48 protein-coding genes and 1 tRNA gene (2 of these 49 cut by a window edge) are annotated in these 57,671 nt (G+C 40.5%); 23 read left to right on the top strand and 26 right to left on the bottom strand.

Features of this window, described 5'->3' with window-relative positions:
- From AACS90_RS21650 to AACS90_RS21630, 5 genes are all read left to right on the top strand, one after another.
- A protein-coding gene (locus AACS90_RS21650) for an integrase (protein ID WP_099121479.1) crosses the window boundary here: on the top strand, positions 1 to 528 show its final stretch. Its footprint begins 1,485 nt before the window's first position; the window shows 528 of its 2,013 coding nt (coding positions 1,486–2,013); its start codon lies off the left edge, out of view; the stop codon is at positions 526 to 528.
- The gene (locus AACS90_RS21645; protein ID WP_099121478.1) at positions 521 to 997 is read left to right on the top strand and encodes a protein kinase; all 477 of its coding nucleotides are present in this window, start codon (positions 521 to 523) and stop codon (positions 995 to 997) included. Before AACS90_RS21650 ends, AACS90_RS21645 begins: the two co-directional genes overlap by 8 nt.
- A 662-nt stretch (positions 998 to 1,659) precedes the next feature.
- Positions 1,660 to 1,989 carry an E492 group microcin gene (locus AACS90_RS21640; protein WP_193757168.1) on the top strand — a complete coding sequence of 110 codons (330 nt, stop codon included), beginning with the start codon at positions 1,660 to 1,662 and terminating at the stop codon, positions 1,987 to 1,989.
- Positions 1,990 to 2,459: 470 nt separating this feature from the next.
- The gene (locus AACS90_RS21635) at positions 2,460 to 3,734 is read left to right on the top strand and encodes an HlyD family secretion protein (protein WP_099121476.1); all 1,275 of its coding nucleotides are present in this window, start codon (positions 2,460 to 2,462) and stop codon (positions 3,732 to 3,734) included.
- Positions 3,727 to 5,826, top strand: a complete 2,100-nt coding sequence (locus AACS90_RS21630) for a peptidase domain-containing ABC transporter (protein ID WP_099121475.1) — start codon at positions 3,727 to 3,729, stop codon at positions 5,824 to 5,826. Before AACS90_RS21635 ends, AACS90_RS21630 begins: the two co-directional genes overlap by 8 nt.
- Before the next feature lie 1,069 nt (positions 5,827 to 6,895).
- On the opposite strand, the gene AACS90_RS21620 is transcribed toward AACS90_RS21630, so the two are convergent.
- The gene (locus tag AACS90_RS21620; protein ID WP_099121473.1) at positions 6,896 to 8,038 is read right to left on the bottom strand and encodes a DSD1 family PLP-dependent enzyme; all 1,143 of its coding nucleotides are present in this window, start codon (positions 8,036 to 8,038) and stop codon (positions 6,896 to 6,898) included.
- 424 nt (positions 8,039 to 8,462) lie between these two features.
- Here AACS90_RS21620 and AACS90_RS21615 point away from each other — a divergent pair, with 424 nt between their 5' ends.
- Complete coding sequence (locus AACS90_RS21615) at positions 8,463 to 10,175, top strand: ABC-F family ATP-binding cassette domain-containing protein (RefSeq protein WP_099121472.1); 1,713 nt, start codon at positions 8,463 to 8,465, stop codon at positions 10,173 to 10,175.
- A 95-nt stretch (positions 10,176 to 10,270) separates the two neighbouring features.
- Here the strand turns inward: AACS90_RS21615 and AACS90_RS21610 are convergent, their stop codons facing one another.
- The gene (locus tag AACS90_RS21610) at positions 10,271 to 12,016 is read right to left on the bottom strand and encodes a beta-ketoacyl synthase (protein ID WP_099121471.1); all 1,746 of its coding nucleotides are present in this window, start codon (positions 12,014 to 12,016) and stop codon (positions 10,271 to 10,273) included.
- Positions 12,017 to 12,235: 219 nt separating this feature from the next.
- Between AACS90_RS21610 and AACS90_RS21605 the strand changes: the two genes are divergently transcribed.
- Entirely contained in the window at positions 12,236 to 13,216 is a 981-nt protein-coding gene (locus AACS90_RS21605) for a GlxA family transcriptional regulator (protein WP_099121470.1), read from the top strand.
- Between the two features lie 30 nt (positions 13,217 to 13,246).
- Here AACS90_RS21605 and AACS90_RS21600 read toward each other — a convergent pair whose 3' ends face one another.
- The 8 genes from AACS90_RS21600 to AACS90_RS21565 form a co-directional block, all read right to left on the bottom strand.
- Entirely contained in the window at positions 13,247 to 14,515 is a 1,269-nt protein-coding gene (locus AACS90_RS21600; protein ID WP_099121469.1) for a YbiU family protein, read from the bottom strand.
- Between the two features lie 207 nt (positions 14,516 to 14,722).
- Positions 14,723 to 16,291, bottom strand: a complete 1,569-nt coding sequence (locus tag AACS90_RS21595) for an AbgT family transporter (RefSeq protein ID WP_099121468.1) — start codon at positions 16,289 to 16,291, stop codon at positions 14,723 to 14,725.
- A gap of 294 nt (positions 16,292 to 16,585) precedes the next feature.
- Positions 16,586 to 17,626, bottom strand: a complete 1,041-nt coding sequence (gene fbpC, locus AACS90_RS21590) for a ferric ABC transporter ATP-binding protein (RefSeq protein ID WP_099121467.1) — start codon at positions 17,624 to 17,626, stop codon at positions 16,586 to 16,588.
- A 15-nt stretch (positions 17,627 to 17,641) separates the two neighbouring features.
- Positions 17,642 to 19,720, bottom strand: coding sequence for an ABC transporter permease (locus AACS90_RS21585; RefSeq protein ID WP_099121466.1), 2,079 nt, complete (start codon positions 19,718 to 19,720; stop codon positions 17,642 to 17,644).
- 116 nt (positions 19,721 to 19,836) lie between these two features.
- A complete protein-coding gene (locus AACS90_RS21580; protein ID WP_099121465.1) occupies positions 19,837 to 20,868 on the bottom strand; it encodes an ABC transporter substrate-binding protein in 1,032 nt (343 codons plus the stop codon).
- Between the two features lie 882 nt (positions 20,869 to 21,750).
- Entirely contained in the window at positions 21,751 to 23,058 is a 1,308-nt protein-coding gene (gene uhpC, locus AACS90_RS21575; RefSeq protein WP_099121464.1) for an MFS transporter family glucose-6-phosphate receptor UhpC, read from the bottom strand.
- Between the two features lie 78 nt (positions 23,059 to 23,136).
- A complete protein-coding gene (locus AACS90_RS21570) occupies positions 23,137 to 24,684 on the bottom strand; it encodes an MASE1 domain-containing sensor histidine kinase (RefSeq protein ID WP_099121463.1) in 1,548 nt (515 codons plus the stop codon).
- A 3-nt stretch (positions 24,685 to 24,687) separates the two neighbouring features.
- The gene (locus tag AACS90_RS21565) at positions 24,688 to 25,317 is read right to left on the bottom strand and encodes a response regulator transcription factor (RefSeq protein ID WP_099121462.1); all 630 of its coding nucleotides are present in this window, start codon (positions 25,315 to 25,317) and stop codon (positions 24,688 to 24,690) included.
- A gap of 462 nt (positions 25,318 to 25,779) precedes the next feature.
- Here AACS90_RS21565 and AACS90_RS21560 point away from each other — a divergent pair, with 462 nt between their 5' ends.
- Positions 25,780 to 26,328, top strand: a complete 549-nt coding sequence (locus AACS90_RS21560) for a cysteine hydrolase family protein (protein WP_099121461.1) — start codon at positions 25,780 to 25,782, stop codon at positions 26,326 to 26,328.
- Between the two features lie 162 nt (positions 26,329 to 26,490).
- On the opposite strand, the gene speD is transcribed toward AACS90_RS21560, so the two are convergent.
- The 3 genes from speD to AACS90_RS21545 form a co-directional block, all read right to left on the bottom strand.
- The gene (gene speD, locus AACS90_RS21555) at positions 26,491 to 27,285 is read right to left on the bottom strand and encodes an adenosylmethionine decarboxylase (protein ID WP_099121460.1); all 795 of its coding nucleotides are present in this window, start codon (positions 27,283 to 27,285) and stop codon (positions 26,491 to 26,493) included.
- 26 nt (positions 27,286 to 27,311) lie between these two features.
- Positions 27,312 to 28,175, bottom strand: a complete 864-nt coding sequence (gene speE / locus AACS90_RS21550) for a polyamine aminopropyltransferase (RefSeq protein ID WP_099121459.1) — start codon at positions 28,173 to 28,175, stop codon at positions 27,312 to 27,314.
- 104 nt (positions 28,176 to 28,279) lie between these two features.
- A complete protein-coding gene (locus AACS90_RS21545; protein WP_099121458.1) occupies positions 28,280 to 28,627 on the bottom strand; it encodes a YacC family pilotin-like protein in 348 nt (115 codons plus the stop codon).
- Positions 28,628 to 29,129: 502 nt separating this feature from the next.
- Between AACS90_RS21545 and AACS90_RS21540 the strand changes: the two genes are divergently transcribed.
- Positions 29,130 to 30,041 (top strand): LysR family transcriptional regulator, encoded by a 912-nt coding sequence (locus AACS90_RS21540; protein WP_339373637.1) that lies wholly within the window; start codon positions 29,130 to 29,132, stop codon positions 30,039 to 30,041.
- 111 nt (positions 30,042 to 30,152) lie between these two features.
- Here the strand turns inward: AACS90_RS21540 and AACS90_RS21535 are convergent, their stop codons facing one another.
- Entirely contained in the window at positions 30,153 to 32,438 is a 2,286-nt protein-coding gene (locus AACS90_RS21535; RefSeq protein WP_099121456.1) for an FdhF/YdeP family oxidoreductase, read from the bottom strand.
- 693 nt (positions 32,439 to 33,131) lie between these two features.
- Here AACS90_RS21535 and AACS90_RS21530 point away from each other — a divergent pair.
- The 4 genes from AACS90_RS21530 (at position 33,132) to hpt (ending at position 36,599) form a co-directional block, all read left to right on the top strand.
- On the top strand, positions 33,132 to 34,514 hold the full coding sequence (locus AACS90_RS21530) for a cytochrome ubiquinol oxidase subunit I (protein WP_099121455.1): 1,383 nt from the start codon (positions 33,132 to 33,134) through the stop codon (positions 34,512 to 34,514).
- Positions 34,504 to 35,511, top strand: a complete 1,008-nt coding sequence (cydB, locus tag AACS90_RS21525; protein WP_099121454.1) for a cytochrome d ubiquinol oxidase subunit II — start codon at positions 34,504 to 34,506, stop codon at positions 35,509 to 35,511. Before AACS90_RS21530 ends, cydB begins: the two co-directional genes overlap by 11 nt.
- Positions 35,468 to 35,668, top strand: coding sequence for a DUF2474 domain-containing protein (locus AACS90_RS21520; RefSeq protein WP_099121453.1), 201 nt, complete (start codon positions 35,468 to 35,470; stop codon positions 35,666 to 35,668). Before cydB ends, AACS90_RS21520 begins: the two co-directional genes overlap by 44 nt.
- A gap of 394 nt (positions 35,669 to 36,062) precedes the next feature.
- Complete coding sequence (gene hpt / locus AACS90_RS21515; RefSeq protein ID WP_099110457.1) at positions 36,063 to 36,599, top strand: hypoxanthine phosphoribosyltransferase; 537 nt, start codon at positions 36,063 to 36,065, stop codon at positions 36,597 to 36,599.
- Positions 36,600 to 36,679: 80 nt separating this feature from the next.
- On the opposite strand, the gene can is transcribed toward hpt, so the two are convergent.
- Positions 36,680 to 37,333 (bottom strand): carbonate dehydratase, encoded by a 654-nt coding sequence (can, locus tag AACS90_RS21510; protein WP_099110459.1) that lies wholly within the window; start codon positions 37,331 to 37,333, stop codon positions 36,680 to 36,682.
- A gap of 183 nt (positions 37,334 to 37,516) precedes the next feature.
- Here can and AACS90_RS21505 point away from each other — a divergent pair, with 183 nt between their 5' ends.
- Positions 37,517 to 38,443 carry an ABC transporter ATP-binding protein gene (locus AACS90_RS21505; RefSeq protein WP_099121452.1) on the top strand — a complete coding sequence of 309 codons (927 nt, stop codon included), beginning with the start codon at positions 37,517 to 37,519 and terminating at the stop codon, positions 38,441 to 38,443.
- Entirely contained in the window at positions 38,440 to 39,210 is a 771-nt protein-coding gene (locus tag AACS90_RS21500; protein ID WP_099121451.1) for an ABC transporter permease, read from the top strand. The genes AACS90_RS21505 and AACS90_RS21500 overlap by 4 nt, the downstream gene beginning before the upstream one ends.
- 96 nt (positions 39,211 to 39,306) lie before the next feature.
- Here AACS90_RS21500 and AACS90_RS21495 read toward each other — a convergent pair whose 3' ends face one another.
- The 5 genes from AACS90_RS21495 to gloB all read right to left on the bottom strand — a co-directional run bounded on the left by AACS90_RS21495 (position 39,307) and on the right by gloB (position 43,314).
- Positions 39,307 to 39,684, bottom strand: a complete 378-nt coding sequence (locus AACS90_RS21495; protein WP_099121450.1) for a RidA family protein — start codon at positions 39,682 to 39,684, stop codon at positions 39,307 to 39,309.
- 172 nt (positions 39,685 to 39,856) lie between these two features.
- A complete protein-coding gene (locus AACS90_RS21490) occupies positions 39,857 to 40,147 on the bottom strand; it encodes a putative quinol monooxygenase (protein ID WP_193757167.1) in 291 nt (96 codons plus the stop codon).
- A 98-nt stretch (positions 40,148 to 40,245) separates the two neighbouring features.
- Positions 40,246 to 40,776, bottom strand: a complete 531-nt coding sequence (locus AACS90_RS21485; protein ID WP_099121448.1) for a MepB family protein — start codon at positions 40,774 to 40,776, stop codon at positions 40,246 to 40,248.
- Between the two features lie 378 nt (positions 40,777 to 41,154).
- The gene (gene mltD / locus AACS90_RS21480) at positions 41,155 to 42,486 is read right to left on the bottom strand and encodes a murein transglycosylase D (RefSeq protein WP_099121447.1); all 1,332 of its coding nucleotides are present in this window, start codon (positions 42,484 to 42,486) and stop codon (positions 41,155 to 41,157) included.
- 72 nt (positions 42,487 to 42,558) lie between these two features.
- Positions 42,559 to 43,314 (bottom strand): hydroxyacylglutathione hydrolase, encoded by a 756-nt coding sequence (gloB, locus tag AACS90_RS21475; RefSeq protein ID WP_099121446.1) that lies wholly within the window; start codon positions 43,312 to 43,314, stop codon positions 42,559 to 42,561.
- 129 nt (positions 43,315 to 43,443) lie between these two features.
- On the opposite strand from gloB, the gene AACS90_RS21470 reads away from it, so the two are divergent.
- Positions 43,444 to 44,151 carry a methyltransferase domain-containing protein gene (locus AACS90_RS21470; RefSeq protein WP_099121445.1) on the top strand — a complete coding sequence of 236 codons (708 nt, stop codon included), beginning with the start codon at positions 43,444 to 43,446 and terminating at the stop codon, positions 44,149 to 44,151.
- 25 nt (positions 44,152 to 44,176) lie between these two features.
- Here the strand turns inward: AACS90_RS21470 and rnhA are convergent, their stop codons facing one another.
- Positions 44,177 to 44,638 carry a ribonuclease HI gene (gene rnhA / locus AACS90_RS21465; RefSeq protein ID WP_099121444.1) on the bottom strand — a complete coding sequence of 154 codons (462 nt, stop codon included), beginning with the start codon at positions 44,636 to 44,638 and terminating at the stop codon, positions 44,177 to 44,179.
- A gap of 63 nt (positions 44,639 to 44,701) precedes the next feature.
- Here rnhA and dnaQ point away from each other — a divergent pair, with 63 nt between their 5' ends.
- Both dnaQ and AACS90_RS21455 read left to right on the top strand, forming a co-directional pair.
- Positions 44,702 to 45,451: a DNA polymerase III subunit epsilon gene (gene dnaQ, locus AACS90_RS21460; protein ID WP_099121443.1), complete on the top strand. Its 750-nt coding sequence runs from the start codon at positions 44,702 to 44,704 to the stop codon at positions 45,449 to 45,451.
- A gap of 139 nt (positions 45,452 to 45,590) precedes the next feature.
- Positions 45,591 to 45,667, top strand: a tRNA-Asp gene (locus AACS90_RS21455).
- Positions 45,668 to 45,729: 62 nt separating this feature from the next.
- On the opposite strand, the gene AACS90_RS21450 is transcribed toward AACS90_RS21455, so the two are convergent.
- A complete protein-coding gene (locus tag AACS90_RS21450) occupies positions 45,730 to 46,275 on the bottom strand; it encodes a GNAT family N-acetyltransferase (protein ID WP_099121442.1) in 546 nt (181 codons plus the stop codon).
- Positions 46,276 to 46,363: 88 nt separating this feature from the next.
- On the opposite strand from AACS90_RS21450, the gene AACS90_RS21445 reads away from it, so the two are divergent.
- The 5 genes from AACS90_RS21445 to fbaA all read left to right on the top strand — a co-directional run bounded on the left by AACS90_RS21445 (position 46,364) and on the right by fbaA (position 53,213).
- Positions 46,364 to 46,879, top strand: a complete 516-nt coding sequence (locus AACS90_RS21445; RefSeq protein WP_099121441.1) for an O-acetyl-ADP-ribose deacetylase — start codon at positions 46,364 to 46,366, stop codon at positions 46,877 to 46,879.
- 510 nt (positions 46,880 to 47,389) lie between these two features.
- The gene (gene tkt, locus AACS90_RS21440; RefSeq protein WP_099121440.1) at positions 47,390 to 49,384 is read left to right on the top strand and encodes a transketolase; all 1,995 of its coding nucleotides are present in this window, start codon (positions 47,390 to 47,392) and stop codon (positions 49,382 to 49,384) included.
- 335 nt (positions 49,385 to 49,719) lie between these two features.
- Positions 49,720 to 50,754, top strand: a complete 1,035-nt coding sequence (gene epd, locus AACS90_RS21435; protein ID WP_099121439.1) for an erythrose-4-phosphate dehydrogenase — start codon at positions 49,720 to 49,722, stop codon at positions 50,752 to 50,754.
- Positions 50,755 to 50,900: 146 nt separating this feature from the next.
- Positions 50,901 to 52,067 carry a phosphoglycerate kinase gene (pgk, locus tag AACS90_RS21430; RefSeq protein WP_099121438.1) on the top strand — a complete coding sequence of 389 codons (1,167 nt, stop codon included), beginning with the start codon at positions 50,901 to 50,903 and terminating at the stop codon, positions 52,065 to 52,067.
- 69 nt (positions 52,068 to 52,136) lie between these two features.
- The gene (fbaA, locus tag AACS90_RS21425) at positions 52,137 to 53,213 is read left to right on the top strand and encodes a class II fructose-bisphosphate aldolase (protein ID WP_099121437.1); all 1,077 of its coding nucleotides are present in this window, start codon (positions 52,137 to 52,139) and stop codon (positions 53,211 to 53,213) included.
- A 119-nt stretch (positions 53,214 to 53,332) separates the two neighbouring features.
- Here fbaA and dtpB read toward each other — a convergent pair whose 3' ends face one another.
- From dtpB to pgk (AACS90_RS21405), 4 genes are all read right to left on the bottom strand, one after another.
- Positions 53,333 to 54,799, bottom strand: a complete 1,467-nt coding sequence (gene dtpB / locus AACS90_RS21420) for a dipeptide/tripeptide permease DtpB (protein WP_099121436.1) — start codon at positions 54,797 to 54,799, stop codon at positions 53,333 to 53,335.
- A gap of 660 nt (positions 54,800 to 55,459) precedes the next feature.
- Complete coding sequence (locus AACS90_RS21415) at positions 55,460 to 56,059, bottom strand: LysE family translocator (RefSeq protein WP_153043650.1); 600 nt, start codon at positions 56,057 to 56,059, stop codon at positions 55,460 to 55,462.
- Between the two features lie 305 nt (positions 56,060 to 56,364).
- Positions 56,365 to 56,946 carry a pyridoxamine 5'-phosphate oxidase gene (gene pdxH, locus AACS90_RS21410; protein ID WP_099121434.1) on the bottom strand — a complete coding sequence of 194 codons (582 nt, stop codon included), beginning with the start codon at positions 56,944 to 56,946 and terminating at the stop codon, positions 56,365 to 56,367.
- A 92-nt stretch (positions 56,947 to 57,038) separates the two neighbouring features.
- Positions 57,039 to 57,671, bottom strand: partial view of a phosphoglycerate kinase gene (gene pgk, locus AACS90_RS21405; protein WP_099121433.1) — the 3' portion only. The gene runs 432 nt beyond the window's last position; only the last 633 of its 1,065 coding nucleotides appear in the window; its start codon lies beyond the right edge, outside the window; it ends in the stop codon at positions 57,039 to 57,041.

Raw genomic sequence — 57,671 nt, 5'->3', positions numbered from 1 at the left:
AGTGATCTGCTGCAAACCGAATGGTTTGGCAGAACCAACCCCAGAGATACTAAAGCCTATCAACATACCTCTCGCGAAAAGCGAGCCCTAATGCTCCGCGAGGACATCAAAAAAGGCTTGGTTGGTGGTCAACTGGCTGAGCAGATCAAGGCAGTGTCAGTGGATGTGCAGGATGCCATTCTCAAGGCTCGGATACAGGCAGTACACGATGTGGGTACGGGCATCTGTATTCACAACTTCTCTCAAACGCCCTGTGAGAGACATCTGCAATGTTCGGCAGATTGCAAAGACTATGTGTGGGCAAAAGATGACAAAGGGCGGTTGGATGAGCAGAAGCGCCAATATGCCTTAACAGCACTTGCTCGAAAAAATGCTGAAAAGCAGCTGAGTAGCAGCAAACCGAAAAAGAGCGCCGATTGGTTGGCTCATAACGACAAAAAACTCAAAACGCTGGCCAAACAATTGGCTGATAACGGGGTAGAACATTTCGACCCCGAGCAATATTTAAGCGAGGTAGAGCGTGGTTAAGCGCTTTAGACGCATGTCCGACAGTGACATCAATATAATCGTTGCCGACTTGGATCGTTGGGCGCTTGGCGAGCTTGGCTCAAAGCTCACCTGGGCTGTACTGGAAGAGCACTTTGGCTTTAGCCGTCAGTCACTTCAGGACAAATCTGAAATCAAAGCCGCCTACGATAACGCCAAGCGAACACTGTCGGGCGGTTTGGTGAAAACCAAAGAGCAGGTAACCAAAGAGGCCGAAGAACTTCAGGTTGAGGTCGAACGCCTTAAGATCGAGTTGGAGGCTTATAAACGCAAAGAAGAGCTATGGCTGCGCCGCTGGCAGCAAATCGCCTTCCACATCCGCCAGAAGGGTATACAGATGACCTGTGTGGACAGAAAGCCACCAGAGGGTGCTGAATTTCCTTCCAATACCGAGACGGCTCAAATACTCAGACTCTTTGATAAAGATATTCCACCTTCTGGGCGGATCTAAATGTTTGGTGAACAAAGTTATTGCGAACTGATCAGTATTTATATAATTTAACGGGATGCTCGACTTTTATGATGAGTTGAAATGACATAGCCGCTCCTTTATAACTTTAAGTCGTCAAAAATAGAGAAATAAAGGAACAAAAGGCTATGTCACAACAAGATTTTATCATTTGGGTGTTTTGTTGGGTAGATGTCAAATTATTATGCCGCTCAATTCCCTTTGAGTAAAGGTAAACACGCCCTAATTATAACTTGCATCTGAAAATAATATCAAAAAATTAACACTTGTGCTATTAATATCAAAGATAGGAAGTTTTCCATATTAATAAATATGGTGAATGAATGCTTTGTTAATAATATTAATTGGATTATAAAAGGAGATTTTATGTCATTTTATTGTTTTGCATCCTCCCCAATTTACATATCAGCTCTAGGATTTATTATATACATACATGGTCATGTAAAAAAAGATGGATTCAGGAAACAAATTAATAATCTATTATTTTTCTCTATTTTAACTTGCTTATTATACCCCTTAGTTAGTATTTTTATACTAAACGATTATAATATGTTTGACGACTTTATCTTTTTTTATATAGCATCATCAATACTATCGATAGCAATAAACGCAATAATTCTCTATATATACAGGAAAGTAAAAAAATGAAAGAACTATCACAAGTTGAGTTGTCTGTTGTTTCTGGTGCTGGTGCTGCCGAACTTTGTGGTTGTCAATTTTGTGATCCAGACGGAGAAGCTGCTAGTAAAAAATTGCTAAAAGATATGGCTACGGGAGCAGCGGCCGGAGCAGCGGCAGGATCATTAAGAGGCGGTGTTGCGGGAGCTGGTTGGGGGGCACTTGGTGGAGCAACGAAACCTGTAATTGAAACGGCAATAAAAAACCTTCCAAATACCAGTTTTCCAAGTCTTCCAATGGGACCAAATTGGATGGGAAAACCATTACCAACTCCCCCAGCTTCTCCAAAGAAATAATTTTATTTTAAAAAATTATTTCTTCTATTGATGATATAAATAATAAGTATTTTATACTAGCCCTGGTATTACCTGGGCTAGTATAATATAAAAAATCAAATATTTATTTGATTTTAGGTAGAGATGATTTATCCATTATTCAATGGGTGAATTAAAGTAAGGCTAAAGTGATTTTATATTTATTTCTTATAGTTAAAGATTATTTAAAATAACCTCCATGTCTCACAATAAACCAGAAGGATTAATATATCCAATTTTCCGATTAAAATAGAGATTAATTATATGAATGATTTATGATTAATTATCACGACTTTCTGAAAGACTTATTTATCATTGAAAATAACTGCTTGCACAGATTAGCAATAAACCATGAGGTAAGAATAGAAAAATAGATAATATTATAAGTTAAAATAGCGAATAAATTCATAATAGTAGTAATTAAGAATTATAGTTGCAATTTGGAGGTTTCATTGTTTCGTCAGCAGGCGATTGATAATCGGAAAAAAAGGTGGCGTGGAAAAGCTATTCTCCTACCAGGAATACCCCCTTGGTTAATCAGCATATCCAGTCTTTTTTTTCTTGTTTCTTTTTTTATATTTATTCTATATGGAACATATACAAGAAGAGTGAGTGTTTCCGGCGAAATTACCACTCACCCTCGTGCTGTGAGTGTTTATTCTAGCGTTCAGGGATTTGTGGTAAAACAATTTGTTAGCGAAGGACAAATAGTAAAAAAAGGACAAGCAATTTATCAAATTGATGTTAGTAAAAGTACACTCAGTGGTGTTGTCAGTGATAATCAAAGGAAAGATATTGTAAATCAATTATTAAAGATTGATAAAATGATTTCTCGACTTAAAGAAAATAAAAATTCCACGCTGGAAACACTGGAAAAACAAAAGAAACAATATACTGAAGCACTTAAACATTCCTCTGAAATAATTGAACGAGCAGAAGAAGGCATAAAAATAGCAAAAAAAAACATGGAGAATTATAAAAATTATCAGGCTAGAGGCTTAATTAATAAAGATCAGTTAACTAATCAGGTTTCAAACTATTACCAGCAGCAAAATAACTTATTAAATCTAAGTGGCCAGAATAGACAAAATTTATTACAAATAACCAGCTTGGAAAGTCAAATTAAAACACAAGCCGCGGAGTTTGATAACCGTATATATCAGATGGAACTTCAAAAATACGAATTACAAAAAGAGCGATTAAATACGGATGCGAGTGGTGAGATTATTATTCGTGCTTTGTCAGATGGAAAAATAGACTCATTGAGCCTGACAATTGGTCAAATGGTGAATGTTGGTGATAGCTTGCTACAGGTTATTCCTGAAAAAATAACGCATTATTATCTGGTCGTTTGGGTGCCTAATGAAGCCATTCCCTATATTTCAATTGGCGATAGAGTTAATGTTCGTTATGAGGCTTTTCCTGCTGAAAAGTTTGGGCAATTTGCTGCGACTGTTGAATTAATCTCTAAAACCCCTGCTTCTTATCAGGAAATGCTTACTTATCAGGGTGCACCCAAAAACACTCAAGGTATTTCCGTTCCTTATTACAAAGTCATCGTTAAACCCAGCCACCAAAGAGTAAATTATAAAGGAAAATTAATGACTCTGGAAAATGGCATGAAAGCAGAAATCACCTTATTTCTCGAAAAAAGAAAAATTTATCAATGGATGCTATCGCCATTTTATGACATGAAAAACAGCATGCAAGGACCGGTTAATGAGTAAGATTACATTAAAATCTCTCTTGGGTAAGTTAGATATCGGATTATATCACCGTATACCGGTGATTCATCAAACAGAAACATCCGAATGTGGGATGACATGTCTTGCGATGATAGCTGGGTATTATGGTAAAAATATTGACCTGATAACGCTAAGACAACGATTTAATTTATCAGCACGTGGTACTTCACTGGCTGGATTAAAAGAGATGACTGCTCAGCTAAATATGGAAAGCAGAGCCCTGTCATTAGACTTGGATGAAGTTAACGCCCTAAGAATGCCTTGTATTCTTCATTGGGATTTTAATCATTTTGTTGTGTTAGTCAGTGCGAAAAACGATCTTTTTGTGATTCATGATCCTGCACAAGGTCGCAGGATTATCAGTCTAGCTGAAATATCGCAATCGTTTACTGGTGTCGCTCTTGAAGTCTGGCCTGGAAGTGAGTTTACTGCAGAAAAAACTCAAAGTCAGATTCAATTAAAAACCTTGCTTTCCAATATACATGGTCTCAAGGGGACACTGGCAAAAATTTTTTTCCTATCAATTGTGATTGAAACCATCAATCTTGTGCTACCTATAGGGACACAGTTAGCGATGGATCACGTCATTCCAGCGAGTGATCAGGGTCTATTAACTCTAATATGCATGGGACTCACACTGCTTATTCTACTAAACACCGCTGTAGGTATGATACGAGCTTGGTCATCATTAGTTATGGCTATGCTTATCAATGTACAATGGCAATCAGGTCTATTTCAACATCTGTTGGGGTTACCGCTGAGTTACTTTGAAAAACGAAAGTTCGGAGAGATTCAATCCCGTTTCACATCTCTAGATACACTACGTGAAACGTTTACAACCAGTATTGTTGGTGCCATTATGGACAGCATCATGGTGATAGGATTATTTGCCATGTTGTTATTATATGGTGGCTATTTAACGTGGGTTGTATTGGGATTTACTGCTGCTTACATTTTGATTCGTTTATTTACTTACAATTACTATCGTCAACTCTCTGAAGAGTCATTGGTTAGAGATGCTCGTGTCAGCTCTTATTTCATGGAAACGCTATATGGTATAGCAACTGTTAAGATGCAAGCCATGAGCAAGCGTCGTAGCACTGATTGGATTAATTTGAAGATTGATGCCATTAATACGGATATAAAAGTTATCAAGATGGATTTATTTTTTGGTGGTATTGATACGTTTATTGCAGTTTCTGATCAAATCATAATTTTGTGGTTAGGAGTAAGTTTGGTTATCGATAATCAGATGACTATTGGAATGTTCGTGGCATTCGGTTCATTCCGAGGCCAATTTACCGCCCGAGTTGTTTCCCTGACCAACTTTTTGCTACAGTTACGCATGATGAGTTTACATAACGAACGTGTTGCAGATATTGCACTCAATGAGCAGGAGCCCCAGAAGCCAGATAACTATTATCAAGCACGAATGTCTCCTATTGCATTAGAAACACAAGAAATTAGTTTTCGTTATGACAGTCAATCTAAGGCAATTTTTAGTAATATAAATATCAATATATTACCAGGAGAAAGTGTAGCGATTATTGGTTCCTCAGGAGCCGGTAAAACTACTTTAATGAAAGTATTATGTGGATTATTCAAACCGGATTTTGGAAAGATACTCATTGATGGAATTGATATTCAGCAACTGGGGGTCAACAATTATCGTAAAATGATTGGGTGTGTGATGCAAGATGATAGGCTATTTTCGGGCTCAATACGAGAAAATATCTGCGGTTTTGCTGAAGATGTTGATGAGGAATGGATGACAAAATGTACTGAAGCCAGTTATATCCACGAGACTATCACTGCGTTACCTATGGGGTATGAAACACTAATAGGTGAATTAGGAGAAGGGCTATCAGGCGGGCAAAAACAACGTATTTTTATTGCACGTGCGCTTTATCGAAAGCCCTGTATCTTGTTTATGGATGAAGCGACTAGCTCGTTAGATAAAGAAAGCGAAAATTATATAAACCAAGCAATAAGGCAATTAAATATTACTCGAGTAATTATTGCACATAGGGAATCAACAATTGCTTCAGTCGATAGAGTTATCCCTTTAATGTAATTTAAATCACGTTCATATAAGTTGTAGTAGTTCAGACTTAATCTGACAGTCGCCCACTTTGACTCAGTGCCTGTCAGATTAAATTCGGGTTAGATTTTTTTCAGTCCAAATTGATTTTCCTTCCAGTAATATTCCTATTGGTGTACGACCACAACATATTTTTCCTTGATGAGTGCGGTGATATACACTTCGTCTTTCAAGTTGCCTCTTGGTTGGCTGCGCTCACTCACCCCGGCCACATAGTTATCTATGCTCCCGGGAATTCATTCTCTTGCCGCCGCGATGCACCTTGAAATCCATTGTGTATAGTTGTAGTCGTCTAAACGCCATAAATGCGCCTTTTCTGTCCGTGACATTAGTCGTTGTGACTATAATTGCATGGGATAAATCCTATGTATCCACCACAATATGCTGTTTAATAATAGAAATATTTTTACCTGCATCATTACCTTTTCACGAGCCGTATCGGTGTTCTTAATTCAGTGTGAATCAACAATCACGATAATTGTGCTGGAATTCCGACCATTGTTGGTACGGGCCTCGCCAACTACATTTAAGATACAAGGTCAGAGAGTGCGGATTTTCATCAGGGCTCTTTGAAGCCAAATATATGTTTGCGACTACTTTTGTCAGAAAAATACGTTACCTACTTGAATTGGGTTGGTGTCCATATAAGTTCTTAGAGATTCTCTTTAGTAGGTGGTTGTTGAGTTTTGAGTGTTGGAGACACTTGGGGTGCTCAGGTGCTGTCGCTGAAAGTGTCAAGATTCTATCTTTACGCTTAGCGGCTAATGCTCCCACAGTATTAGCCCAGAAAATTGACAATATTGGGTTTAACTTAACATATTTTGGTTTTTTGATAATAAAACTATATATTTTCAATTGGTTGAATAGTTTTCTTGCTGCTTTATGTAAACTACCGTTCTAAGGGATATCATTGAGCACTTCTATAAAGAAGAGTATTTAATACCCCGTTTTTACGGGGTTTTTTTTATCGTAGTTCAGAAAATATATAATGTTTTGGATTGGTTGGAGTTGTCGCTTTTTTCAATTTCAGTTTGTATTCATATCACCAGCCAGTAATACGATGCCATGTTTCCTGTTCCGACGAACCTTGCTTCAGAATCTGATATTGTAAGTGCATGGAGGCGGTTGCACAGGCATGGTTAGGCAGGATCCGTAACCTTGTACCTACAGGGAAATCTTCTGTTTTCATGCTTGATTCGGCAGGTAATACAATGATGCCGTGTTCCTGATTCGTCATCGAGACACATAAACCAGGGTAGGGGTATCCATTCAGATTGCAAACCTGCCCATAACCATAGTCTATCGGGCCTTCAGCAGTACCTCGATCTCTGGACATTGCCATCCATCCGGCATCAATCAGAATCCAGCCTTTTTCTTTATTACGACCGATAACGGTTGTCACAACAGACATAGCAATATCATCTAACGTACAGACTCCAACGTTTTTCATGACCAAATCAAAAGTAGAAAAAACGCCAGCCCTTACTTCAGTAATACCAGTCAAATCTTCGACATAGTGTGCAGTTGGTGTAGAACCCACACTCAAAATCGGACAGGCAATACCTGCTTCTCTGATGCGTCTGGCGGCTTGCCTAACGGCATCACATTCTGCCTTCGCTGCAACTCTGAGTTGTTCCCCTGTTTGGCATGAATAGGATCCTCCTGCATGGGTTAGCAGGCCTGTCAGAGTGGCTCCATTGCCGTCAACCATCTTTGCCAGCTTAATGAGTTCATCACTATCCGGCTGGAGCCCGCCCCGATGGTCGTCACAGTCAATTTCAATAAATACGGAAAAGATCACACTATTGGCTTTTGCATATTCAGCTACTGCTAAGGCTTGTTCTGGTGTATCAAGCAGGATGTGAATATTGATCCCTTTATTAAGAAGATTTGTCACACGAGCCAGCTTATGGGGTGCAATACCTACAGCGTACAAAATATTGGTGTAACCAGCTTTAACAAAACCTTCTGCTTCTGCCAGCGTGGAAACGGTAGCAGGGGATGAAGAGTCTTTCAGTAGATATTTTGCGGCTTCGGGAGAGCGCAGGGTTTTCAGGTGAGGGCGTATGTGACTGCCAAGATGCCCAATACGGTTATAGAGCCGGTCAATATTGCGGATAAAACGTGATTCATCAATTAGCAGGAAGGGAGTTTCTAACAAGCTTAACCAGTCTGAGTTTGACATAACATGACTCCTTTATTACTAAAGTGATCTTTCTTGGTTTTCTCAATTATTAATGCAATGAGTTTAGAAAATATATGCGAGCCTGAACGCATTTTTTATACTTTACATCTGATTTATTTGCTTTTATTGGAAGAGTCTTTATATTCTTTGTTCACCGAATAACCAGAAGGTATCATTACTTTCCCTGATAAAAAAGGAGGTTTCTGATGTTTGTGCAGCGTTTTTTTTACGCTCGCTTATTTGGCGACAGAAGCTTGCTCAAGAGTTTGTGGCATACGCTGCGATAATCTCAGTTTGAGCGAAAAATTTTGATTACTGCTCTAAAGCAGTAAATTGATAGTTCGGGTTATCTTCACTCAAGCTCGAAGAATTATTGTCAGCACCTGACAACGGTGTTTTGCACCCAAAATTCTTGAGTTTATCTATGAGTACTTATTTATTTGCACAATCGCTTTCTATTGCTTTTTCTTCATCTTCTTTGTTTGAGGACGTGACGTTTACACTGAATAAAGGTGACAAGATAGGGCTTATTGGCCATAACGGCTGTGGCAAAAGCACCCTGATGAAACTACTTAGCGGTAATCTGGAAGATTACGGCGGTCAGATGACGGTTGCGAATCAGTGTGTACTGGCCTATGTCGAACAGCATCTCCCTTTATCTCTGCATGATGCGACGCTGATCGAAGCCATTGCCGAAAAAATTAAGGTTGATGAAATTTGGCGGGCTGAACTTCTGTTATCTGAACTGGGTTTTTCCCAACAGGATTGGCAGACACCTATCGGGAATCTCAGTGGCGGTCAGCATATGCGTTTGTTGCTTGGCCGTGCGGTGATCCAACAACCTGACTTACTGTTACTGGATGAGCCGAGTAACCATCTGGATTTAACCTCCCTTTTATGGCTGGAATCTTTTCTAATTCAGTGGAAAGGATCGTTTGTTGTGGTGTCACATGACCAAACGTTGTTGGATAAGGTGACGAATACAACTTGGATAATGCGGGATAAAACCCTGCATCATTTTGGCATGGCTTGTTCGCAGGCAAGGCAGGCTCTGCTAGAGCGTGATCAGGCTGATCTGCAACGTCATGCTAGCGAGCAAAAAGAGATAGACAGGCTGGAACAAAGTGCTGAACGGCTGGCGGTATGGGGAAAAGTTTATGACAACCCCGATCTTTCCCGTAAAGCGAAGACAATGCAAGCGTGTAAGCAGCGTCTTGCTGAGCAGCAAACCAAACTGACACAGGGTACACCGTGGAGGCTGACTCTACAGGGAGATTCATTACCGGCTAACCGGTTACTGAATATCGAACAAATGGCTGTCATGCCTTTAGGAACTGATGTTGTTCTGTTTAATGTGTTGTCAAAGCAGATCAAAAGTGGCGACAGAGTAGCTATTCTGGGTAATAACGGAAGTGGAAAATCCACGTTATTAAAAGCATTGCATCAGGAGTATCTGGAAAAGACATTGCAGAATGTGGATTACCATCCACAATGTCGGCTTGGTTACTACGATCAATCGCTGGAGCAGATTCAGGATGATGACACACTGAGCGATGCACTGCTTCGTTTTGCACCAACCATTGATGATCAGCGTAAACGGGCACTTATCAGTGCAGGTTTTGAATATAAACGACATCAACAGAAGGTGGCATCACTGAGTGGTGGTGAACGAGCCCGCTTATTATTCGTGGGCTTGACGCTGGCGCGTTACCACCTGTTGCTGCTTGATGAGCCGACTAACCATCTTGATTTGGAAGGCAAAGAAGAACTCTTTGACACTCTGCAAGAATACAAAGGCGGTGCCTTGATTGTCAGCCATGACCGAAGTCTTATCGAGCAAAGCTGCAATCGTTTTTGGCTGATTAACAATGGTGAATTAGCCGAATATCACAATGTCGAAGAGATCTATGCTTTGCTTGAACGCGGGAATAGTTCATTTAGAACTCAACAGCAGGGTATTGATCGTAAACAACAAAAAACAACAGCATCGGGATGGGATGAAGAAGTTTTGTTGCAACGTTTGATTGAGCTGGAACGACTTTTGCAGGAAGATTTAAACAGAAAATCGAAACATCAGAAGCCAGCTTTACAGGACAAATGGCGGCAGGAGATTGAAGTGATAAACAGGCAGCTTTAATTAGCTGTATCTGACCGTCATTAATTTTGCTCTGATGGCGGTCAGATTATTCCAAACAAATTCTAATTATCTAGAATGCATAATATTAGGGGGGCTTACAGAAATTCGCTGAATTCATCGGCATTCGGTAGCTTTATCGTCTGTTTGAAACCCGCCAGCTTCACTTCCTGACGTGAAAGTTCAATATCTGAAGGTTGTAGCACTGAGTTACCGAAATTATAAATCACAGATTCTTCACCGCGGCAAATGGCCTGATCCTGCTGTTCACTAATCTCTTTAACTGGCTGATTAATATTGTGATAACTGTTGATAGCTGCATTGCCATGTTTTTTCGTCAGCATTTGCATTGTCTGTTGTGGGGATAAAACAACCGCACTGGCATTATTACCGCCAAAACCTTTCGAGTTAATAATTGTGGCACGCATATCATTGCCTTGTTCACCAGCAAACTTGTCCTGCATTAAGATATTCAGGTTGGAAGCGTGTACATCTTCAGCAATATGGTCGATTGTCTTAATACCGGGTATCCAGCCATATCGCCAAACCCCCAGTATGTTAGCTAATTGATCACCCGCAGAGGCAGAGAAAGAGTGCCCGACATATGATTTAATAGCGGTTACACCCCAATGGCTGAGTCCAAAAACTTTCGCGACTTCATTGAGAATATGGCTTTCAGTCACTCTGTTTTGGGGGGTTCCTGTACCATGTGCCTGAACGTAAGAGTGTTGTAATTTTCCGTCCAGAATGCTGTTAGTCAGGGAGGCTGCTTTCATCATCGTAATATAGTTACCCACTCCCGGAGAAGAGATGGATTTCTTATTTGCATCGGCATTTACGAAAACATCAGGTACAGAACCGAGAATATTAGCGCCACATTGTAGAGCAAGGTCATCACTCATCAGAAGTACAAACTGTGATGCCTCAGAAAGTGTCAGCCCGACATTAGTTGAGAATGGGCGGCAGGCACGACGGTTGTTGACCGTGTCGGTTCCATCCAATTTACATAACTGATGGTCTTCTGCCATAGCTCCCATAGCACTGAACCCTTCCAGAACTTCAGGAACAACAGGGGCTTCGGCACATCCCACTAAACAGATTTTGGCTTTACCCTGCCTGATATCATTAACACCCTGTTTGAGGTTATACAGAAAACTGGCGCAGGCACCGATATTGGCAGATGTGCTTCCTATACTATTGATAATATAACTGTTAATAAAAGCGGCTGGCATATCGGGTAAGGAAAGCGGCAACATTTTGGAGCTGGCACGCAACCCATTCAGCCGATTACCGATTAATCCTGATAGTGAAAACTGATCCACCTGACCTACAGCACAGCTGGCGTAAACAGAGATTTGATCGGGGTCTACCAATGCGGATATCTCAGACCATGACATCCCGATTGAGTTAAGTAAGTCTGAGGCTCCATATACGGTAAGACGCAAGCCGCGTGGGTGGTGATGGGCATGATATAAATCTCCCATTTCAAACCCTTCTGGTATTTGCCCGGCACTGGATACAGAGAGTGAGGTATAAGCTGGCTGTAATAGCTGAACTGAGTCTTTATCAGAAGTAGTAATTATTTTATTAACCGGTACATTATGTGGATCAAAAAGTGTTATTTTTCTAATGAGAGTGCCATTTTTCGCCTGTTCAATCTGGGAGGCTGTGACAGATCCAGTATCGTTAATAATCCCCATCCGATGGCATAAATCACTCCATGTGTCTTTCATTACTGTGTCATTAAGGCTGTCTGATACAATACGTTTATATCCGTGGAATCCAGAACTTCGTCCTGCCGCATTGATACCACCTAAACCAACAATTACAGGTAATTTACTCATTGTGAACTCCGAAAGGTTTTCTTTGCAGTTTAGCAATTGGTGTAAATTAATACTCTGATATATTGGTCATTAAAACTGAGAATATTGCCATTTGGCTTTATTGAAACTAAATATTAAATATTATATCCCCGTTATTTTTTAAGTTTTAGCTTTGTTGGCAGTATCCCGAAACTCCGTAAGGAATTGGTAAGAAGGGTACATGATGTCCGGAGACTGGGTATGAAAATAGCGTTTGTCTTATATGATAGAGCATTACAAAGCGGAATTACGTTTGCATCAGATATGCTGAATAGTGCCAGTAGCCTGAGAAGCCATACTGCGCAGAAAAAGCAGCCGCTTTGTATGTCTGTTGTGGGAAGTGAGCAGAAAAAGCATCAACAGACACCGCAAATTCTGTTACATACCCACCATACATTTTCAGACCCTGTTGATTTTGATTTGGTTTTTCTACCCCCGATGTGGGGAAATCCATTTCCTGCAATGGGAAATAGAGAGGATATTTTCGCATGGCTGCGCCGGCAAAAAGAAAATAATGCAGTTATTGTTGCAACCGGCACAGGCGTATTCTGGCTGGCTCAGGCGGGTTTACTGAACGGAAAAACAGCAACAACGCATTGGTCATTTTATGACAAGCTTATTTGTGGTTTCCCGGATGTTAAGGTTAACCGTAAAGCTGGCATTACTTATAATGATAATATTTATTGTGTCAGAAGTATTAATTCTCAAACGGAGTTGCTGGTTTACCTTATTTCTCAGTTTTTTGGTCTGAAAATTGCGAGAGTGATTGAGAAACATTTCATGCACGAAGTCTCTGACTTTCAGTCTGAGCCCTTCTTTCAGATGGGGGGGAATACACAATTTGATGAGGTGGTATCAATAGCCCAGAGCTATATTCAGAAAAATATAACTTCATCAATCACCATTAAGGAAATTGCCAACTATGTTGGGGTTTCGGAGAGAACGCTGACACGTAATTTCATGGCGCAGATTGGCGTTTCTCCGCATAAATACATGCTTAATTACCGTTTATCGACGGCAAAACAGTTGTTGAAAGATAATAACCTGAATTTATTGAATGTTGCACAATTAGTCGGATTCAGAGATCCCCATTATTTCAGTAAAGTGTTTGAGAAACATTTTGAATTGACACCTGTAGCTTACCGTAACTTGGTAAAAGCAAAGGCATTCCGTGCCGATTAGCTGAAAGACTGCTTTACGCATTACATTATCTCAAAATGCCTTATTTTTTAGGCCAAGCCCCTGTAGACCGATTGTATTGAGTTCTGCGGAAGTAAACCGGTTCTTCCAGTTTTTTTCATAATGCTCCGGAGCAAAATCTGCCGGAGATATACCCTCGTCAAGTGCTGTTGCGACATGATGAGCATAGGCCAGATTTTTATCACATAACGGTGCCGCGGGAATATACATCACATTTCCCCAGCCCTGTTGATTTTCAACAGGGGCAACTGAGTGAATCAGATCACAATGCCACCAGACTGAGTCACCGGCCTGTAGTGCCGGAATACTGCATAATCCCCGAATGAGATGAGGATGCCATTGCTCTGAGATAGGAAGAGCTTTACCGGGAACCATATCGCACAACTCATCTTCAGGAACATCATTCAGCAGTGGACGCAGCAGGATATAGGCTATTGCTTCGGGAACAGGGACAACATGCAAAAGTCCCTGACCGGTCAATATGTCAGACAATGCCGTCCAACCCTGAAATGTTCTGAAAACAGAGCATCTTGTTTTATGATCGAATTCATTCACATCGGGGCGATAGGCGGCATCCCAGGGATCATATTCTGCAAATCGGTTAGTAAAAATGTTTTTGAATACATTTTGATAAGCGGGCAGTAACCAGCGTTCCAAAGAGCCAGAATCGATATGAGCTCCCAGCCCTTTGGAATTCGTGCCCGGAGGCTTGTGACGAATACGGTCAGGATAAATCATACTGACATTAGGATTAAACCAACTCACTCCGGTTGATTCAAATTTCCACAGGTGATTCAGAAAAGATTGTGTCAGCGCCATTCTTTCACTTTGTCTGGCCTGCATCTGTGCCTGCGACCAGTAAATAGGATAAATTTCCGGGCGGGATGTTTTAAGAGTGCCGAAGTAATTATCTTTTGGCCCTTGATAAAGACGATCAAACTCATTGATATCAAGGTAATCAAGCATTGATTTATCCCATTCTATTGCCTGAGAGCGTGGAAAATTTTGCCTGATGACTAAACCGCCACGACGCTTGATTTTCTGGATGGCTTCTTCTGATACTTTACCTTCAGCCAAATCATGCCAGTGTAGCTCAGGCCAGGCACTGCCGAGATTTTTTTCATCTTTTTTAGCTTCGGTTAACTCTTTTTCTATCTTGTCACATACCTGCAAAAAGAGCGTTTCCACATCCCCGATTTGCTCGCGCAGAATTGGTTTCATCTGACGAATTTTTTCACGGTAATTATCAGGAACACTGGTGGGATTCGAAAAGGTATTCATAGCAGCCTCCTTAGTATAAAAATCAATCTAACCTCGATCCATAATATAGCAATCAGGTTTTAGTTAATTTGTGATAAAAATTTTGAGGGAGTATTTAATGCTTTGTTTTAATTGAGTTATGAAAAATAGTTTAATGCTTATTTGATAATGAAAAATATAGAAATTATTGCCCTGTAAATGCTCAGGGCAATAATGAATCTACCGGTATTAACCAGCGGGAGTATAGTAAATGGGGGAACCCGGGCCGACAGGCAAACCAAGAACAAAGACCCAGAGATAGAAGAACAATGACCAACCCACCATAAATACCACGGAATAAGGCAACATCATGGTGACCATTGTTCCGATACCGGCATCTTTTTTATATCTTACGGTAATTGCCATAATCAGCCCAAAATAACTCATCATCGGGGTGATGATATTGGTGACAGAATCACCAATACGGTAAGCAGCCTGAATAGTTTCTGGAGCGTAACCCGCCAGCATCAGCATAGGTACAAATATGGGGGCAGTTACGGCCCATTGTGCTGATGCTGATCCAATCATCAGATTAATAAAAGCACAAATCATGATGAAGCAGATAAATAACAGGCCACCGTGTAGGTTAATATCATTGAGGAAGGTTGCCCCTTTTACTGCAATGATTTGACCAATATTTGTCCAGCCAAAGAAGGCAACGAATTGGGAAGCGAAGAAAATAATAACCAGATATAAACCCAGATTACTCATGGACTGCGCCATGCCATCGACTACATCTTTATTGGATTTGATGGTTTTGGCGACATAGCCGTAGACAATGCCAGGCACAGCAAAGAAGATAAAAATAAAGACAACAATAGATTTCAGGAAGGGTGAATTGCCGATTAGCCCAGTTTCCTGATTACGTAATATACTGTTTTCCGGTATAACGTTCAGTGCCAAAATGATACTGAGAGCAGCAAACGTTAGTGAAGCGGCGATAAGCGCTTTCTTTTCCTGGGGAGTGATTTCAGCGGAACTTTTAAACGTACTTTCATCTTCATTCAGGGTAGTTGTATATGGGCCTAATTGTGGTTCAACAATTTTTTCAGTCACCAAATAACCCAGAATAGAAATCAGGAAAGTACTGGCAAACATGAAATACCAGTTAGCTTCAGCCCCAACGGTATAGGACGGATCGATGATTTGTGCCGCCTGCTGTGTAATTCCGGAAAGCAGAGGATCAACCGTTCCCAATAATAGATTGGCAGAATAACCACCGGATACGCCGGCAAATGCTGCTGCCAGACCTGCAAGTGGGTGGCGTCCAAGGGAGTGGAAGATGATAGCGGCCAGTGGAATCAGTACCACATAACCCAGTTCGGAGGCAGTATTTGACATAATACCGGCAAACACAATGGCTAAAGTGGTTAATTTGGGTGGTGCTTTCACCACGACCAACCTCATCAGAGCAGACAGCATACCTGAGCGTTCTGCAATACCGACACCAAGCATGGCAACTAACACTGTCCCTAAGGGAGCAAAGCCAGTAAAGTTTGTCACCAAATTAGAGAGAATTTTACGAATTCCATCTGCATCAAGTAAGCTGACAATATGGATCACGCCATCTGCCGCCCGGCCTTTTGCCCCTTCAGGGCGTGGATCAATAACTGTGATGTCAAAATATTGCCCGATTGCTGAAGAGGCTAACAAAATAGCAATAAGGATAATAAAAAGAATAACAGGATGAGGTAAAGCATTTCCTAGCCACTCTACTGTTCGTAGAAAGCGGTTTCCGTTTTGTTTTTTAGTTAACATAGTTTCTCCTTCTAATACAGAGCAACGGAAGTTACATAATGTTTTGATTTTTTGCTATATAGTAAATATTCGAGTGTTGGATGGGGTAGCAGGTAGTGTTTTATTTTGTTGCTGTTTTATTTTCTTTTTGTATCAATGTATTGATAAAGGTGATTATTGTTTTTCATAGGAAAATAACTGGGAATAATAGAAATAATATATTTTTAAAGTGTGTCCTATGTGGCATTTATATAGATATTAAAAAGCCCTGATATAAAAATCAGGGCTATGTTTCATTTTTAAAATCGTTACTTTTTATTCGTTCAGAACAAATATTCCTAATGGATGAATATCCAGATAATACTCTTCTCCAATACGGGGTTGTAATTGTGTCGCATTAATTTGTAACAATAATGTTTGCCCATGCCAGTCAACAGTGACTTCATATTGTGTGCCCATATATGCGACATGACTGATTTTGCAGAGCTGAATTTCATCTCCCTGAGACCTAAGAGTAATGGCTTCAGGGCGAACACCTATAGTAATAAGTGAGCTCGTTGTGACGATATTTGTAGGACGAGGTAACCGATATTGGCAAATCTCGATGTAATCTGTTCCCAATATGGCAGGGAAAATATTAGCATCTCCCATGAAATTAGCCATAAATCGTGAGGCAGGTTGGCGATAGAGGGTTTGTGGTGAACCCATCTGCATAATTTTTCCTTTATCCATAACTAATACAGTATCGGAAACTGCAAAGGCTTCACTTTGATCGTGAGTGACATAAAGTGATGTAATGTTGAATCGTTGCTGCAATTCGCGAATTTTTTCACGCATACTGCGGCGAAGATTAGCATCAAGGTTACTTAATGGTTCATCGAACAACAATACCTTAGGCTTGAGGATTAGCGCACGAGCCAGAGCAACGCGTTGTTGCTGACCACCAGAAATTTGGTCAACATAACGATCTTCAAACCCACTTAAATCAACTAATTCCAGCGCTTCCCTGACACATTCACGGATTTCTGCTTTAGATCGTCCAAGCATTTTCAGCCCATAGCCGATATTTTCTCCTAAGGACATATGTGGAAAAAGGGCATAAGACTGAAACACCATGCAAATATCCCGTTGCTGGATAGAACGTTCAGTGACATCTTCACCATCAATGTAAATATTGCCTTCAGTCGGTTTTTCCAATCCAGCAACTAGACGAAGCACTGTGGTTTTGCCGCATCCTGATGGTCCAAGTAATGTAATCATATTCCCCTGAGGGATGGATAAATTGAGTGAGTCGATAACGATATTATTGCTAAATCGTTTAGTTACATTTTTCAATTCAACGAAATGTTGTGTCATGTTGCTACTCCATAATTACTGAGTACTTTTGGCTTTAGAACGTGCAACACGAGCTTCGCCAACTAAATAGTCAAATAGGAAAATTATCGCTAGCATTACAACAATAAGAATTGAGCCATAAGCGATAGCTAACCCATATTCTCCATCTTCAACACGGTTCAAAATATATGCTGTTGCTACACGAGTATCCGGTGTTACCAGAAAAACAATGGCACTGACTGTTGTAATGGCCCGGACAAAACTATAAATCAGCGCGGATAATATGGCTGGACGTAATAATGGAAGAAGAATATATAATATTGTTCTCAATGAACCTGCTCGTAGGCTGAGAGAAGCTTCGTCCAGCGATTTATCAATTTGGCCAAGCCCCGCAATACCAGCACGGATACCGACAGGTACATTTCTCATCGTCATTGAAATGATAATAATTATTGCTGTGCCAGTGAGATAAAAGGGAGGTTCATTGAAAGCAAGGAGGTAAGAAACACCAGCTACTGTACCAGGAACAGCAAAACAGAGCATGGTTGTGAATTCGATGGTTTTTTTGCCACGGAAATCCTGACGTACAACAATGTAAGCAATTAATAAGCCTAAAATGGCGGTAATAGGCGCTGCAATTCCAGCATAAAGCAGAGTATCCAGTAAGGAAGGCCATGCACCATCACTCATTCCTTGACCAAATAGGTTGATAAAATTATCAAGTGTCAGCGTGTAATCCACCCCCCAATTTACAGTGAAACTGCCATAGAAAATGCTGCCATACAGTAAAATGTTAAATGTTACCCAAATCAATAAGAAAATATGAACTCCCAATATTAGGGAAGTTGGTAAAGGTTGTACGTCACCACGATATGATTTGCCGGAAACGGTTACATAGGAGCGTTTGCCAATCCACATATATTGGATACAGAAAACGAATAATGAGAAAATCAACAATGATGCTCCCAGTGTGCTGGCTGCTTGATAATCAAGCTGGGAACCTGTGATATAGAAATAAATCTGGGTGGCTAGAACATCAAAACTTCCTCCTAATACCAATGGATTACTGAAATCAGCCAGTGATTGAACGACAACAATCAGAAATGCATTAGCAAGTGCCGGTTTTAGCAATGGAATGAAAACATAAAAGAAAGTTTGGTAGCGATTGGCTCGAAGTGTGTAAGAAGCTTCTTCCAAAGAGGGATGAATAGTCTTGATGGCACCATCTAATATCATAAATGCCATTGGGGTAAAGGCTAGAACTTGGGCAACCCAAATCCCTGTAAAACCATATAGCCAGTTCGTATTAGTTAAACCAAACCATGTAACCAGTAATTCCGTAATATATCCGGATCGCCCCATCATTAGTGTGACACCTAAACCAACAACAAATGGTGGTGTGACAATTGGTAGAATAGAAAATATTCGGCCAATAATAGCTGAGCGTTTGGCGATTCTGGTAGTGTAAATCGCTAATACTAATCCAAAGAATGTACATCCGATCCCAACGGCTATAGAAAGCAGAGCTGAGTTGGCAATAATCCGTAGGATATGGGATTGTCCCAATATTGAAATAAATGTAAATGGAGAGAAGTGTCCTGATTCGTCCATAAACATTGGAATAAATATCGCAATACTGGGATAAACAATGAATATACCTATTAGCGTGACGATTGCTACTAATGAGCCAATAACAAAACCATCACCGCCAAGCCATTCTAGACGAGCAAGGGCAAGGGTAATCACGGCTCCCAGAGAAATAAACAAAGTGATAGTTGCATATCCTAAACCATGGCCGGATAGTGCAGAGCTAATAATGATAAAGACTATACATAGTAAAGCATACCCAGCATCAAAGTAGTGACGATGAGAGTTGTTACAACGAGAAGCGATTCGTGGGCGTAGTAGCAATATAGAGGGAAGCAGGAACCACAATATACTGAGATTGATACTATTCCAGCCGTAGGCTGCCAACATTTCTTCTTTTGTTGAATCGAGAAGACCGTAATCCAGACTCCATGATGGCAGCAGGGCAAATGACAGCCATGCTAGCATAATCCACCAGAAAACAGCGTCCCGACCTTGCTTTTTGTGCAAGGTAAGGGAGTGAGACATAAAAATTCCCCAATAAAAGTTTATTATGATAAAAAGATTGAAATTGTGTTATTAACAGGCGAGCTCATATTAATGGCTCGCAGCTTAAGCAGGTATCACAGTGTGATAAAGGAGGTTTATTTACCCATTTTCACTTCAGTCAACCATTTATTGATCAATCTCTTACGTATTTCACTGGCACCATATTTATCCATGTCATAATTGATGAGATTTAATTCGGCTGGGTTTAATGTCATTGGTGAAGATTCTGCTGTACTATTGGTTAGAATTTGATAGGACTTACCTTTTTTCCAGCTTATCTCTTGAGCTTCTTTAGATAGAGCCCAATCAACAAATAATTTAGCATTTTCTATATTCCTGGCATTTTTTATAATACTGACACCACCGATTTCATAGCCGGTACCTTCACATGGAGAAATTAGTTTAATCGGTGAGCCATTTTCAGCTTCCAATGAGTAATCATGTAAAAAACCGATACCAATGGCGGTTTCTCCACGAGCTGTATTACGCGCAGGTGCAACACCAGATTTAGTGTATTGGGATATATTGCTATTTAATTTATGCAGATAATCAAAAGCATTTTCTTCACCCCATAATTGGGCAAATGTAGCCAGTGCTGTATAGGCTGTTCCTGAACTTTGTGGGTCAGCTATTTGTATTTCGCCTTGGTATTCCGGCTTAGTCAGGTCTTTCCAACAGGTAGGTATCGGTAAATTCTTCTCTTTCAGGCGTTCTGTATTTACGCCAAAACCTAGAATACCCATATATATTGCAGAGGTATAGTTGCCTTTACGTTTAGCTGGGTCACGAAATTGCGGAATTATCTGATCTAAATTAGGGGACTTATAAGGTTGTAATAGATCCATTTCTCCCGCTTGAGAATGTGGATCCAGTGTACCTCCGTACCATACATCAGCCTGAGGGTTACGTTTCTCAGCTTCAATTTTGGCTAATGTGCTACCGGTACCATTACGAATAAATGTCGTTTTGACATTATATTTTTCACTAAAAGCTCGAGTTTCTGTTTCACACATAGCGTTGGTTGCACTGCAATAAACGACTAATCTTCCTGCAGCTTGAGCTGTACTACTCATGGCAGCTACGGTTAACCCAGCTATGAGAAATGCGGATAATGGGCTTAACTTCATTAACTCTATCCTTATGTCAAAATATTATTTTGGGATTTTTTGATATGAATATTAATAAGTTTATTTCTTATTCACCCTATAAAAATAAGGTTTTCTAATTCATTCAGTCATTATGATGATTAGGTAAGTCATTTTATGCAAATCTACAGAGTAAAATTGCAAGGAAGATAACAATTTTAATATATTTAACGGATGATTTTTATTTTTTTTTGAAAGCATAGAGATGATGATTACATTAATATTTAAATTTTAAAATCTCTAGTGAAATGATAAATTATTGAAATATTATTTTGTTTTTGCTGGCTTTGTTATTTTAATAAATTGTTATCTCAGATAATATGCGGATATTCTGTTTTTGTTTTCTTATTAAATTGAAGTTGTAATTTTTTTTCTAAAAAATTACAACATAATGAATGTGTTCACGTCCAAGATATGAAATATAGGAATAGGAGAGCATGATTGTTTGATAATATCATCTTGAAAAGATAGGAGAATGAATGAGATTTTATTTTTATTTTTGTTTTTTATAATTTAATAATTTCTGTTTTTTTTATGAAAAATCGAAAAGAAAATATTTTCTTAAAATATCGATGAGAGTGGAGTAACTTGCAGGTGTATCATTAGATTATGAATAGCCAAAACAATAGTTCTCTATAATATCTTATTAATTTTATAGGTAATTTTATCATGACAATGTGAAAGATTAAAATTTAACTCCTGTGTATCAAATTTTAATCTTCCCATGCTTATTAATAATATTTGGTATAGGGTGAGTAATATTTGAATCGATGTAGTCGTTTTCCGTTTATTTTTTGTCAGATTAGTGATTTTAATACTAAGCTAACATTAATTGTTATCTACTTCTATTTTTCAGGTTATCTTCTATTTATTGACTGAATGCATCTTGTTGTATTTATTAGAGTCGGATATCAGTAGTGGCATCAATAATAATCCCATTAAGGCGGCAGCAATAGTAAGCAAAGCAAACATTCCTGTCCAATCATAGTGATTAATGATTTGACTCAATGGCCAGCCTGCAATGGCAGCACTAAAATAGGCATACACTCCCAGATATCCTGTAACTGTACCAGCTGCTTTCTTATGACAATATTCTGTTGCTGCTAGGCCAATTAACATTTGTGGCCCAAAAACGAAAAAACCAATACTGAAAATACAGAAGGATAATAGTAGATAATTCTGCATAGGAGCCAGCCATAGCGCAGTGACTGAAAAAAACAATCCAAGAGAAAACAATAAAATAACAGGGGCACGCTGGCTGCGGAAGAATAGGTCAGAACTCCACCCAGAACAAAAAGCACCTAGTAAACCCCCTAGTTCAAATAGTGAAAGAGCTGCATTCGCACTGAGTAAATTGGAACCGTGTCTTTCTAATAGCCAAATATTTCCCCAGTCATGTATTGCTGTTCTGATGAAATACACCAAAATGTAGGAAAATCCTAGTAGCCAGATGGTGTGATTAAACACAATGTTTTCTTTTAAAATTTTCATCATGGGCATTGAAGGGGATAATTTTTCTTGCCGTAACTCTATTTCATCTTGTCTCCAGACTCCAACACTGGGTAAGCCATGTTCCTGAGGAATACCTTTTAACTGCCGGCATAACCAGATGCCCAGTATTATGCTGATCACTCCGGGGATTAATAGTGAAATTTTCCAGCTGTAATTAGTTGCCAACAAAGCAGAAAGTAGTGCCAGCAAAATTCCGCTTATATTTATGGAAATATTCCAACAACCCCACCAAAACCCTCGTTCATTATGCGAATACCAATAAGTTAATAATCGCGCACAAGGAGGCCATCCCCACCCTTGAAAAAAACCATTTAGTGTCCAGACAATTAGCATGGCAGATAGGGACGAACAAAAGGCAAATATAATGTTAAGTATTCCTGTTGCTAATAGCCCTATTCCCATAAACCAGCGGTATCCGGTATTATCATGGAAAATACCGGATACAAATTTTGAACAGCCGTAGGAGAGGTAGAATAGCGTTGCTATCCAGCCAAGATCATTTTTATCTAACGTGAATTCTATTTGCATTGCAGGCATAACAACATTTAGGCTTTTTCGTGTTAGTTGAAATGCGGCATAGCCTATAATCATTGATATCAATAAATGACGTCGCCAATAGCGATAATTTTGTGAAATCTGTGCATTGCTATTGGTTTGCATAATGTGTCTCCATAAAATAAAAAATGTATTAATGCCACTAAAATTTAGTGAGATTAAAAATCAAAGATTAAAATCTGATTATTTAATGTACTCATTAGAGTTTATGGGTAAATTAACCGTTATGTGAGTCCCCTGCTCAATTTTTAATTTCCAATGCCCACCTAGAACGTGAATCCGTTCTTCAATACCTTTCAACCCTAACCCTGATTTTTTCTTATCATCTGCTATACCGATTCCATTATCACTGACTCGGAGTTCTATAAAATTGTTCTGTTGTCTTAATGTGATGATTATTATGCTTGCATTAGCATGTTTACTTATATTATTCAGTAACTCCTGAACAAGACGATACAGAGTTAAGATGGTAGTACTGTTATGAAGCTCCCGCGATAGTTGATAATCAAACCGACAGGTAATGTTTTGTTCTTCAAATGCGAATTCACTTACAAGATGGCGAATTGCCTGTTCAAATGACATTTCATCCAAAGCTGGTGGACGTAATTCACGAAGAAGCTGGCGAGTGGCCTGATGGATCTGTTGAGCGAGAGATTTAATTTGTTCTGCTGCTTTTATTGCTAATGGTGAGTCTGTTGTACGTTTTACTAATGTGGACTGAATTTGAATAGCCGTAATGTTTTGCCCGATCTCGTCATGTAATTCTCTGGCAATTTTTTTGCGGGTATCTTCTTCAATGTGTACTAAATTCTGCATTAAGATATAACGTGCAGTTAGTTCTTTCTCCAATTGAATACGGTAGCTGCTTAGATTATTTGCTAGCTGTTGTTGACGGCTAATCGCTATACCAAGTCCAATACCTAATAGCGCCTGAGTTGTTAAAAATATTTCTAGTTCCTGTAATTCACTAAATGAACCACTAGACTGACGAGCAAAGGTTACAACGAGGCTCCCCAATAACGCGGATAATACTCCCCCCTGCCAGCCATAATGGTAGGCCATAAAAACATTAGGAATAAATACTAAAATAGATATAATTCCTTCAATTTTAGGGGATAAAAAAAATTGACCACTAATTCCTAGTAAACTGAATAAAAAACACCACATAAGCAATGACGTATGTAGTTGTGGGTAGGTTGAGCTATGTGTAATATCCTGAGGTTTTAAGTTTTGTTCATATATATATATATAAATCAAATAAATAAAAGGGGAGAGTAGAACTCCACCAGTTAGAGAGGTGAGGAAAATAAGACTAGCTTCACAGGATAATAAGCTATTAAGACAAAGGGTTTGTAATAAGCTATTGATGATGACAGAGGTAAGTAAGATAGAAAGTTGTTGCCAATAAAGGGAATAACGCTTCCATATCTGTTTAATACTTAAGACTGTTATTACGCTTATAATAGGGGAAAGTAATATAGCTAGGTCTAAAATGAGATGCTCAATAAATAAACATGTTAATATGCTCGTTTCACTGCCAATCAGGATTGGTAGGTAACGTTTCCATAGCAAAATCATAAGTACTAGTCTCAGACCCTGTGGTAAAAAAAGGGCTGCCTGTTGCCCATTTTTACTCAAATAAAAACTAATTATCCACAGTGAAGTCCAGATAATGGAATAGAAAATCAATAAAAACAGAGATTGCAAACCAAAGCGTGTTTTCCAATTCATCTATTAGCCTGTAATAATTTGGTGTTTTAATGCGTAATGGACGAGCTCAATGGTGGAGTCACACTGTAATTTACTGAGAATATTTGCGCGGTGGACATGGACAGTTTTAGGGCTCAGTTTAAGTTGTTCTGCGATACTTTTCGCATTCATCCCATTGATTAAAAGATTAAAAATTTCTCGTTCTCGGGGGGTTAGTACTTGTAGTACATCCAATTCTTGTGGCTTTTGGCGTAACGCCTTCATTGCATCAGCACAAAGGTAAATTTCTCCCTTATGGACTGTACGTACGGCCTGCACGAGTTCTTCTGCTCCACAGCATTTTGTCAGATAGCCACGAGCTCCTGAATCAAGCGCAGTTTGCACAAGAGCAGCCGTATCATAAATACTAAGCATAATAGTACGAAAATTGGGCTTTTGGGGACGTAGCCGTGCAAGAAGCTGCAAACCATTTTCATGTGGCATGGCGATATCCATGATGACAATATCAATTTTCTTTTTCAGCAGGGCGGGCCATGCTTCTATACTATTGCTGTATTGTCCTACTATTGTAATATCATCTTCAAGTGTCAGTAGTTGGGCAAACCCTGAACGAACTACAACATGATCATCAATAAGTGCAACTTTTATCTTCATTTTTCGTTATAGGGTATTTATTATAAATTATTTATATATCATGATGTTCATGAAAAAAATTTAGTGCAACTAAATGCGTTAAATTTGCAATGAAGATAACAAATTAGATTGTTATTCTGGTTAATTACATTGTTTTTAATTTATGTTGGTTATTATTTCTTTTTTTATTTATCTGTTTTTTTGATGTTATCTGTCATTAAATTAACCTGAATATATAAAATAATAATGGGTTTTTATTAGATTATTTATTCCACAATTCGGGAAGGATGAATATACTACAAATAGCGGTGTTTTCTTTATCCAATAATAAAAATAAATTTGTTATTTATTGATATAAAAGGGGTTTTATATGTTATTTAAATAACGCTATCTTATAGTGGCTATTTTCTTATATATAGTGAATTATAAACAGTAGTTTCATTTCATACTAATATTTCTTCATGTAAAAACAAGGTTGGCTAAATGAAAGCACTTATCGTAATTGACATGTTGAATGATTTTGTAACTGGCGCTCTCGCAAATGAAGCGAATGTAATTCCCATCGTTCCTGTAATACAGAAAATGCTCAATTATGCCAGAACTAATCCTGACTGGTTAGTTGTGTATGCCAATGATTCACACTGGGAAGATGACCGGGAAATAGCTATTTGGGGTAGACATGCCATGAAGGGGACATCTGGTGCTGATGTTATTGATGCTCTAACTCCCATCGGAGCAAAGCGTGAAATCGTCACCCCTAAACGGTTTTATGGTGCTTTTGATGGTACAAATCTTGGCGCTATCTTCGAACAACATGGTGTGACAGAAGTGGTATTGACTGGTCAGCATACCGATTGTTGTGTTCGTCACACAGCTTATGGTGCGTTTGTTCGTGGTTATGGTATTAAAGTATTATCTGATGCTGTTTGTGTTTTTCTGCAAGCAGATCAGAATGAAGCCCTCAATTATCTTAAATCAATTTATGGCGTTGAAATTACAACAAGTACAGAGCTTGGTGTATATTCGCTATAACTATTTGATGAATGAAGCCCTTTATATTTGGATTAACTTTTCAGAATCCAGATTGAGATCTTATTGGCTGGATAACTGGAAATGCAATGGGTATGAAATAAAATAATATGACTGGCAGATAAAATATCTGCCAGTAAATTTACTGAAACGAAAGAAGAATATTTAAATCTCTGGTAAATTACGACCGTAGTAGATTTCCTGTATCTCTTTTTTAAGCAGGTGGATAATTTCCTGCTTTTCTGTTTCGTTTAACTCTTCAGCTGTGGTATTGAATAAATATTCATTCAGATCAAATTCTTTCAGCATCATTTTCGTATGAAAAAGATTTTCCTGAAAAATATTCACATCCATCATATGGTATTGAGACTGGATCTCTTCAGTCACGTAATTTTGAATGGAGCTAATCTCGTGATCGATATACAGTTTTACTCCGTTAATATCCCGGGTAAAACCGCGAACACGGTAATCCATTGTTACAATGTCAGATTCCAGTTCATGGATCAGATAATTAAGTGCTTTAAGGGGTGAAATTACACCACAAGTAGAGACTTCAATATCTGCCCTGAATGTGCATATGCCGCCATCGGGATGGCTTTCCGGATAGGTATGTACACAGATATGGCTCTTATCCAGATGGGCGACGACAGAATCAGGAAGAGGCCCCGGATTTTCCGTATTATCCACCAGTTTGGGATCTACGGGTTCTTCACTAATCAGAATGGTTACGCTTGCCCCTTGAGGGTCATAGTCTTGACGGGCAATATTAAGAATATTTGCACCAATGATTGAACAGGTTTCACTGAGGATTTCAGTTAAGCGGTTTGCATTGTACTGTTCATCAATGTACGCGATATAACTGTCGCGATCGGCTTTCGTTTTTGCATAACAAATATCGTAAATACAGAAACTTAAGCTTTTTGTGAGATTGTTAAAGCCGTGCAATTTCAGTTTACGCAATTTACTTCACCTCCCGGCATGGGTGACTATTGGTTTCCAGATAGAGAATCCAGCAAATATTGTGGCAGGGCAAAGCTACCGGCATGTATGGCTGGGGTGTAGTAACGGCAGGTTATTGCCGCATTATCGAAACGCTGTTGCAGGATTTCCAGGGGCGTCTGACGTAGGGCTGAGGTTTGTGTTGCCCATGCGAACGTCATGATCCCGCCGTAATAAGTAGGAATAGCGGCCTGATAAAAACTGCTGTCAGCAAAATAGTGGTTTAGTTTTTTGTGGCTTGTAATGGCTTCGTCTTGTTGCAGGAAACAAACACCATTCTGGGCGACAAAAACACCTCCTTCATTTAGGCAGCGAGCACAGCCTTCATAAAACTCAGATGTGAATAAACTTTCGCCGGGCCCTTCTGGGTCGGTACAATCGGAGATGATGACATCAAACTTATCAGAAGTTGTATTGACAAAGTTGACGCCATCATCAATAACAAGTTTGAAACGGGGATCATCGTAAGCCCCTGCATTATGGTTTGGTAAGTATTGGCGGCAGAATTCGACAACTCCGGCATCAATTTCTACCATAGTGATGTTTTCGAGATATTGATGGCGGCAAACTTCACGCAACATGCCACCATCCCCACCACCGATAATCAAAACGCGTTTGGCATTTCCGTGAGCAAATAGTGGTACATGGGCCATCATTTCATGGTAAATAAACTCATCGCGTTCAGTCGTTTGTACTACGCCATCAAGAGCCATAATGCGACCCAGTTCCGCATTTTCAAAAATAATGAGATCCTGATGCTCGGTTTTATTGTGATAGAGCACATTTTCAACCGTGAAATACTGACCAAAATTGGTATGTAATGTCTCATACCAAGTGTTTTTCTGTGACATCTATTGGTATTCCCCCATTGTGGTCCCCATAATTATGAGGCGCACATAATAGCCAACAACAGAATTAGTTGCACTGTGATATTTGCCAGAGAGTGACAATAAAATTATTTTACATAAGCAAGCAGGCTGAGGGAGCGGCGTGCAAGAGAGCGGCATTTTACCTCATGAGGCAGGTCGATTCCCTTCAGATCGTTGTAGCCCTGTTGATTCAGTTCCTCCATTAACTGACCATCATAATTCCCGAGATCCCATTTATTACGCTGGGCAAAATAGACAACCGTACGCCTGATTTCTCTATCTGGGATCTGGCTATAGCCACAATCATATTTTAGGTAGATGTAAACTGCTGTGAGATCAGCAAGATCTTCCGCTTCACTTTCGGACAAGGCTTTCACAGGTTGTGTGAAACCAAATAGAACCAGGGCGTAAGTCAATAATGCAAATTTTCTCATAGTTCCTATTATATTGATTTTCTACCGTTTTGCCTAAGTTAACATATTAATATCTTCATTAGCCAAACTTTATTTCCCTGAATTGGGGAAAATCTTGTGGAGAATGAAATTCAAATCATATGCGAAGTTGATGAACAAGGGGTGTTTGTTGGTAACAGGAAAAACCAATCAAGATATTTTCGAGCGAAATTTCTCTGCTAACTCGATAGGCCCCAATTTATACTAAGGCAATTCTTGAAGCAAAATCATGTGTATTATTATCCGTTACCGGTCCCAAAATTTACCCTGATATATCACCTATGTCGATCATTTTTCCAGTGATGATGAGTCAGATGTGAGCAGTTTTAATTGCTTGATTTTAGGCACCACAGGATCAACTATAGTCCTACAGTTTATAGATAAAAATGCAGATAGCATTACATCAATAGTATTGATAATTTTTTGGAGCAGATAAAACGGCATATAATTATTAAGTCTTTTATTTACAGCCCCTTACCAGCTCATCGCCGAGGAAAATCCCATCGATATTAAACAATTATTTTATTTAATCGCATTAGATAAAACTCAGCACTTTGGACAAGCGGCAGAAATGTGTCATGTCACTCAGCCAACGCTCTCTATGCGACTAAGGAATCTTGAAAAAGAGCTTGATGTTATTTTGATAAAACGAAGCTCGCGTTTTGAAGGATTTACAGAAGAAGGTGAAAAAATATTAAAGTGGGCTAAAACCATGCAGTCAGCCTATGAAGGGCTACAGGCAGAAGCAGCTAATTTTCGCCAGCAATTGTTAGGTCAGCTTCGTATTGGCATTGTTCCTCTGACTAATATTGAGCCAATGCTAATGTTACAACATCTTTCTGAAACATTTACTGAAATACGCTTTCAAGTAAGTTCGGGCCACAGTGAAAAAATTATTGATGATCTAAATAGTAATCGTTTAGATATTGGTATTTGTTATCTGGAAAAAGCGGATACTCATCAGCATGATATTTATTCACTGAAGAAAACAAAACTCGGGCTTTTATTTAACCGAACACAATTTACTCCTGCCACACCAACAGTCACGTGGGAAATGGTAGCAACATTACCACTGGCGCTTATCAGCCAGGCGAATTATTTTCGCCAATCTATCGATCTTGCATTTCAGCGTTATAATCTTCAACCTAAAATAATTCTCGAAAGTGATTCTACACTTCATCTTATTCAGTCAGTTAATTCCGGCTTTTGCTCATCTATCATTCCTATTACTAAAAAAATGGAAAAACTAAGTGATAATATTGATATTATTCCAATAGAGGATGCTGTTATTAATGCTTCACTTGGTATATTGATCCGCCGGGAAGAGCCTCGTTCAGTATTAATTGAAACCTGCTTTGCTAATATGTGCGACTATGTAGAAAAGATAAATATTTAGGAATATGGGTATGTTTTACCTTAGCAGGTAATAATAAAGAATTAAGCTCACGAGAAAAATAGTCGCACGTATTATTGTGCGACTATTTTCATTGAAAAAGACTTTCAGTAATTAAGCGGGTTTCTCCTGCTGAGAAAAAACTCTTACTGGCACTGATTTATAAGAAGGTGTACCACTTTCTTCATCAATATAATCTAATGGAATTAAAACATTCGCTTCTGGATAATAAGCAGCAACAGTGCCCGGAGCAATACTGAATGAAATAACGGTGATATCTTTGAGAAGTAACTTTCTGTTTTTGCTCACTGTTTCAATAATGATTTTATCCCCGTGCTTTAAACCACGGGCTTTCAGATCAACATCATTCATAAACAGCACATCACGTCGTCCAAATACTCCACGGTAACGATCATCTAATGCATAAATGGTTGTATTATATTGGTCATGGCTACGAATAGTCATTAGACGCAACACATCTTCACCCAGCACATCTGCGTTTTCTTTCACTCCTTTAAACACAGAAAACATCGCCTTGCCCGTTGGTGTTGGCCAAATGCGCTCTGTTGGTGGCAATGGCATACGAAATCCCCCCGGAGTCCGGATGCGCTGATTATAGTTATCAAATCCAGGAATAGTTTTCTCAATCAAATCACGGATAAGATCGTAGCTTTCGGTATAGCGTAACCATGGTGTTTTACTATGCAGTAAAGTGGCTGCTGCCATTTCAGCCACAATAACAGGCTCTGATTTTAACAGTGGTGATGCTGGCGTTAATTTTCCCGATGATGCATGAACCATTGACATGGAATCTTCGACCGTAATGGATTGACGCCCTAACTCCCTAATATCTAATTCAGTTCTACCTAAGCAAGGTAAAATAAAGGTTTCTTTCGCCACCAGTAAATGAGAACGATTAAGCTTAGTTCCGATATGTACACTTAAGTCGAGTTTTTTCATTGCTGAAAATGATAATTCAGGATCAGGTAATGCCACGGCAAAGTTCCCGCCAAGACAAAGCAGTGCCTTCACGCGCCCGTCCACCATCGCCTGCATCGCTTTAACTGCATCGTGCCCGTGTTCATAAGGAGGTTTAAACCCGAAGACTTCTTCCAGTTTTTGTAAGAATTCTGGCGACGGTTTTTCTGTAATACCAACGGTGCGATTACCCTGAACATTAGAATGGCCACGCAGTGGGCATATTCCAGCCCCGGATTTGCCGATATTGCCTTTCATGAGCAGCAAATCGGCAATTAACCGGACATTCGCGGTTCCTTTATTATGCTGAGTTATTCCCATACCATAAGTGACGATGGTCGCATCTGAATTAGCGTACAACAGCGCGACATTTTCAATATCGGCTTGAGAAATGCCACTTTCATTCTCAATATCTTGCCAGGAAGTACCGCGTAGCTCTTTTTTGACGGCATCAAATCCCATGGTATGTGTTGCAATAAACTCATGATCGAGAATATTCCCGCGTTTTTCATCCCATTCCAATAAGACTTTCATGATGCCTTTCAGCGCTGCTGCATCACCCCCCGCTTTTACCTGATAGTAAGAAGAGGCGATATTCGTTGAGCTATAGGTCGCCATTTCAATCATATTTTGCGGATCGGTGAAACGTTCCAATGCGCGTTCACGCAGTGGATTAAACACCACTATAGGCACACCACGGCGAGCAGCCTCGTGCAGTGTTCCCATCATTCGTGGGTGGTTAGTCCCGGGGTTATGACCGATAGAAATAATCAGCTGAGTTTTATCAAAGTCATCTAATGAAACAGTGCCTTTACCAATACCAATGGATTGAGGCAGCCCCACACTGGTGGGTTCATGGCACATATTGGAGCAATCCGGGAAATTATTTGTGCCGTATTCTCTGGCAAAGAGCTGAAATAAATAGGCAGCTTCATTTGAAGCTCGTCCTGAAGTGTAAAATTCGACCTCAGCAGGTGATGGTATTTCTCTTAAAATTTCACCAATACGACGGCATGCAGCTTCCCACGAAACAGGAACCAGTGTATCTGTGGCAGCATCATAAGCCAGTGGATGAGTTAAACGCCCATATCCTTCCAATTCGTAATCTGATTTTTCCAGTAAAGTGCTCACGGTATTTTCAGCCAGAAACTCAGGAGTGACACGTTTTTTGGTGGCTTCCCACGTCACAGCTTTTGCGCCATTCTCACAAAACTGGAATGTAGAGTTGTGTTCTTTATCAGGCCAGGCACATCCGGGGCAATCAAAACCGTCGGGTTGGTTAGTATTTAGCAAGGTCTTTGGCGCAACAAAAGCGTCCATCTGAGTACGAACAGCAGTTGCTGTTGCTTTTAATGCTCCCCATCCGCCCGCGGGGCCATGGTAAGGATGTACACCCGGCACGGTTGATTTATTTTTACTCATATCTACATTCCTAACATTTATTAATAATCTTTTTTATAAAAATATGCAGGTGAATATTTGAATCGAGATAGGTATATCAACGAATAGATATTACAAAATAAAAAAGATAAGTCATATATAAAAAGATAAGTAAATATTAACTTTGCTTTACAAAAAAATGAATAAAAAATATTAAATTTACTTTTGAGAAGGTTTTAAATATAAACACTCTTTTCTGTTCCTTAGAAACATTAGAACAAGATATTTGTGAAGTCAACCAAAATGATTTTGACTTATCTTTATCATAGATACCATCTATCATTCGATAAACTTAATTTATTTGACTCTGAGATACAATGCGTTAAAAATACGTATCACTATAAAATAAAGAAAAGGGATTGAAAAAACACTTGTAAATTAATGGAGTGCATAAATGTTAATGTAACAAAAATGCATGGCGTTATATGACTTAATATATATTGGTGTTATTGGGTTCAATGAATATTGAAAATGATAAATAACGAAAGGAGAATTTTGGTTAATGTATTAATGGAAGTCACCTGCTCATTAAAAAGTTAATTTTATAATTTCTATTGGTAGATATTATAAAACCTCAATATTGAGGTTTGTTTTTATTAAAGAACAAACTAACAATAAGGTAAAATAAATAATGAAAAATATCATCGCACATATATTAATGCTGATGGAGGCGTTATGTTCGGACTAGACGCTTTTCATCTTGCCAGAATCCAATTCGCTTTCACTGTATCATTTCATATTATCTTTCCGGCTTTAACCATTGGCCTAGCCAGTTTTCTTGCAATCCTAGAAGGTTTATGGCTAAAAACAAAAGAGGAAAGTTATCTGAAGCTATACCACTTCTGGATAAAAATTTTTGCCGTTAACTTTGGGATGGGGGTTGTTTCCGGTTTGGTTATGGCCTATCAGTTCGGCACAAACTGGAGTGGGTTTTCACAATTTGCCGGTAGCATTACAGGCCCGTTATTGACTTATGAAGTACTTACCGCCTTCTTTCTTGAAGCTGGCTTCCTCGGCATTATGTTATTTGGCTGGAATAAGGTCGGCAGAAAACTGCACTTTTTTGCCACTTGCATGGTGGCAGTAGGAACTATTATTTCTACCTTCTGGATCCTCTCTTCAAACAGTTGGATGCAAACACCTCAGGGATATCACATCGAAAATGGTATTGTTATTCCTGATAACTGGTTACAAATAATATTTAATCCTTCATTTCCTTATCGCTTATTACACATGTCTGTCGGTGCATTCCTTGCCAGTGCCTTGTTTATCGCAGCCTGTGCGGCCTGGCTACTGCTGCGTGGAAAGGACACAGCTCCAGTACGTAAAATGCTTTCTATGGCGTTATGGTTAATTTTAATTATTGCTCCCATTCAGGCGGTTATCGGTGATGCACATGGACTGAATACCCTTGAACATCAGCCAGCAAAAATTGCGGCTATTGAAGGACATTGGAGTAATACATCAGGTGAAGCAACGCCACTGATCTTATTTGGTATACCAGACATGAATGAAGAGAAAACCAAATATGCACTGGAAGTTCCTTACCTGGGTAGCCTTATCCTGACCCACAGTCTGGAAAAACAAATTCCCGCTCTTAAGTCTTTCCCTCCCGAAGACAGGCCTAACGCTACCATTATTTTCTGGTCATTCCGAATCATGGCAGGTCTCGGTATGCTGATGATTTTATTAGGTGTAGCCGGTGTTTTACTGCGGAGAAAACAGAAAATATACCGCTCCCGTGCTTTTTTACGTTTTGTTCTTCTGATGGGGCCTTCTGGTTTAATCGCTATTCTCGCTGGTTGGTTTACGACTGAAATTGGCCGACAACCGTGGGTGGTCTATGGATTACAGCGTACAAAAGATGCTGTTTCAGCGCACGGCGATATGCAAATGAGCTTAAGTTTATTGCTCTTTATTCTGGTCTATTTTTCTGTTTTCGGCATTGGGTACTTTTATATGATGCGTCTGGTGAAACAGGGACCCGAAGAAATAGCATCTCCAAGTCATTCTGAAATGCAGCAACCGATTAGTGGAGAAAAACAGAATGGGTATTGATCTTTCTATTATCTGGTTTGTCATCATTATCTTCGCCACACTGATGTACATTGTTGCTGATGGCTTTGATTTGGGTATCGGGATCATATTGCCTTTTACCAAAGATCCTACCGAACGGGATGTGATGGTTAATACTGTCGCCCCTGTATGGGATGGAAATGAAACGTGGCTGGTATTAGGTGGTGCTGCGCTATATGGCGCTTTTCCACTGGCTTACTCCGTTATTATTGATGCGTTAACTATTCCGCTGACACTGATGCTAGTCGGGCTTATTTTCCGCGGAGTTGCTTTTGAATTCCGCTTTAAAGCACTACCAGAACATCGCGCTTTCTGGGATCGTGCTTTTATTGGTGGTTCACTATTAACGACATTTTGTCAGGGGATTACTGTTGGTGCGGTGATTAATGGCTTTGAGATCACAGGCCGTCATTTTAGTGGCTCCGCACTCTCATGGCTTGCGCCATTTCCGCTATTTTGTGGTTTTGGATTGATTATTGCCTATGCTTTATTAGGCAGCTCATGGTTAATAATGAAAACCGAGTACCGGTTGCATCGTAAGATGTGCTCGCTGACCGTTTATTTAGCTCTTGCTTTATTGGCTGTCATTGCTGTCATTAGCATCTGGACACCTTTGGCACATGCAGATATTGCTTTGCGCTGGTTTAGTTTACCTAATCTCTACTTCTTGATACCGGTCCCGCTATTAGTTTTAGCCAGTACATGGTGCCTTGTTCGTAGTGCTTATAACTATGGTCACTACGCGCCATTTTTCCTGACCTTGTTATTGATATTTTTAGGCTTCTCCGGTTTGGGTATCAGCCTGTGGCCTAATATTATTCCACCGTCTGTTTCCATCTGGGATGCCGCTTCTCCACCACAAAGCCAAGGGTTTATGTTAGTGGGTGGGTTATTAATTATTCCCGTTGTCTTAGGTTACACAAGCTGGAGTTATTATGTTTTCCGAGGAAAAGTTAAATCAGGTGAAAACTATCACTAATCTTCATTTACCTCAGATAGAAAATCGGAATGATTCCCGTTGGTATAAGAAACTGGGGTGGATGATAACTATCTGGTTAGCGAGTGTCTTAAGCCTGGGGATCGTTGCAACACTGTTTAAATTATTAATGTACAGTGCCGGGATGAGAACACATTAGTAAGATAGGCCGCTCATTATGCGGCCTATTTTTGAGTGAGAACAGAACGCGTTCAAGCAAATCAGTTTCCACTGCTCCGCCGTTATCATTCCCAATGTGTTCGTTGGTATTTCGATGCGTTGAGCCTACGTAATTGATGTGACCCCTCTTAGTGTTAGAAAGAAGGGAAGGGCCATCATGACACAATGCGGGCTGCGGCTGGAGTACTAAGTCTGGCTTCTTCTTTTACCGCAATCGATTCCTTCTGGTATACTCCGCAAATATTTTGTTCTCATGTTTTCTTATGTGTCCGTCTTCGTGCGACTAACTGTATATCACTTGGTGTATCAATATTGGTGATTTATCACATAATTAAAGATGGGTTTATTGTTTTAAAACAAATAGGTATGTGAAATTGAAACATATTGTAGAAGTGATGATCTCCGAGCAAGAGGTTAAACAACGTATTGCTGAATTAGGGCAACAGATTACAGAACATTATCGCAATAGCGATCGTGAACTGGTATTGGTTGGCCTGCTGAGAGGATCGTTTATTTTCATGGCAGATTTGTGCCGTGAAATTCAGGTTTCTCATGAAGTGGATTTTATGACTGCATCCAGCTACGGCAATGGAATGGATTCTACCCGCGATGTGAAGATCCTGAAGGATCTGGATGAAGATATTCGTGGTAAAGATGTGTTAATCGTTGAAGATATTATCGATTCCGGGAATACACTGAATAAAATCCGTGAGATTCTGTCTCTTCGTGAACCAAATTCTCTGGCAATTTGTACGTTACTGAACAAACCATCCCGTCGTGAAGTTGATGTTCCGGTTGAGTGGATCGGTTACTCGATTGAAGACAAATTCGTGGTGGGTTATGGCATTGATTATGCTCAGCGCTATCGCCATCTGCCTTATATCGGCCATGTTACTCTGCTGGAAGAGTAAATTTTTGCAATAATGCAAACAGGTACCGGTGTAGTAAATAAATGGCAGCAAAGGCTGCCATTTATTTTTACGCGAACTTGTTACTTTTTACGAGCCAGCTTAGAGATAGCCTGACGGTAATTAAGCTCCAGTTTTTCACGGCTGTCTGCGGTAATATCCAAATCATGCAGTTCGCCATCTTTCAAACCATATACCCAGCCATGTATCATGACCTTTTGTCCACGTTTCCACGCGGATTGCATAATGGTTGAATGACCAAGGTTATAAACCTGTTCAATCACATTCAGCTCACACAGGCGATTCAGTCGATCATTAGGTGGCAATTCACCAAGCATTGAGCTGTGTTTGTACCACAAATCACGAATATGGAGCAGCCAGTTATTGATTAAACCTAATTCAGTTCCGTTTACTGCTGCTTCAATACCACCGCATCCGTAATGACCACAGATGATTATATGTTCAACCTGTAAAACATCGACAGCATACTGCACAACAGATAAACAATTTAAATCGGTGTGTATAACCAGATTTGCAACATTCCGGTGAACGAAAAGATCACCCGGTGCAGCATCAATCAGTTTTTCAGCAGGCACACGGCTATCAGAACAGCCTATCCATAGAAAGTGTGGCTTTTGTGCTTTTGATAATTCCTTGAAGAAATGAGGATTTTCTTCATTTACAGACTCTGACCACTGCTTGTTCCGGGCAAACAGCTCTTCAATTTTTCTCATCATGACTAATAGCCTGGCAACATTTTTGAGATAGAATCATATACAACATTAATTGAGAATTTAATATTTAATTGAGTAATGTTTTTGAGTTGATCCCTATTATGGAAAAGAAGTGTAGGGAAAAGAATGGCATAATCTGTCTCTTGCACTCAAAAAATAGCAGAAAAATAAAGGTGTTGTTTACTTATGGCTTATGCATTGGAATTGACGCAGCTTACGAAGACCTATAACGGTGGAGTAAAAGCGCTGCGTGGGATTGATCTGCGAGTGGAAACCGGAGATTTTTACGCGCTGTTGGGACCAAATGGTGCCGGGAAATCAACGACTATCGGCATTATTAGTTCTCTGGTCAATAAAAGCAGCGGTAAGGTTAATGTATTCGGTTACGATATTGATACGGATTTAGTCAATGCTAAACGGCAACTGGGGTTAGTCCCGCAGGAATTTAATTTTAACCCATTTGAAACCGTGATTCAGATTGTGCTGAATCAGGCGGGATACTACGGCGTACCACGTAATGTGGCACAAAGCAGGGCGGAAACCTATCTGTCACAACTCGATCTCTGGGGCAAACGCAATGAACGGGCAAATCGTCTGTCAGGGGGAATGAAACGCCGCCTGATGATCGCCCGCGCTTTGATGCATCAGCCAAAGTTATTAATTCTGGATGAACCGACAGCAGGTGTTGATATCGAACTACGCCGCTCTATGTGGGACTTTTTGAAGTCTCTTAATGAGCAGGGAACCACGATTATTCTGACAACTCACTATCTGGAAGAAGCAGAAATGCTTTGCCGTAATATTGGCATTATTCAACATGGTGAACTGGTGGAAAATACCAGCATGAAAGATCTACTCAGCCAACTTGAGGTAGAAACATTTTTACTCGATTTAGCACCTGAAGGAAGCATGCCTACGCTTGAAGGCTATAGCTATCGCTTGGTTGACACAGCTACGCTAGAAGTAGATGTGAAACGAGGGCAGGGACTAAATGATGTTTTCTCCCAATTAAGTACGCAGGGTATTCAGATTCACAGTATGCGCAACAAGGCGAATCGTTTGGAAGAGCTATTTGTTGGGTTGACAAATAATAGCCAAGGAGCTCGCTCATGATCCAACTTTATTGGGTGGCATTGAAAACCATCTGGATTAAGGAAATTACTCGCTTTGGTCGAATTTGGGTGCAAACACTATTGCCTCCTGTGATTACCATGTCTCTCTATTTTGTTATTTTTGGTAACTTAGTCGGTTCCCGTATTGGTGAAATGGGGGGATTCACATATATGCAGTTTATTGTTCCCGGGCTGATTATGATGTCTGTGATCACTAACTCATATGCAAATGTTTCCTCTTCTTTCTTTAGTGGTAAATTCCAGCGCAGTATTGAGGAAATTTTGGTTGCTCCTGTACCGACTCATGTGATTATTGCCGGATTTGTCGGTGGTGGTGTAGCCCGTGGTGTGTGTGTCGGTATTTTGGTGACGCTGGTTTCCCTGTTTTTCGTGCCATTAGAGATTCATTCATGGGGAATGGTGGTAATAACTCTGTTAGCAACATCAATCTTATTTGCATTGGCTGGATTACTGAATGCCATTTTTGCGAAAACATTTGATGATATCAGTATTATTCCAACGTTTGTTCTGACTCCACTGACCTATTTGGGCGGTGTCTTTTATTCTCTGACGCTGTTGCCGGAATTTTGGCAGATGGTATCGAAGCTAAACCCTATCGTGTATATGATCAGTGGGTTTCGTTATGGTTTCCTCGGTATTGCGGATGTTTCTCTGGCTATGACACTGGGTATGCTGGGCGCATTTATACTTGGGTTTTACCTACTGGCTTGGTATTTAATTGAATCCGGCAGAGGGCTGAGAACTTAAACTAGGCTACACAAATATGCTGCCTTACTATATTGCACAGTAAGGCAGCATAGTAAATATAAACCGATTATCTATTTACTGCCTGCTTAATATGAATCAGTCTCTGACAGCAACAACTGATTCAATTTCTATCTGCAAATCCTGATGAATAAGATTTGATATTTCTACCAGAGAACACGCGGGTAAATTCCCTTCAAAGAAGTTAAATAATAAAGGACGGATAAGCGGAAGCTGGTTGATATCCTTGATGAAGATCGTAAATTTGATGAGATCAGATTTGTGACATTTCTCTTGTTCAAGAATGGATGTTATTTGTTGGAGAATAGTAAGAGTCTGTGATTCAACACCATGCTGTTGCGACTCTGTACCCAGTGCGGTCAGCCCTGAAATATACAGCAAGCCTTGATGTTTTACCGCATGCACATAAGGGCCTTTCACTTGTGGGAGGCTGGAATAATTTATTCGAGTAACCATGAGAGACTCCTTATATAATATTAGCAGTGTAGAGTATTTGAATGTATACACTTCGTCTTTCAAGTTGCCTCTTTGTTGGCTGCGCTCGCTCACCCCAGTCACATAGTTATCTATGCTCCCGGGGATTCTCTCTCTTGCTGCCGCGATGCATCTTGAAATCCATTGTGTATAGTTAAATCGTATCGGTAGTAAAAACCTGAATAACTTCTGTTAAGTCGAGTGATAAATAATACTTAGTATGGTCATATTCAAAATGTTTTTTTAACGCTTCAGGGCTAGTGAATTTCTCCCACATGATAAATGTGTTTGGGTTTTCGTTTGATTGGTGAATGAAGAATATTTCACACCCCGGTTCTAATAGTGTTTTTTCTTGTAAGATTTTTAACTCTCTGATAACGACATTAAGATCTGTATTTTCTTTAGCTCTAATTTCTGCTGTAACAAAATAACCATTTTTATACATGTATGACATCCTTATTTGGGGAAGGATACTGGTATACCTAAGTTTAATTGTTATTTCAAATGATTTTTACATTTCAATAATATACCTATGTTACTTTTTTAGTTGGATAATATATTCTTTAATTTCTCAATTGCAGCTAATTGGTTATCTAAGTTGATAAAATAAGATGACTGCCATTTTTGGGTTTGAATTGCCTGTTTAGAATTGGGAAAATCCCAGGAAGGATATACTCGAATAGCTCTTTTCCCTTCTTTCGGTGCAGAAGAAAATACACCTTTCCTGATCAGAACGTCTGAATCAAACAGAAAAATACCTTTTTTATCTTCTGTGAAAGTGGCTATCAGGCAAAAATTAATATTATCTCGGGCATCTAATGGCATTATTTCTGCGTTAGGGGAAGGCCTTTTCCATAATGTAACAAATTGCCCTATTTTATGTGAAGTGATTTTAGCCTGACGAAAAAGGATTAATTTTCCATTCAGCATGAATCGCATTGCTTCATAATCACGGCTTTCATTTTCTTTGCTGGGCGGGGTATTCAGGCGGAAACCAGCAGGGAGCAATAATTGGCTGTATATTTCCTGAAAGCTATCTGGAACATTATTTTTATCGAAATCAGATGATGACAAGATAGTATTCCTTTATTGGTTTTGAGGTTATACACTTCGTCTTTCAAGTTGCCTCTTTGTTGGCTACGCTCACTCACCCCAGTCACCGTTTTTATAAACATACGGTCATCTATGCTCCCGGGGATGCGTTCCCTTGCCGCCGCGACGCATCTTGAAATCCATTGTGTATAGCTGAGTATACTTCAAAAAAGAATCGCTCCCAGTCTTTCGATCAGGGAGCGATATCTATACCCTTCGTCTTTCAAGCTGCCTCTTTGTTGGCTGTGCTCGCTCACCCCAGTCACATAGTTATCTATGCTCCTGGGGGTTTACTCCCTTGCCGCCGTGATGCAACTCGAAATCCATTGGGTATATCGGATGTATATGTTGGAAATAAAATCAGTTCAGATACAGCGTCAGCGCCAGACCCGGTTTCATATCTTTGAGCTTGATGCCCTTATTCCAGTTCATCAGATCATTAAGATTTACACCATGCCGTTTAGCAATGCTGGTAAAAGAATCCCCTTTGCGAACCTGATATTTAATCGGTTCACTGATATTCACCTTCAGAACCTGCCCGATTTTGAGCCTGTCAGCGGTCTTCAGACCGTTCAATTTCTGTAGTTGATAGTGAGATGTCTTAAATCGCTTTGCAATCGCAGATAAGGTATCACCTGAACGAACGGTGTAATGGCTTTGTTGATGTAACTGACGAAGATTTTTCGCAACGGCCAGCCTAATCTCTTTCAAAACACTCTTATCTGCCAGTGAGTGTTTAAACTGACCAGCATTCTCCTTTGGCAACATAATGTAATGCGGCCCATGAGGAGAGGTCATGCCCTGCTTATAGCCGGGGTTATAAGCTTTCATGGAAGTCAGGGAAAGCCCCGACAACTCAGCAGCCTGTGATAGCGTGATTTGCTGCCCTACCTCAACTTTGGCAAGTGCCTGCTGAATATTGGGTTTCGGTAATGTAAAGCCATATTTTTCGTTTTGACGAATGACATTACTGAGTGCCAGTATCTTAGGAACATAATGCATCGTTTCACGTGGCAAATCTAATGACCAAAAATCTGTTGGTTTTCCCTTAGACTGATTTTCTCTGATTGCCCGTGCAACGCGGCCTTCACCACTGTTATAAGCAGCTATAGCCAGTAACCAATCCCCGTTAAAACGTACATTCAAACGCTCAAGCATATTCAGGGCAGCAGTTGTGGATGCCGCAACATCACGACGTGCATCGTACCATTTATCCTGCGTCAGACCATAATGCCGGCCTGTACTGGGGATAATCTGCCATAAGCCAACCGCGTTGGCGTAAGATGTCGCATGAGGATTAAAAGCACTCTCCACTATGGGAAGCAAGGCCACTTCCATAGGTATATTTCGCTGATCAATTTGCTCAACGATCCAATACATATATGGTTCCGAGCGTAACGCCACATTTTGGAGATAACTCTTGTGTTTCAGGTAATAATTCTGCTGTTCACGCACCCTGTTATTATCAGGAATTTCCATCTTCAACTCATCACGGATATGTCCCCACAAATCTTGTTGAGCTGTCGGACTCTCCTTCCAGTTTGCAGTTTCCTCTGGTACTGCAATACCGTTTGTTTTCTGATTCGTCGAAGACATCTTCTGTGTATGCTGCTGGGAAGGGGACTTTGGTTGTAGCCCCGACTGACACCCGGCAAGCAAGACAGATGCGAATAGGATCGCTTTTGTCTTCATATTCTGCTTTGATGTTTGCCTAAAAGGTGAGCAATCATACTGACCTATTACGCAGAAGACAACCCGAAAAAGTCAAAATCGATCTTTATAGGCCCTTAATTGCTGAAAAACAGAAGAAAGTGGTATTGAATTAGGTTTAATACCGATATTTTTTTGTAAATCAATATCGTGACAATTTAGAAAAACGTTAATTTTTTTCTCTATTTTCAATGTGGTAGGGACGGTTGCCTGTTCTTTTTCACGTAACTCGATAATTTTCTTATGATAATCGTTAATAGCCTGATTTTCAGGTAATACAGCCAGCGCAAATTTCATATTCGCGGCAGTATATTCATGGGCGCAACAGATCAACGTTTCATCAGGCAGCGAGGCAATTTTCTCAAGGGAAGAAAACATCTGTTCAGCGGTACCTTCGAAGAGCCTGCCACAACCCGCCGAAAACAAGGTATCCCCACAAAATAGATAAGGGGCCTGATAGAAAGCAATATGTCCAAGGGTATGACCCGGTAGGGCAAGAACCTGAAAAGAAAAATTACCTGTCACAATAAGATCATTTTCATGAACAACGTGAGTTGCCCCTTTACTTTGAGTCTCTTCCGGGCCATATACAGGTAATGTTGGATATTGCTGAAGTAGCGCAGCAACACCGCCAACGTGATCGTGGTGATGGTGTGTCAACAGGATAGCAATGGGAATAAGTTGGTTAGCTGCTAAAGTATCCATAACAGGTTGTGATTCAGCGGGATCGATAATGACACAATGCTTGTTCTCGTCACAAAGTAACCAAATGTAGTTATCTGAAAGGGCTGGGAGCCTGATAAGCTTCATGATATGCCTCGTTTAGCAATCGATTTTATTCTTAATGGGTTTCAGGATGCATCGTGGAGGCAAGTGAGCTCCACCAACAAAGAGGCAACTTGAAAGACGGAGAGTATAGTAGGTTGGAAGGAAGATGACATGCAATCAGCACGTGCAATCAAACAAATAACCCTGCCTGCTTCCTGGGCTGAATTACCATGGGGTGAGTATTACCGTGTCGCTTTGGAACATCAATTGGAACCGTGGTGGCCGAAAATTTTTGGTTTTCATTTAGTGAAAATCGGTAATTTAAGTGTAGAAATTGACAGCCGCTCGTGCTTAATCAGCCATCAGGTTAATGTGGGACTGAAAGGTGAAAGCATGAATGTGATTGCCGATCCTCACTATCTCCCTTTTGAGGCTAAGTCCGTCGATGCCTGTTTACTGGCGCATATGCTGACTTATAGTGTTGATCCTCACTGGCTGCTCAGAGAAGTGGATAGGATCATGATTGATGATGGCTGGCTCATTATCTCTGGCTTTAACCCGATCAGTCTGCTGGGTTTGAGAAAACCTGTATGCCGCAAGCGGTTTTATCGAGCCCAAATGTTTTCCAGACTGCGCCAGTTGGATTGGCTTCGCCTGCTGAACTATGAAGTTCTTCATCATGCTAACTTCCATGTTTTACCGTGGAAGAGTGCCAATAATGCGCATGAACCTTCATCATCAATATTTGGCTGCCTGAATGTGATTATTGCCCGCAAGCGGACAATACCTCTGACTCTTAATCCCATGCGGGCAAGATTGTTGAAACCGAAATTCAGTAATGCACTGGGAGTAGTGAAAAATTCTCATCAGCGCGATTAGCTTTTGAAAGACGAAGTGCGTGGCTTTATTCAATATAGCCACTGTCGGTTTGGGTCGGGGAGTTAGCCGCTGCACGGGCGAGTTCATCACACAATTCGTTTTCACGATGACCGGTATGCCCCTTGACCCAATGCCATTCGATTTCGTGAGGAGAAATGGCTTTATCCAGACGTTGCCACAGATCAACATTGATCACCGGGGATTTATCAGCTTTTTTCCAGCCCCGTTTTTTCCAGTTATGTATCCACTGGGTAATTCCCTGACGAACATATTGGCTGTCAGTGGTAAGAATGATTGAGCATGGCTCTTTAAGGGCTTCCAGCGCAGCGATAGCGGCCATTAGCTCCATCCGGTTATTGGTTGTACGGAAATAACCTTTATTTAAGGTTTTTTCCTTTTGTTTATAACGAAGTAAAACACCATATCCGCCGGGACCCGGATTACCGAGGCAGGAACCATCGGTGAAAATTTCTACCTGTTTATTCATATTTGGTAGACTCTTCCTATATCATCTTTATTCAAAACTCTAAGTCTGACACAAAAAAACACTATGAGCACTGCAATTACCCGTCAAATCGTCCTTGATACTGAAACAACCGGTATGAATAAACTGGGAGTTCACTACGAGGGGCATAACATCATTGAAGTCGGCGCGGTGGAAGTGATTAACCGTCGTCTGACAGGGCGTCATTTTCACATTTATATTAAGCCAGATCGTCTGGTTGATCCGGAAGCATTTGAAGTACATGGCATTAGCGATGAATTTTTGCAGGATAAACCTGTATTTGCTGATATAGCCGATGAATTTATTGAATTTATCCGTGGCGCTGAGTTGATCATCCATAACGCAACGTTTGATATCGGTTTTATGGATTATGAATTCAGCAAACTTAATCGAGGGATTCCGCCAACTGCTGAATTTTGTACAATTACCGATAGCCTGACGATGGCAAGGAAGCTTTTCCCCGGTAAGCGTAATAACCTCGATGCGCTGTGTGATCGTTACCATATTGATAACGCCAAACGAACTCTCCACGGGGCATTACTCGATGCCGAGATTTTGGCTGATGTCTATCTGGCAATGACTGGTGGTCAGACATCGCTGGCTTTTTCGATGGAAGGGGAAGCATCCAATAATGCACAGGTTGCGGAAATTCAAAGAATTACCCGCCCACAGGCAGGGCTGAAAATAATTTACGCCTCTGATGAGGAATTGCTTCAACATGAATCACGTTTAGATTTAGTGGAGAAGAAAGGGGGAAGTTGTCTGTGGAGAACGAAACCTGAACAATTACACTGACGCGAACAGTGCTAAATGACAATAAATTTACCATTAAGGTGAAAAACTACGCAAGCAAGCTGTTTTATTACAAAAATCGATTGACGTATTGAACCGGGGCTCGTATTATCCACCCCGTTCTCAACCAGAACACCATAGCGGTGCGGTAGTTCAGTTGGTTAGAATACCGGCCTGTCACGCCGGGGGTCGCGGGTTCGAGTCCCGTCCGCACCGCCAGAATTTATAAGCCCTGAGTTTTAAACTCGGGGCTTTTTCATTTTTCTAATAGCCAAAAAATCTCAAATCATTTTATAGAAATAGGTTGTTCCTGAGAGTTCGCCATTCGAACTAATGGAATAATTTGGTATTTGTCCGACTTCAACAAAGCCACATTTTCGGTAAAGAGCAGAGGCGGGATCATTTGTGCGGGTATCCAGTACCAACAAACTACGTTGATGCTGCTTTGCCACACGTTCCAGTTCCTCCATTAACATATTGCCAATCCTACGTCGGCGGTAGGCTGTATGTACCATGAGTTTTTCTACATCAGCTCGATGTTTCCCATTATTTTTTCTGCAAAGGCTAAGTTGTACCGAGCCCGCGATTTTGTCACCTTCCATTGCCACTAATAGCAAGCGATGGCCAGATACAACATCTGTTTCGACATCTTGCCAATATTGCGCCGCTTCATTCACTCCCAATGGTGAAATAAATCCGATAGATGCACCATTTTCGACACAGTTATGCAGTAATTTAATGAGTTCATGACATTTAGTATTGATGGAGTTTAATAGCGTGATGTTCGGAACTGATATTGAATTCAACGTAGGGGTGCTTTTTGTCATTTATTATTAAGTCCAGAATGAGTAACGATTAAACACTATATAAGTAACTCTATTCTGCACATAAGAAAATGTAAGAAGGAATCACAAAATGAATAATAGAATTAAAATAATACATGGTGATATTACCAAAATTGCTGTTGAAGCTATTGTCAACGCGGCGAATAGCTCTTTGCTAGGTGGTGGAGGCGTTGATGGTGCTATTCATCGGGCTGGTGGAAAGGCCATTCTGGAAGAGTGCATGCAAATTAGGGCAAAACAGGGTGGCTGTGATATTGGCGAAGCGGTTATCACCGGAGCCGGGAATTTACCGGCGAAGTATGTGATCCATACAGTTGGCCCTTGCTGGAACGGAGGGAGCGGTAATGAACCTGAATTATTGAGAAAGGCCTATGTAAGCTGCTTTGATCTTATTAAGCAATACAATATTGAGACAGTTTCCTTCCCTAATATCAGCACAGGTATTTACCGTTTTCCAAAAAAACTGGCCGCGGAAATTGCTTTGGAGGTGATTCACTCCCGTCTGTTTGACAATCAAAATATCTTACAGGTGAATCTTATCTGTTTTGATGATGAAAACTATGACATTTATCGTTCTTTAAATTAGACAGTTACCTGCATCAAATTGTTATTTGGATCACAAAGTATTTTTAGTCAGAGGAAATTAACATAGCTGGCTTGCTATCATGCTCCAAGTCAGCAGAAAAACAGGCTTTTCCGATCTTGATTCGTTCATTAATTATCGTGTCTAATACATGGTTTCTTATTGCGCAAATCACGAGATGAAATCACTCTGAATTTGCGCAAACTAACCTCCGGTTATACTCAATGGATTTCAAGATGCGTCGCGGCGGCAAGGGAGTAAATCCCCGGGAGCATAGATAACTATGTGGCTGGGGTGAATGAGCGTAGCCAACAAAGAGGCAACTTGAAAGACGAAGTGTATAGGTGTATTCACTTGAAAATACGTCAAAACGGCGGGATAAATCAAAGAATTGATGCTAAACGGAAATTAAGATAGTTTTCGTTTATATGGCATTAATGATTGCGGTTTGTATGCTGCGCTGCGAAAATTAGTTCTAGTTCACTAACGCTTTTATCCGACTTGGAGTAAAGAATGACCACTCGTAAAACCCTTGCTAATGCTATCCGCTTCTTGAGCATGGATGCTGTGCAGAAAGCAAAATCAGGGCATCCTGGTGCACCGATGGGAATGGCTGACATTGCTGAAGTTCTGTGGCGCGACTATCTGAACCATAATCCTGTCAATCCTCACTGGGCCGATCGTGACCGTTTTGTATTGTCCAACGGTCACGGTTCTATGCTGATTTACAGCTTGTTGCACCTGACTGGTTACGATGTTTCCATCGACGATCTGAAAAATTTCCGTCAACTGCATTCCAAAACCCCGGGTCACCCTGAATATGGCTATACAGCGGGTGTAGAAACAACAACAGGTCCTCTGGGGCAGGGTATTGCCAATGCAGTTGGTTTCGCAATCGCAGAACGCACACTGGCAGCGCAGTTTAACCGTCCGGGCCACGATATCGTCGATCACCATACTTATGTATTCATGGGCGACGGTTGTATGATGGAAGGTATTTCCCATGAAGTTTGCTCTTTGGCGGGTACGCTGAAACTGGGCAAGCTGATTGCTTTCTATGATGACAACGGTATCTCTATTGATGGCGAAGTTGAAGGCTGGTTCACTGATGATACCGCTGCCCGCTTTGAAGCATATGGCTGGCATGTTATCCGTGGTGTAGATGGCCATGACTCTGACGCAATTACAGCAGCAATCGAAGAAGCACGTAAAGAAACAGGCAAACCATCTCTGTTGATGTGCAAAACTGTCATTGGTTTTGGTTCGCCAAACAAAGCTGGTAAAGAAGAGTGTCACGGTGCGCCGCTGGGAGATGCTGAAATCGAAGCAACCCGCAAAGCACTGGGCTGGGAATACTCTGCTTTTGAAATTCCTCAGGATATTTACGCTGGCTGGAATGCGAAAGAAGCCGGTAAAGCAAAAGAAAGTGCATGGGATGCAAAATTTGCAGCTTATGCTGAAGCACATCCTGAACTGGCAGCAGAATTCAGCCGTCGTACCAGCGGTGAACTGCCAGAAAACTGGGAAGCAGAATCCAAGGCATTTATTGAAAACCTGCAACAGAATCCAGCTTCTATTGCCAGCCGTAAAGCGTCACAAAATGCTCTGGAAGCATTTGGTAAGGTTCTGCCTGAATTCATGGGTGGTTCTGCTGACCTGGCACCAAGTAACCTGACTATGTGGTCTGGCTCCAAGCCTCTGAACGAAGTTCAGGACGGTAACTACATTCATTACGGTGTTCGTGAATTCGGTATGTCTGCCATCATGAACGGTATCGCCCTGCATGGTGGTTTTGTGCCTTATGGCGCGACATTCCTGATGTTTGTTGAGTATGCCCGTAACGCAGTACGTATGGCTGCGCTGATGAAAATCCGTAGCATCTTTGTATATACCCATGACTCTATCGGTCTGGGTGAAGATGGCCCGACCCATCAGCCTGTTGAGCAGATTGCCAGCCTGCGTGTTACACCAAATATGAGCACATGGCGTCCATGTGATCAGGTGGAATCTGCGGTTGCATGGAAATATGCGATTGAGCGTAAGGATGGCCCGACTTCTTTGATCTTCTCCCGCCAGAATCTGGCACAGCAGGAACGTACCGCTGAGCAGCTGGCAAACATTGAGAAAGGTGCTTACATTCTGAAAGATTGCGCAGGTCAGCCTGAATTGATCCTGATCGCGACTGGCTCTGAAGTTGAACTGGCAGTGAAAGCCGCTGATCAACTGAGTGCCGAAGGCCGTAAAATCCGCGTTGTTTCCATGCCATCTACTGATGCATTTGACAAACAGGATGCAGCATATCGTGAAGCTGTACTTCCTGCCGCTGTTTCTGCACGTGTTGCGGTTGAAGCAGGCATTGCTGATTACTGGTTCAAATATGTTGGTATCAACGGTGCTATCGTCGGTATGAACAGCTTTGGTGAATCAGCACCGGCTGACGCACTGTTCAAAGAATTTGGCTTTACGGTTGAAAATGTCGTTGCGAAAGCGGCAGCCCTGCTGAAATAACAATATATCTTCAATGGATTTCGGGTTGCTTCTAGGCGAAGCCTACAAAGAGGCAACTTGAAAGATGAAGGGAATTAAGCGCATCTGCATCAAACTTTGAGCCGATGCGCTCTTTTTTTGTTCAAAATACTTTTATTATGCTATTAACGATCCTTGCTATTAACCCTTTTTTCTCGTAGTCTTCCTTTATAATTAGCTGAACCGTTTCAGTTATCGCATGCAAAATGTCTTGTCTGTCACAATCTGATTAATTTTATGATGAATCATCCGTACAATTTGCACCTGCTCAGTTATCCTAAGCCGTTGCGTGACAACAGAGAAATTCAGGGAGTAACATGACAATCAGGGTAGCGATTAACGGGTTTGGGAGAATAGGCCGCAGTATCCTGCGTGCGCTCTACGAATCCGGGCGTCGGGCTGAAATTGAAGTTATCGCCATCAATGAGCTGGCTGATGCAGAAGGTATCGCTCACTTATTGAAATATGATTCCAGCCATGGGCGTTTTGCATGGGATGTGCGCCTGAACAAGATAGGTTTGAATAATACAGTCTTGCATGTGGGAGATGACAGTATCCGGCTGTTTCATCAACCCGATATTTCCGATTTACCGTGGAAAGAACTGGGTATTGATATCGTACTCGATTGTACCGGTAAGTATGGTGAACGCGTTGATGGGGAAGCCCATCTTGCCAGTGGCGCTAAAAAAGTACTGTTTGCCCATCCGGGAGGAAACGATCTGGATGCGACTGTGGTATACGGTGTGAATCATGAACTGTTGTCTGCGGAAGATTGCATCGTTTCTAATGCATCCTGTACGACAAATTGCATTATCCCGATTATTAAAGTGTTGGATGATGCGTTCAATATTGAATCAGGAACAGTGACAACAATCCACGCATCCATGAATGATCAACCCGTGATTGATGCCTATCACAGTGACCTGCGTCGAACCCGGGCAGCCAGCCAGTCGATTATACCGGTCGATACCAAACTGGCCGCGGGGATCACTCGTATCTTCCCCAAATTCAGTAACCGGTTTGAAGCTATTTCTGTACGGGTTCCTACCATCAATGTCACAGCGATTGATTTGAGTGTTACAGTCAGCGCTGCCGTTAATGTCAGTGAGGTAAACCAACTACTGCAAAAATCAGCAGTGAGTTCGTTTCGTGGTATAGTGGATTTCACCGATTTGCCGTTGGTCTCAACGGATTTTAACCACGACCCTCACAGCGCCATCGTGGATGGCACACAAACAAGAGTGAGCGGAAACCACCTGATTAAAACACTTGTTTGGTGTGATAATGAGTGGGGCTTTGCCAATCGTATGCTTGACACAACACTGGCAATGGCTTCTAAAGGTTTCAAATAAACGGGTTTCAAATAAATCGTCTGTTGTATCGATAATATTGTGTCGGATTTTGTGAGATCAGATGTTATTAAATTAAATATGATTGAACAAACGGCATACAGCAGGGGATTGAGTAATTTTATAGAGAATCAATGAGAGGATTCACCATGTCTGTAATTAAGATGACTGATTTAGATCTGGCGGGTAAACGAGTTCTGATCCGGGCTGATCTGAATGTGCCTGTAAAAGATGGCAAAGTTACCTCAGATGCACGTATTCGTGCGTCTTTGCCGACGATCGAGGCTGCGCTGAGTCAGGGAGCCAAAGTCATGGTTACTTCTCACCTGGGACGCCCGACTGAGGGAGAGTACAACGAAGAGTTTTCACTACAACCTGTCGTTGATTACCTGAAAGCAGCACTTTCTTCTCCTGTCCGCCTGGAAAAAAATTATCTGAATGGCGTTGAAGTGGCGGAAGGCGAATTAGTTGTTCTGGAGAACGTTCGCTTTAACAAAGGTGAGAAAAAAGACGACGAAACATTATCAAAACAGTATGCCGCATTGTGTGATGTTTATGTCATGGATGCCTTTGGTACAGCCCATCGTGCTCAGGCTTCAACTCACGGCGTTGCTAAATTTGCGCCAATTGCCTGTGCAGGTCCATTGTTATCCGGTGAACTGGAAGCTTTGGGGAAAGCATTACATAACCCTGCTCGCCCAATGGTCGCGATTGTGGGTGGCTCTAAAGTTTCTACTAAACTGACTGTTCTTGATTCACTGTCCAAAATTGCTGATCAGCTTATCGTTGGTGGTGGAATTGCCAATACTTTTGTTGCTGCTGAAGGCCACAATGTTGGTCGCTCCCTGTACGAAGATGATTTGATCCCGGAAGCGAAAAAACTGCTGGAATGCTGTGATATTCCGGTACCTACGGATGTTCGTGTTGCGACAGAGTTTTCTGAAACAGCTGAAGCTACATTGAAATCAACCAGTGAAATTAAAGATGAAGAGCAGATCCTCGATTTGGGTGATGCTTCTGCTGAACGTCTGGCTGAAATTCTGCAAGGTGCAAAAACCATTCTCTGGAATGGTCCGGTTGGTGTATTTGAATTCCCGAATTTCCGCAAAGGAACCGAAATTATTGCCCGTGCGATTGCAGAGAGTGATGCTTTCTCAATTGCAGGTGGCGGTGATACTTTAGCGGCAATCGATCTTTTTGAGATTGCTGACAAAATCTCTTACATCTCTACAGGTGGTGGTGCTTTCCTTGAGTTTGTTGAAGGCAAAAAACTACCCGCCGTTGTGATGCTGGAAGAACGTGCTAACAGTAACTAAGTTGAGTAACTCGTTGTGATAGCAGGCAGTATTTACTGCCTGCTCAATGTCAATACAGGACCACGTAACATGTCTAAAATTTTTGATTTCGTAAAACCGGGTGTCATCACTGGTGATGATGTTCAAAAAGTCTTTGCCATCGCAAAAGAACATAATTTTGCTTTACCGGCAGTTAACTGTGTCGGTACTGATTCTATCAATGCTGTATTAGAAACAGCGGCAAAAGTACGTGCTCCGGTAATTATCCAGTTTTCCAATGGTGGTGCAGCATTTGTAGCAGGTAAAGGCCTGAAATTGGAAGGTCAGCAGGCAGCAATTCTGGGCGCAATTTCTGGTGCTTATCATGTGCATCAAATGGCAGAGCATTATGGTGTGCCGGTGATCCTGCATACTGACCACTGCGCACGCAAATTACTGCCGTGGATTGATGGTCTGTTAGACGCGGGTGAGAAACACTATGCTCAGACAGGCAAGCCTCTGTTCTCTTCCCATATGATTGATCTGTCAGAAGAATCTCTGGAAGAAAATATCGAGATTTGCAGCCAGTATCTGGCGCGTATGGCGAAAATTGACATGACGCTGGAAATCGAATTGGGTTGTACTGGTGGTGAAGAAGATGGTGTTGATAACAGCCATCTGGATAGCTCCTCTTTGTACACTCAGCCAGAAGATGTAGCTTATGCGTATGAAAAACTGAACGCGATTAGCCCACGTTTTACCATTGCGGCATCTTTCGGTAACGTTCATGGTGTATACAAACCAGGTAACGTTAAACTGACTCCAAAAATTCTGCGTAATTCTCAGGACTATGTTTCAGAGAAATTCAACCTGCCACACAATAGTCTGGATTTTGTTTTCCACGGTGGTTCTGGCTCTACTGCAGAAGAGATTCAGGAAGCTGTCAGCTACGGCGTAGTTAAAATGAATATTGACACCGATACCCAATGGGCGACCTGGGAAGGTATTCTGAACTACTACAAGAAGAATGAAGGTTATCTGCAAGGTCAATTGGGTAACCCAGAAGGCGCGGATAAACCAAATAAGAAATTCTATGATCCACGTGTGTGGTTGCGTGCTGGTCAGGTTTCAATGGAAGTTCGTCTGGAACAGGCTTTCAAAGAACTGAATGCGGTTGATGTGCTGTAATTTCCATACTGATTGGCATGGATTAAAGTCGCTTTAGTCGATTAACGTTTCTTAGTTCCCGCCCGTTATTTTCATGATTAACGGGCGGGAATTTTTTTAATGAAACCGAATTAAATCAGTTAGGCTCTTGCGCCATCTTTCATAATACGGTTCAGCCATGGCACCATGAAAGCCATAACCACGGCAACAATGAGAGTGGCAATACCTATTTTACCGAATACGCCCGTATATATCGGCAGCGTTTGCAGAGGGTCGGTAACACCTTCCGGTGCCGCAGTAAAGGTTGCTATATAGCTTCCCAATACTGATGCAGCAGCCTGAGATAAGAACCACATACCCAGAATAAACCCTGTCAGATAGCTGGGAACAAACGCAGCAACCATTGCCAGCCCTAATGCACTGATCATCAATTCCCCGATACTTTGGAACAGATAAACCAGTACGATAAACCACGGCGAAGTCATGCCATGTTCATCGGCGAACAGGCCGGAAGCTGCTGCTGTCAGAAAGCCAAGAGAACACAGGAACATACCAATGGTAAACTTCGTTGGCATAGAAAAATCTTTGCCTTTTGCTCCCAGACGGGTGTAAAGCACAGCCAGAATCGGGCTGGCGACGATGATCCAGAATGGGTTCAGAGCCTGAAAGCTGATAGGGTTAATATTAAAACCGAAGATTTGGGTATTAACATTGTTGATGGCAAAGAAGTTGAGGGAAGTTGGCATTTGGTTGTACAGCATAAAGAACACAATAGCCTGAATCATCAGGATAAATGCCACAAACATCTTATTGCGGCCGACTTTATCCTGTTTGAATGCCTGCCAGAAGAAAATCACCACAACGATAGCTGAAATTGCCATAAGAACGAGATTAGCAATATCAATATTGTGCAATAGCCACGCACAGACCCCTACCATCACTGCTGAGCCGAGTAAAACTAAAAATAGGGTTATGTAGTTAAGAGGGGCATGGTCTGGCTCAGAGCCGATGTCATGTACCATACGGCGACAGGCGATGTAAACCAACAGAGCGATAATCAGACCGATACCACAGATATTATAGGTAACAGCATAGCCATATTTTTCAGCAATAACGGGAGCGAGAGAAAGAGAAACCAGAGAGCCAAGATTGATGGACATATAGAATAGTGTAAAAGCACCATCTAAACGTGGGTCTTGTGGCTGGTAGCACTTAGCCAGCAGGCTTGCGGGGTTAGCTTTGAACAGACCATTACCAACCGCGACAGTTCCCAAAGCATAAAAAATCAGTTCTGGTTCCATAATGGAAAGGCCAATCAGAAAGTAGCCTATTGCCAGTATAATAGCACCCAGAATGATGGTTCGTTTTGTTCCCAGCAAGTGGTCTCCTACATAACCACCGATGGAAATCAAACCATAAACCAGCGCAGTAAATGCACCAAAGGTAATAAATGCCTGTGTTTCTGAAAAACCAAGCTGTTTAACGAAGTAAACAGCGAGAATGCCTTGAACGCCGTAGTAGCCAAATCTTTCCCATAATTCTACAAAAAAAATCATGAAAAAGGGCTTCGGTTGATCCCATAAACCGACTGGAGCGGTTTTATTCATAGTAATTGCCTCTGTTAGTTGTCATACCAATGGACAATACATCCAGAGTTTATACTGTTGTTAACATAAAAGTAACATAATGTATTGCACGGGTTGTGTTTTTGTTTAATTATTCAGAGTGATCGAAAGCGCGGGAGGTTAATATACTGGCATAATATCTTCTCAGTGGTTGATCACACTAATGCAAAAATTAATACCAGATTTGACAGAATATTCACTAAATTAATAGGAGAAATCACCTATTAATGGTTTAAGTGTTCGTAAATAAAGCGATTTGATGTTTGTTTGCTCTTTATTCTCCATGCTTATTGATAAAGTAACTACTTAAAAAGGTGTATGCAGAAAGTTTTGAACACTAATATCAATATATTAAGTTTATGTTATGTATTTGGTTTTTTTGTTTGTTTCTGCATGAGATAGAGCTACATAAAACTACACGTTTTATATAATTTATCATATTTATTAAATAATAAATCAGTTTGTGGGATAGTTTATCATTGCTGGTTCAGTCAGAAAAACAGCTATGCCCAATAGATTTTGAGTTGCTTCATAGAAGGAAGTAGCTAAACCGGGAACGGATGCCCCAGTTAAAGGAAGGGGATTGAACAGCCAACAAAGAGGCCATTTTATCGGTAACAGTGATATAAAATGGAAACGATACTATAGAATATACGGAGAAAGAGTAAAATATAATAAACAAGCTCCACCTACTGTATTAACAAACCGGCTGACGGTGCTGAAGTTTATTTTTCTTGCAGCGAATATGACAATATAACCAAATGATAATAACCAGATTGTTATAATAATAATATGGATAGAAGCAAGAATGATAAAATTTAATACACTAATATAGTCAGATGTTAAAAAACCAGGTACTACAGTAAGGTAGAGTAGGATCGCTTTTATATTCAGAATGTTGGCGATATAGGCATCTTTTATTGTTGCAACCTTCGTCCCTTTTTCTGTCATTTTTTTACCGGAATAAATTCCGTTTTTTATTAATATGCAAGAGAGATAGATTAGATAAATTGTTCCTATGATTTTTATGGCATGCATAATAAGTGGATATTTTGTCACTATACCGGTAATACCTAGGCCAACCAGTAATGCATGCGTGTAAATACCTAAAGCTGTCCCGACTATGATGGAAAGCAAACCTTTTATTCCACTGTTAATAGCATTTGCCATACCGAGGGTAAAACTTGCTCCGGGGGATAAGGCGATAGGTAATATCGTAAGAATGAAGCCTGAAATATTCAAAATTCCACCCGTATATCATTTACATAGCTAAGATATTTTTTAGCATATTTAGAGATTTATGTATAGATTTTTGTCAGTGATATCCTAAACTAGGAAAATTAAATGTTAGTTTTGATGAGTGATTAATAAACTAACATTTAAAATTTATTACTGCGAATTAATAATCTCCAGCTTTAATTGTTCATCATAATTTACTTATTAAGTATTTTTGATAACTGTTCTAAATTCACTCTAGCATTATCCGTTCATATAAAATGCAGACAGTGATTATCACTGGTCAGCTACAATTATTGTAGCTGATTTTTTTAAGGTTGTAGTAATTGCTTCTGCCAGCCTTTATTTTGAAGTAAGTAAAACTCGCGTAAATGTAATCGATTTTCTTTGAATGTTAAGAACTCAATCGAATTAGGTTGTACCGAGAATCCTCCCCAGTTTTTAGGTTTTGAAATAGAGTTATTACCAATCACTTCTATTGTTTCCGCAATTTGTTTATGTAACTCCTGTTCTGAAAGGAGCAATTGGCTTTGTCGACAGCCTATGGTAGTTATTTGAGCTTCTCTGGAACGGGAATGCCAATATTTTTCTGTTTCTGATTCTGATAGTTTGAGAGCAAAGCCTGTGACCCTAACCTGATAACCAACTCCTTCCCACCAAAATGTCAGGGAAATTTTTGGATTGCGTTGCAACTCTTGCCCTTTCTTTGAGTCTAGGTAAGTGCAGAAAATAAAACCTTTATCGTTTACTGCTTTTAGATCAACAAAGCGCCCGGAAGGGAAACCTTTATCATCAAGGGTCGATACACAAACAGCATTGGGATGTTTCAAATTCAAATTATTTTTGACTTCATCCCACCAAGCCTTGAATTTTAATATTGGGTCTTCAGACATGGTTACCTCAAATATTTTTCAGAATTGTAAAATCTGCTGATTGTATACATTTTAATAGATTAAATGAAAAATTTCCGGGTGAATTTTATTCATTATGGAAACGGGTATCCTGTAGAAAAAAACTTCAGCGATGCGCCACCCCCTGATGAGGTGTTAGAGAATGTATCTATTTCAGTTAGTGTATCACCTCCCATAAATAACCCTTCTATCCCCGCTTCACGAAGCAATTGGTAACATTCTTTTGCATAGTTGCTACTGGCAACACAGAGTGGGCCTGCGGCAAAGAAAGAGTAATGATTGGGCGATGAAAAAACATAATTTAAAGAATTTTTTTTAAAAATAAAATCTATAATTTTCTCTTGTGGCTTGATCTCAGTGAGGTCTCGGATATTTTTTTTTCCCACTATATCTTCGACAATCACTTTTTGAGGGATATATATTTTAGATAATAAATCAGAAGAAATATGAATATTAAAATAATCTGAGTTTCCAATATTTATGCCTATTGCCTTTAATACGCTATTAAGAACAAGACCACCAATAATGATTTGGTGTACATTTTCAATTTTTTCATGTGAAAATAGAAAGTGAATTTTTTCTATTTTATTACCTCCTAAAATTAATATGGTTTTCTTGAGAGAGAAGAGATTTTCTTGCCATCGCTGTAAGCCATACAATTCTTTATTGACACCTGCTGAATAGCGCCATGGTAAGAAATTTTTGAT

The sequence above is a fragment of the Xenorhabdus sp. KK7.4 genome, assembly GCF_963876465.1.
Classification (GTDB): Bacteria; Pseudomonadota; Gammaproteobacteria; order Enterobacterales; family Enterobacteriaceae; genus Xenorhabdus; species Xenorhabdus stockiae.
Note: the sequence above shows the minus strand (reverse complement) of the source record. Positions and strands in the feature narration are given on the sequence as shown.

Excerpts from the sequence above, each read along its gene's own strand:
- AACS90_RS21615 (WP_099121472.1), top strand. The coding sequence starts at position 8,463 with ATGAGTACTTATTTATTTGCACAATCGCTTTCTATTGCTTTTTCTTCA.
- pgk (WP_099121438.1), top strand. The coding sequence starts at position 50,901 with ATGTCTGTAATTAAGATGACTGATTTAGATCTGGCGGGTAAACGAGTT.
- AACS90_RS21535 (WP_099121456.1), bottom strand. The coding sequence starts at position 32,438 with ATGAGTAAAAATAAATCAACCGTGCCGGGTGTACATCCTTACCATGGC.
- AACS90_RS21545 (WP_099121458.1), bottom strand. The coding sequence starts at position 28,627 with ATGAGAAAATTTGCATTATTGACTTACGCCCTGGTTCTATTTGGTTTC.
- AACS90_RS21450 (WP_099121442.1), bottom strand. The coding sequence starts at position 46,275 with ATGACAAAAAGCACCCCTACGTTGAATTCAATATCAGTTCCGAACATC.
- fbpC (WP_099121467.1), bottom strand. The coding sequence starts at position 17,626 with ATGACACAACATTTCGTTGAATTGAAAAATGTAACTAAACGATTTAGC.
- AACS90_RS21570 (WP_099121463.1), bottom strand. The coding sequence starts at position 24,684 with ATGAATTGGAAAACACGCTTTGGTTTGCAATCTCTGTTTTTATTGATT.
- AACS90_RS21585 (WP_099121466.1), bottom strand. The coding sequence starts at position 19,720 with ATGTCTCACTCCCTTACCTTGCACAAAAAGCAAGGTCGGGACGCTGTT.
- AACS90_RS21600 (WP_099121469.1), bottom strand. The coding sequence starts at position 14,515 with ATGAATACCTTTTCGAATCCCACCAGTGTTCCTGATAATTACCGTGAA.
- dtpB (WP_099121436.1), bottom strand. The coding sequence starts at position 54,799 with ATGAATAAAACCGCTCCAGTCGGTTTATGGGATCAACCGAAGCCCTTT.
- fbaA (WP_099121437.1), top strand. The coding sequence starts at position 52,137 with ATGTCTAAAATTTTTGATTTCGTAAAACCGGGTGTCATCACTGGTGAT.
- AACS90_RS21560 (WP_099121461.1), top strand. The coding sequence starts at position 25,780 with ATGAAAGCACTTATCGTAATTGACATGTTGAATGATTTTGTAACTGGC.
- AACS90_RS21530 (WP_099121455.1), top strand. The coding sequence starts at position 33,132 with ATGTTCGGACTAGACGCTTTTCATCTTGCCAGAATCCAATTCGCTTTC.
- gloB (WP_099121446.1), bottom strand. The coding sequence starts at position 43,314 with ATGAAGCTTATCAGGCTCCCAGCCCTTTCAGATAACTACATTTGGTTA.
- uhpC (WP_099121464.1), bottom strand. The coding sequence starts at position 23,058 with ATGCAAACCAATAGCAATGCACAGATTTCACAAAATTATCGCTATTGG.
- AACS90_RS21580 (WP_099121465.1), bottom strand. The coding sequence starts at position 20,868 with ATGAAGTTAAGCCCATTATCCGCATTTCTCATAGCTGGGTTAACCGTA.
- AACS90_RS21565 (WP_099121462.1), bottom strand. The coding sequence starts at position 25,317 with ATGAAGATAAAAGTTGCACTTATTGATGATCATGTTGTAGTTCGTTCA.
- AACS90_RS21605 (WP_099121470.1), top strand. The coding sequence starts at position 12,236 with ATGAAAATAGCGTTTGTCTTATATGATAGAGCATTACAAAGCGGAATT.
- tkt (WP_099121440.1), top strand. The coding sequence starts at position 47,390 with ATGACCACTCGTAAAACCCTTGCTAATGCTATCCGCTTCTTGAGCATG.
- AACS90_RS21495 (WP_099121450.1), bottom strand. The coding sequence starts at position 39,684 with ATGGTTACTCGAATAAATTATTCCAGCCTCCCACAAGTGAAAGGCCCT.
- AACS90_RS21445 (WP_099121441.1), top strand. The coding sequence starts at position 46,364 with ATGAATAATAGAATTAAAATAATACATGGTGATATTACCAAAATTGCT.
- AACS90_RS21630 (WP_099121475.1), top strand. The coding sequence starts at position 3,727 with ATGAGTAAGATTACATTAAAATCTCTCTTGGGTAAGTTAGATATCGGA.
- AACS90_RS21595 (WP_099121468.1), bottom strand. The coding sequence starts at position 16,291 with ATGTTAACTAAAAAACAAAACGGAAACCGCTTTCTACGAACAGTAGAG.
- AACS90_RS21500 (WP_099121451.1), top strand. The coding sequence starts at position 38,440 with ATGATCCAACTTTATTGGGTGGCATTGAAAACCATCTGGATTAAGGAA.
- cydB (WP_099121454.1), top strand. The coding sequence starts at position 34,504 with ATGGGTATTGATCTTTCTATTATCTGGTTTGTCATCATTATCTTCGCC.
- AACS90_RS21470 (WP_099121445.1), top strand. The coding sequence starts at position 43,444 with ATGCAATCAGCACGTGCAATCAAACAAATAACCCTGCCTGCTTCCTGG.
- speE (WP_099121459.1), bottom strand. The coding sequence starts at position 28,175 with ATGTCACAGAAAAACACTTGGTATGAGACATTACATACCAATTTTGGT.
- mltD (WP_099121447.1), bottom strand. The coding sequence starts at position 42,486 with ATGAAGACAAAAGCGATCCTATTCGCATCTGTCTTGCTTGCCGGGTGT.
- epd (WP_099121439.1), top strand. The coding sequence starts at position 49,720 with ATGACAATCAGGGTAGCGATTAACGGGTTTGGGAGAATAGGCCGCAGT.
- dnaQ (WP_099121443.1), top strand. The coding sequence starts at position 44,702 with ATGAGCACTGCAATTACCCGTCAAATCGTCCTTGATACTGAAACAACC.
- AACS90_RS21620 (WP_099121473.1), bottom strand. The coding sequence starts at position 8,038 with ATGTCAAACTCAGACTGGTTAAGCTTGTTAGAAACTCCCTTCCTGCTA.
- AACS90_RS21520 (WP_099121453.1), top strand. The coding sequence starts at position 35,468 with ATGTTTTCCGAGGAAAAGTTAAATCAGGTGAAAACTATCACTAATCTT.
- can (WP_099110459.1), bottom strand. The coding sequence starts at position 37,333 with ATGATGAGAAAAATTGAAGAGCTGTTTGCCCGGAACAAGCAGTGGTCA.
- AACS90_RS21610 (WP_099121471.1), bottom strand. The coding sequence starts at position 12,016 with ATGAGTAAATTACCTGTAATTGTTGGTTTAGGTGGTATCAATGCGGCA.
- pdxH (WP_099121434.1), bottom strand. The coding sequence starts at position 56,946 with ATGTCTGAAGACCCAATATTAAAATTCAAGGCTTGGTGGGATGAAGTC.
- AACS90_RS21640 (WP_193757168.1), top strand. The coding sequence starts at position 1,660 with ATGAAAGAACTATCACAAGTTGAGTTGTCTGTTGTTTCTGGTGCTGGT.
- rnhA (WP_099121444.1), bottom strand. The coding sequence starts at position 44,638 with ATGAATAAACAGGTAGAAATTTTCACCGATGGTTCCTGCCTCGGTAAT.
- AACS90_RS21505 (WP_099121452.1), top strand. The coding sequence starts at position 37,517 with ATGGCTTATGCATTGGAATTGACGCAGCTTACGAAGACCTATAACGGT.
- AACS90_RS21490 (WP_193757167.1), bottom strand. The coding sequence starts at position 40,147 with ATGTATAAAAATGGTTATTTTGTTACAGCAGAAATTAGAGCTAAAGAA.